Here is a 57671-nt window from a genome sequence, read left to right on the forward strand (position 1 = left end):
ACGTTGGTGAACAGGCTCGCGACGGTTGTCGCGCCGAAGGCGATCACTGTGCCGTCGACGTCGGTGTCGGCCTGCACCCCGGCGGTCTCGTCGTGGCGCACCGACGCCGTGCCGCTCGTCACGGCCGTGATTGTCGGCCCGTCATCGTCGAATTGGATCTGCGTGCCGGCAAACTCGCTCGCGGCCTGGCTGCTCAAGATCGTGAATCCGCCGATGTCGAGGGTGATGTTCGAACCCGGTCCCTTCAGGGGCTGGACGTTTTCGATCAGCACCCGAGTGTGGGCGCTGGTGGTGGTGTAGGTGACAACATCCCCATTCACGATACCCGAGACGACCGCCGTATCGCCGCTGAGGTTAGCAGGGACGATAACGCCATTAACCTTGACCTGGGTGATGTTGACCGGATCGTCATCCGCAAATCCCTCGACGAAATTTGTACCTGTTTCGGCCACGCCGTTGTGGTCATTGAAGGCGGAAATCTTGACTGTGACGGCGTTACCGGTCGGATTGACCTGAGCGACCGTGAACGAGGCCGAGGTGACACCTGTGGTATAGCCGGTGAACTGGATATTGCCTTCGTGGTCGGCCTCCGTTGCGTTGAGACCTTCGGGCAAGTGCGGATCGGGGTTTGGGGCTACCGTGAAATCTTCAGCCGGATTATTCACGAAGGTGAAATTCATGCCATTGCCCGGCGCGAGATGCTGGCCGTTCACGCCAACCGTCGCGTGGGGTCCGGCCTGGCTGCTGCTGACCGTGTCGCCTGAATGGTCATTGTCCTCGGTGTTCGGGTCGGGGGCGCGCCCGGTCACCACGATGCCGCTGGTGCTGACGCCCGCGGGGTTGTTGCCGAACATCATGAACTCGTTGGCGCCCGATGGCGCATTGTCGAAAGAGAAGGTCGTTGTCTGGGTCGCCGCGACCTTGAGGTGGTTGTCGAGATTGACAGTGAAATCGTGATTGTTGTTGTCCGTGTGCTTCAGCGGCTCGAAGAGCACGGTCCAGAACTTGCCGCCCGTGATCAATGAATTGGTCGTGGTCTCTTCGAGATAGACCGCAAACACTATGTCGCCGGTTGGATTTGCCACCCCCCCGACGGTGCCCTCCCTGCCGAGGACGACGTTGTCGTTATTGGGGTCGGTGTAGAGGAAGATCTGCCTGCCCTCGAGGGTGAAAAGCCCGCTGGCATCCCCGTCGAGCGCACCGTTGGTCGCGTCGACGAAGCCGAGGCCATTGACGGTGAAACCCGAGTCAGGCGTGACGCTGAGATCATCGCCCCCGCCGCCTGCGATTTGAATTGCGCTCCCGAGGTTGAGTCCCGCGTTGGTGAACGCGGTCGAGACATTCGACGGCACGTCGGCCAGCGCGACGTCATTATCCTGCAAGCCAGTCGTTTCGTCGATTTTCGTGCTTCCGAAAACATTGATGGTCAGTGCCATTGTCTTTTCCTCTCAAAGGTGCCGCGAATGGTGGAGTTTGGATTGCCGAACGTGATGAAGGGTGCTGCCGGAGGGCGCTCCGGCAAGCTGAAGGCTGTCGTCTCGCCCTGCTGATTGGAAGTACGCCATATCGGTGTCGACAAAGCTGCCGCCGTCGCCGGTTTGCGCCCTGGCGGCCTGGTCGTTGAGGACCTCGTCGTTGAGAATGAAGGTGATCGACACCTGTTCCCCCAATCGTATGAATGGCCGCTGAAACAGCCCCGCCGAAGTGCATCCCCAAGCCAAAGATCGATTCCTGAAGGCACCCATTCCAACGGAAGATCGTGCACTGAATTGCGGCCCTTGATCCCTATTGTCCCGTCGAAGAGGAGGCGCGTCCATTCGCGGTTGGATAGTTTTTCGGTGAATGCCCGCCTGATCGAACGATATATATCCGGGGTACGCCGGCTGCCGCAGACGCTGCGGTTCGGCCGCTTCGAGATCACGGGGCGAGGGGCATGAGAAACGCGCGCCAGCCGCAGCCGGGGTCAGGTCCAGGACCTGTCGAAACGGGTCAGATCAGATCTGTTCCTGAATGGTCAGCGCCTTTGCCATGCGCCATCCAGGCGAGTTCCGCCCTGCTGCCGAGGCGGAGCTTCTCGTAGACGTGATGCAGGTGCATCTTCACCGTGCCTTCGGATACATGCAGCCGCTGCGCGATGATCTTGTTGCGCAGGCCGCGTGAAACAAGGCCGGCGACTTCCGTCTCGCGTCCAGTAAGCTTTGGCGCGTGCTGAGGCAGCGATCTCGGCGTCAGCAGATGCTGGAGGATGTAGTTGTCGACCCACTTCCGGCCGGCTGCCACCGCATTGACGCATTCGACAAGGTAGCTGTGGCTGATGCCGTCCATCAGCAGGCCGTCGGCATCGAGCCCCGGGATTTCGTTGAAGTCGAATCCGCCGTTTGGCTGCAGGATGTAGATGATGCCCAAAGGGCTGCTGGTGGCCCTCAGCCTTGCGGAAAGACCGGCCGCCTGCCGGTCCGCAACATCCAACCCTATGATGACAAGATCAGGCCGGTGGCGCTCCACCAAGGGGAGAACCTCAATCGTGTGGTGGCATTCTGCGACAACGCTGTGTCCCGCTCTCTGCAAAACCCACTCAAGACCGGCGAGATAGACCCCCCGCGGGTCCGCTGCAACCAGGGTCGACATGCGAACACCGTCCGTAAATAACGCAACGAACTTTGTTTAATATGTCAGGAAACCAGAGCTTTGGCCGGTTGTCAAGAAGTTGCTAATATTCTAATATAGCCAAGGCTATATAGGAAACCCGTGCGTTCTCTGCGCGTTCGACGGACACCACCGGGACGCTCGTGATTGCGCAAGTGAGAGCAATCAGGCTCTGCGCAGCGCTTCGGTTTCGGCCAGATGGATGCCCATTTCGACAAAGGCGGTGAGCACCGAGAAACGATCCGCCACCGCAACCCGCGCCAGTCCGGCCAGAATGCCGGCATTGACGGCATGGGCAGCGGGCAGCGGCCGTAACCTCGACCCGTTGGCCTGATCCGCCGAGCCATTGACATGCCGTTGTACCGCCAGCGCGATCCAGCCGGCAGGGGTTTGCTGCCGCGCCATCGCCGCCTCGGCGACAGCCGCCCGGCGGCTTGCATTGGCGGGTTCGCCGACCCAGTCCTGGATCAGCGCCAGCGTTTCGAGATCCTGCTCCTCGAGCAGCTCGGTCAGATGATCAAGGCACTCATGGCCCCACCAGATCGCTGCCCGGTCGGGCAGGAGATAGGCGCAAAAGGTGATCGCTTCCTCGGGGATGCGGCCGGCCATCAGGCGGCGGCAGAACTCGAGCGAGGGCTGGTCGGTGGGAACAGCCGTCATATCCTGGGCGACAGCAGTGTTGGCGGCGAAGAGATCGCGTGCGGTCTGGAATTGAAGCCCGTTGACCATCGCCGCTGTTGTCCTCCCAGCTCTCACTCAACTCGCCTGCGAGCCGCGGGTCAAGCCTGTCGACCACCACATGTCCATGACGTTGTTCACAGACAAACGCGCCGCGCTTTGGTATATTCCACAAACAGACCCTCCGATCCGAAAAAAGGCGAAGCCGGCTTTCGGAGAAGATTTGGGTCGAACGGAACATGGAGCCTGACCGTCTTGGTCCGACGGATCGGGCTTTGGTGACATCGGAAGCTCAGAGCAATTCCAGGAAGAAGCGGCTTTCCGTCCGGAATTGCGACGAAACAATGAGTCAGAGCAGGAGTAACCGTCATGCAGCGGGGCAGTTCAGTCTTAGTGTTGGCGGCCGTGCTTTTCTCGACGCACGCTTATGCCGACCCACTTCAGAAATCGGAAGACATTGTGAAGTTTTTTGCCGGCGCGATCGATCATGGCGCGGCGCGCGGGATTTGCGTCGGCACCGAGGATGAGTGCAAGAGCAAGACCGGCCAGAAAGATAAGCCGTCGGAGAAGGCCAGCCTCGATATGCTGATCAATTTCAGCCTGGATTCGTCCGAGCTCGACGCCAAGGCGCGCAGCGAACTCGGCGAGTTCGCCAAGGCGCTGAGGGACGATCGGCTGAGCAAGCTGTCCTTCGTCGTCGAAGGCTATACCGACGCGTCCGGCTCGGCGACCTACAATGAGGGCCTGTCGCAGCGCAGGGCGCAATCGGTGACGGCTTTCCTGGAATCCAACGGCATCGCGTCCACCCGCATCACGGCGGTCGGGCTGGGCGAGGCCAATCCGCGCAATCCCGACCCCTACGCTCCCGTCAACCGCCGGGTCGAGATGCGGATCAAGGCGCAGTAGCTTCGCTGGCTGCGTCTTTCGGCCGTGACTAAACACAACGCCGCGCGTCCAGTGGACACGCGGCGTTTTTGTTGTTTGACGTGATCGATCAGTTCTTGAGCACGCCGCCGACCGCTACGCCGGTGCCGAAGATCAGCGCCTTGGTCAGGAAATCATTGTTGTCCCGCGGTGGCGGTTCATCCTCGCGCACGATCTCGCGGTTGCGCCTTTTCTGCACGAATTGCTGTTGTCTGCGCGGTTTCTGGGCGTACTGCTTCTTGCGCGGTTTCTCCGCCACCGGCCTCAGCGTGCGGGCCTTCTGCACCTGCTTCTTCGGCTTGTCCACGCCGGCCTGGTCGGCCTCATGCTTGGCGCGCACCGCCTCCATCATCGGGTCGGTCTGGATCTCCAGGAACGCCAGCTGCTCACGCGTCAGGAAAGTGGTCGGGGGCAGCCCGTTCTCCTCTTGCCAGTCGCCGATCGCTTGCCGGGTCTTGGCGCCGATGTTGCCGTCGACGCGGCCAAGCTCGTTGCCCAGCGCTTCGATGCGCAATTGCAGGTCGATGCGGCCCTGGCGGTCGAGACCGATGGCGTTCTCTGTCTCCGCGGTGCCGAGCACCTTCTTCATGTCGTCCGAAATGCCGACCGAGGTGCGCACGGCAGATCCGGGGTTCGCTTCGGCAGCATCAAGCGCGGCTACTTCGCGTTCCTGGGCTTGCGGATCCTTCAGCGCGTCGATGTTCAGCCGCGCCACCGTGGCGAAGCGGCCGTTCGGGAACTTTTCAAGATAGGCTTCGTAAAACGGCGCGGTGTTGCGCTTCGATGCCTCGTCCCACAGGCGCTGCTCGACTTCCCAGGACGGAGGTTCACCAACGACCAGGGCGGGTGCGGCTGCTGCCGCGGCGCCGGCTGCATCGGCGGCCGGCTTGGCCGCGGCTTCAGCTGCTGGTTTTCCAAGGAAGACCTCGCGGCCCAGCGATGCGTTGTGCCATGGCCGCTGGCGGCCTTGGGTGGTCTCGGCCACTTCGCCACGCACCCGGGTCAGCGCACTCTGGATCTCGACGCCCGGTTCGGTCAGATGTCTGGCGAGCGCGGTGGAGTAGGGGCTGTCGACGCCGTTGCCGTCAAAGGCGATGGCGCCCGGGTCGGTGGCATAGGCAATCAGGATGCCGCCGGTGCCGACGCCTTCCGATTTCGGATCGATCGGCGCGAGACCCGTACCCAGCGCGGTGGAGCGGGTCTTCGGCATCGCGGCCGCCAGCGTCCGAGCCAGCGGATTGTCGCGGCAGGCATCGAGGATGATGACACCGACCGCCGGGTCGGGCGGCAACGCGGCCATGAAGTCGTCGATCTGGATGGTGCGGGTCTTGAGATAGGCAGGCGATGTCAGCTCGGCGTCGACCGGGATCAAAAAGTTCTTGCCGTCGACCTGCATGCCGTGGCCGGCATAGAAAATGACGGCCAGGTCGGCATCGTAGGACTGCTCGGTGAATTTGCTGATCAGGCCGTGCATGCCGGCATTATCCTGGTCGACACCCTCGATCACCTCGAAGCCGGCATTGCGCAGCGTCGATGCGATGAGGCGCGCATCATTGGCCGGATTGGGCAACTCGACGGCATGGACGTATTTGCTGTTGCCGATGACCAGCGCGACGCGTTTGGCGCCTGGTGCGCCGGCATCCGGCGCTGCAGCCTGGACGGTGCCAAGCGCGGTCAGCATTAACAGAAAAAATCCGCTCAAAAGGACGGCAAACGCTTTCATGGATCAGCCCTCCGCCCCACAGGGGCGCACTATGGATGTCTGCGCATGCTAAATTTCACCAGCGACACAGTCGCTTCTGCCAAAATGGCTCTTGGGCGTATGTGATCCCAACCACAGTTTTGGTTCACGACGGACCCAAAAAAGCTTTCTAAATGCCCGCTAATATACCATCCGCCGGCCTCAAAACCAATCGGCCTGGCGGAAACCGGGGCGGCTGCGCACTGACCTGCGGCTAGCCCGGCTCAAGGCTGTTCTGAAGCGAACCCACCAACGCCGTGATGGCCTGCTTGTATTTTTCGAACTCCGGCGATGTCTGGCGGACTTCCGTCGTTGTCGTCTGGCCTGCATCGGTCGTCGCGGGCGTGGGCAATTTGCGGCCCATCTTCCGTTCCGCCCAGTCGACGACGTAGCTGGCGGTTTTGCCGGTGAGGAAAGGGTTGGCCTGGATGACCGCCGAGCCGAGCACCGCGCTCAGTTGCGCCGATCCCGGCGACGCCAGCACCTGATGGGCGCCTTCCATGCCGAGGAAATGGCAGAGATAGAGCCGGCCGGCGGTGATCTGGTGGCCGCGCGCCTTGAGATAGGCCTCGCCCTCTCGCGCCAGATTGCGCACCATCTCGCGCGAGATGGTGGCGTCGTAGCGCAGCGCCAAAAGGTCGGCGGTCGACAGCGAGCGCGCCAGTTCGGGACGGTAGGTGTTCATCATCCGGATCCAGGTCTTGGATATGAACTGGCCGGCGCCGGTTGCCGAAGACAGCGGGTTCTTCGCCCGCGCGCTGCCGCCCGATTCGACATGAACGATGCGGTCGGTCAGCGTTTCGACGGCGGGATCGCTGGATGTGGCGGCGATCGCGGCGGTCGCGGTGCCCAGCGGATCGATTGCCTCGCCGCCCTGATAGAGTTCGAAATGCAGATGCGGCCCGGTCGACAGGCCGGTGGTGCCGATATAACCGATGATGTCGCCGGCCTTCACCTTGGTGCCGACGCCGCTGGCGATGGCGAATTTCGACATATGCGCATAGCGCGTCTCGCGGCCGCCGGCATGCGCGATCTTGACCACATTGCCGTAACCGCCGCCGTCGCCCTGGAAGATGATCTCGCCATCGAAGGCGGCGGCGATCGGCGTGCCGACAGGTGCCGCCCAGTCGACGCCCTTGTGGATGCGGACCACGCCCAGGATCGGATGCTTGCGCGGCCCGAAGGTCGACGTCATGACGCCGCTGACCGGCGTCACCATGCCGTTGGCCACCGTCAGCGAGTGCACCTGGTCGTCGCCCGAGACGCAGGAAAACTGGCCATCACTCTGCTGGAAGACGAAACAGTCGAGGTTCTTTTGTGTGCCTTGCACGCCGACATAGAGCACCCGTCCGTCGGTCTCGTTCTTGCCGCGCGGCGTTTGCGAATAGATCAGCACCAGGCGCTGGTCCTCGCTGGCAAAGGCGTCCAGATCCTGTCCGCGCGACAGATACATGATGGCCTCGCCGATGATGCCGCTCGGCACATTGTTGCGCGCCGCCGTCGAATAGATCGCGTCGAGCAGGCGGTATTGCCGTTTCTGCGTGCCTTCGGTCTCGGCGCCCGAATAGTTGAACAGGTCCTCGCGCACCCAGGGGTCGACACCCGACACGAAAGCGCCGGCCGCGTTGCGTGTCAGCGTGCCGACAAAGACATTCTTGGCGTAGACCGAGACCTGCATCAGCGACATCGTCGTGGTCTCGCGCGTCGGCCTGAAGCCGCGCATCGCCACGACATAGCCGGGCTGCAGGCCGTCCATGTCGAACAGCGCCTTCAGCGCTTCGCCGGCAAGCTTTGCGTCTTCGGCGGAAAAATGTGCATCGAGCGCAACGCTGTCCAGGCTGCGGTCGTTGAGGATTTTCACGAAGGTGTCCTCGGTCGCCTCGAAGCGCTGGTATTCCGAGGTGACGGTGGCGACGCTGGTGTTGTTTTCGACCGCCGTCTTCTGAAAGGCAGGCAGTGCCGCTTCGCCCTCATCGATGGTCTCGCCCCAGCCGGCTTCGGGATCATCAGCTGCCGCCGAGGCACCCGGAGCGGCCTGCGGATCAGGATCTGGGCCGGGAGCCGCCGGAACCTCGTCCGCGCCGGGCGAGGGTTGAAGATCGTTCTGCAGATCATTCTGCGGATCGCTGGGTTCGGGCGGCGCAACCGCGGTCTTCCGCTGCGCCTGGAAGAAGGCGAAATCCTCCTGCGTCGACGGGATCGTCGTCATGAATTTTTCGCTGGCGCTGAGCATCACGTCGGACAGGACTTCGATCTCAGGAGAGATGCCGGCCTGGTCGAGCTCCGCCGGGCGCGGCATCGCGCGGCCCTTGGTTGCAGCGCCGGCCTCGGGCGCCAGCGTGATCCACATCGGGTCGCCGGCCAGATCGATGATGGCCGGCACATAGACCGAAGCGTCGGCCGGCACGTCGTCCGAGCCTTCGACGGCGTGCAACTCCTCATCCTCGTCGCCAAACGACCAGTAGTCGGCGGTGAGGTAGAAGCCTGTGGCGATCGCGGCAAGGACGACGACCCCTAGACCAACCGCCAGCCCGAGCCAGATCCTGCGTCTGCGCAGCGCAGCGCGCGCCTGCTTCTTTGCCTTGAAGCTGGTGTCGATGCTGTGCGTCACGGCGCGCTTCCGGTCAGGAAGAACGTCCAGCGCACCTGTTCGAGCGTGTCGACTTCGAGAAATTTCGCGGCGATATGGCCGCGTTGCCAGCATTCAGTGATGCCGCGGATCGAGAACCGCCGCCGCTCGATGCACATGTCGGTGGAGCCTGCCAGGATGGCGTGGCCGAAGACATCCGTGGCGTAGATGTAGATGTAGCGGTTGGTCAGCTCCTCGCGGATGACGTTGACGCATTGATTGGCGCCGATGGTCCACCAGCCATCGGTCTGGTCGGCGTCGTCGACCTTCTGGCCGACGGCAAGATTGACGACGTCGAGCGTCTGGTTGCAGACGGTGAATTCGGCGCGCGCCTGCCCGGCGGAAAGGAGCGCCAGCAAGAGCGTCGCAAACGCGATCGCGGCGAGGTTTGCGCGCGCATTCAGGGCAATGGGATCACGGCGACGGCGTTCCATCGGCGTCCGTGCTACCCGCCGAGGCGGAAATATTTGGCGGTCGCCGAAAATGCCGAGGTCCTGGCGCCGATCTCGTCGAGGATCCTGGGCAACAGCACCGAGGCCGGCGTCGGCGTCGAGAAGTCCGCCGCCTTGATCTCGTCGGGACCGGTGATCACCATGATGATCTGCGGCAGCGCCTTGCCTACCGCCTTGTCGGCGGCGCCGAGCCCGATCGGGATCGAGAAGGTCGCCTTGTCGGCTTGTGCGACAACACGGTCGTCGAGGTTGAAGGCGATGCCCCTGTGGTCGATCAGGATCACGCTGGACACCAGCCCGCCATGCGTCACCAACGTGCCGTCGATCGGCGAACCGTCCGGCACCGATGTCTGGTCGAGCACCAGCTGCGGTCTGTCGGCCGCGCTTGCCCCCATGAAACGCAGAAAGTCGGTGATCCCGCATTGCGTCGGCTGGATGAGGCGGACGCTGATGTCGGGCTCGACATGGAACTTGGCCTGGAATTCCCCAAGCAACTGTTCGAACGGCGGCACCGACGTGCCGAAGCCTTCAATCGCGACACCCTTGTCGGTGGCCGATGTCACAGTCGCGTAAAAACAGTCACCACCATTGAAGGCGCGCACCCAGGTGACCCGCTCCGCGGCCGCATCGGCCGGCCGCGGCACCTCCGGTTTGGGCACATTCATGGCAATGTCGGGCTCTGCCGGCTTGGATTGCGGCGCTTCCACGGTCGGCTCTTTCGCCTGCGTGTCGGGCTTGGGCGCCTGCGCGGTCGGTTCAGGCGCCTGCGCCTCGGGTTTGGGGGCTTGAGCGGTGGGTTCCGGCGTCGGTGCTACGGGTTTGGGTGCCTCGGCCGTTGGTTCAGGTGTTTGCGTGGTCGGCTCTGTTGCCTTGGTCTCTACCGGCGGGCTGACAGGCTCGGGATTCTTCGCGACATCGGGCTGCGTCGGGTTGGAAGGCGGTTGCAACGAGACCGTCTTGTCGCTTGGTTCGGCTGGCTGCGGGGCCGCAGTGCTCGACGCGACCGGCGGCGTCGGCTGCGGCGCGACCGGCGCTTTGGCTTGATCTTCAGCCGGAGTTTCTGCGGGTTGCGGCTTTGGCTCTTCCACCGGCGCAGTGTCCGGAGCGGGCTTGTCCGCGACGATCGGCTTGGTCAGCTCGGGTTGGAGCGGCGGTGTCTTGCCGGTATCGATGGCGCGAGGCCGGTCTCCGAAACCCAGGATGCCCGATGCATAGAGTCCTCCCAGCGATGCCACGACAACCGCCGCCAGCGCCGCGATCGTCCGGCTTCGGCCTGTAGTAGCAGGCTTCGTCGGTGAGCTTGCTCGCCTGGGAATTTCAGCTGCCGGCTTCGGTTGCGACAGAAGCGCTGGCCGCACGTGCGGCACGAAGGATGGCTCTGCCGTGCCGCTTGCGGGGACCGCACTGAGCCCTTGTGTCTGCGAGTCCTCGACCTTCGAGACCGGCCCGGTGGTCTGCCCGGTTCGCGTCAGACCCGGCCGGGGCGCAAGCGAGGCTGGCGGCAAGGTGGCGTCGCTGTCATCGCGCGTCAACCGGGCGATTTCGGCCATGCTGGCCGGTCGATCACTCGGGTCAGGCTGCAGCATCGCTTCGACGATGTCCCTGAAATCGGCATCGATGCCGGAGAGATCAGGCACGGTCCGCCGTTTTTCGACGATCTCATATTGCGAGCCGCCCATGTCGATCGGCTTGCCGAGCAGCGCCGCCGCCAGCACCAGCCCCAGGCTGTAGATGTCGGACTGTTCGCTGACCTCGCCGCCATAGAGCCCGAGCTGCTCTGGGGAGACATAGTTGTATTTTCCGGCGAACTTGCCGCCGATCAGCGTCTCGCCGCCGACCGTCGCCGATCGCGCAATGCCGAAATCGATGATCTTGGCGCGATCGACCCGGCCGCCCGGCAGGATGATGTTGTCGGGCGAAAGATCGCGGTGGATGGCGCCGGCCTGGTGCACTGCGCTCAAGCCCGATGCCAGCCGGTGGCACAGCTTGCGCACATCCTGCGTCGCCATCGCGCCGCCGCGCATGACGTCGTACAGCGACTGGCCGTCGACGAATTCCATCGCCAGATAAGGCCGCCCTATACCGGGATCGATGGTGAAGACGTGATAGCGCACGACAGCGTCATGCGACAAATGGTTGAGGATCGAGGCTTCCTTGCGAAACAGCGACAGGATCGTCTGGTCGCGGGCGAATTCCGGCAGCACGATCTTGATCGCGACATGATCGCCCGTCTGGATGTTGTGGCCGCGATAGACCTCGCCCATGCCACCGGAGGCGATGCGTTCGTCGAGCTCGTAGATGCCGCTGAGCTGAGTGCCGACGCTGGTATCCGCCATATTGGGCAACAGCCGCGTCTTGTCGTCGGAGCTCATCGGTCGTGGCCTCCTGCTTGGGACAGGCCATTGCCTTTGTCTCTGATCTTGACCAGCACGATGGTGACGTTGTCGGTGCCGCCGCGCTCAAGCACCATTGCCAGGAGCTTTTCGCAGGCAGCCTGTGGCGCTGCAGACAGTGCTGCTGTCGCTATCTCCGCATCGCTGACATGCGCCGTCAGCCCGTCAGTGCTCAGGATGAAAATGTCGCCCGCCAGCGTCTCGCCTTGCTGGAAGTCGATGGCGATCTCGTCGTTGACGCCGATGGCGCGCGTGATGACGTTGCGTCGGGGCCAGTTCTCCGCCTCGGCCGCACTGATCGCGCCGCTGTCCAGCAGCTCCTGAACCTCGGTGTGGTCGCGCGAAATCTGCGAGATCGCGCCATCGCGCACGAGATAGACGCGACTGTCGCCCGACCACAGGCAGGCGAACCTGCCGTCCATGGCCAGAAGTGCCGCAACGGTGGAGCCGATGGTCACGCCGCGCGAGCGAGAAATCCGCCGGATCTCAGCGTGGGCCCGGCTTAGCCGGTCCTCGAAGCGCGCGCGCAGATCCGGCGCCGAGCTGGCGATGCCGATCGTTGCCAGATGCTCGACAATGCTCGCCGAGGCGACCTCTCCGGCTTCATGCCCGCCCATGCCGTCGGCCACGACCCAGAGACCGATCTGCGGCTCGACGAGATAGCTGTCTTCATTGTGGTCGCGCACGCAGCCCTTGTGGCTCACGCCGTAGCTCTCAAAGGCGGCACCGCTCACTTGCCTACCCTCCGCAACGCCTTGGCTGACGTAGCTGACCAGTCTGCCACAGCCCCATCCATTAGAGTATCGAAATCTAAGCTGCTGATGACGGACGGTGTGGTGCCGCCGCTGTCTCTTCGCGCCGCGATCGCCGATTCTGCCATGCAATTCCCCATCAGAAGGCCTTGGGACAGCTGAACGCGGAGAGCGCCGGCAGCGTGAATGGGTTGCCGTCCTCCCCGGTCTTGATCGTGTAGGCGACATCGCGCCCGCCGATGACGAAATGCGCTTCGAGACTGTCGCCATTGGCGGTGACCTGTCCCTTGTCCAGCAATCGTTTCAACGCCCAGGGTCCGTCGAACTTGATTGCGGACTCGCGTCCCGGCAGCTCTGGCGTCAGGCTGAGACTGGCCGAGCCGGTCTTGCCCGGCCACGGAATCAGGCCCGGCGTGTTGCCGGCCTGGGTGGCCTGCAGCACCTGGCCATCGATGTTGAGCAGCGCCATGTCGGCATCGCCATGCAGCGACAGCGGCGTGAAGGTGATGTTGATCGACGGCACCGGCCCGCCAAGCGGAAAGAAAGCCGCGCGGATTTGTGCCGCAAGCTGGAAGTTCCTGAGCGTCGATTTTGCCAGATTGCGGCCGAACTTGGTGTCCTGTTTCCAGTCCCAGTCCTGGCCGCTCATGTCGACCAGCGACGCCAGGTTCTGCGCGAAGAACCGGTCGAGAACCCCGCCCGGAGAAAACAGTCTGGCAAAATCAGCCATTGCGACATCGTCGGTGCCGGCAGGGGCGAATGGAAAGCGCCCGGCAATCACCTCTTCGCACGGACGGCCGACGGTCTCTTCCAGCATTTCATTGAGATGCGTGGTCGATGTTTCGGCGACAGTGCCCTCGAAATCATCCGCCGCCGCGCTCACCATCCTGGCCAGCGCCTTCGGCAGCCGCGAGGCATTGGCGCGCAGCGTCGATATCTGAAGCTGCAGATTGGCGTTGGCCTGGTCCGTCTGCGCGGGGACATCAGCCGCCAGCCGCACGCTTTGATAGATTTCGCGAAAGTTCTGGGTCAGGGCGTCGAGCGGGCGCTGGCCGGGTGCGCCGGCCACCAAAGCCTGAACGGACCGGAACTGGGCTTCGATGTTGGCGCCCGGATCCTGGCTCTGCGTGCTCACAAAGGCGGTCCCGGCCCGGCTTTGCGATTTGCGCGCGGCAAGCTCGATACCGATGCGGGCGAGCCCCTTGGCGCGCGCGGCGGCTTCCTGATCGCTGTCTTGAGACGCAGCCGGATTGCGCTCCTGCGTCAAAGCCGTTTCGCGCGCGATCGCCTCGAACAGCAGCATCAGCGGCGAGCTCGGCGAGCCGGCCGCGGACAGCGCCAGATATTGCGGTTTGTCGGCGGCCATCGCCTTGAACTTCAACCTGTCGAGAACCTCGTTCCACGCCGCCGCAAAACCCTTGCCGTAGCGATCGAGAAGCTCGGGGCCGAGCTTGAGTAACTCCTGGTCGAAGCCGCCTTGCTCTCCGCCGCTGCCGATCACCCATTGATCGTCGACCAGCGCCTGCGCCACCTTGGCGAGCTGCGCCAGATAGAAGTCGAAGCCGGCATGTGTGTAGAGACCGGGGACGCGAAGGCCGGCGAGATCGTTTCCGTCATTGCGCTCGAACAGCACCGGCGCTTCTGGGCCGGCCTGCTGCGACACCGAAAAATCGTCCAGCGCCGCCGCATAGGTGGCCGACTGGATGAGCGCGGTGGCGCGGTCGGCAAGGCTCATGCGGCCGAGCGAGCGCTGGGCGGATTCGACCAGTGAACGGTTGAGCTCGAACGAGGGATCCTGGTCGTCGTCGAGTGCCAGCATGGCGCGCAAATGCTTCTCCAATTGCGCCCGCCCGTCGCGATTGTGGGCGCCGGGGTAGCGGTTCTGTTCCCAGTCCCGCTTAAGCCAGGTGACGACCAGTTCGTCGTCCACTTTCGGCGCCTTGCCGCCCAGCATCAGGTAGATCTTCAACGGCTCGTACAACGCCATCGGATCGGCCATCCTGGCCTCGATCGTGCGTTCGAGCTGGAACAGCAGGCGCGAGCGGAACATCCGCTCCAGCCCCTGCCGGTAGGCGGTCTCGGAGGCGGACAGGATACGCTCACGCTGGCTGAGGCCGAACGTCGCCTTGGCCGGCGTCGGCTGGTCTTTTGCGTCATAGCCGGCCGGCAGGCTGCGCAGCGCATCGAGCGCACCGATGACGGTTTCGAGGTCGGCGTCCGACACCGTTGTGCTTGCGAGCAGCGGGGCTGCCGTCTCGCGGTATTGACCGGCCGCCTGGCTGGTCGCGGCAATCAGCGATTTGTTGGTCGTAAAGCTCAGGCCGAGAACGCCAAGTCCGGCAGCCGCTATGGCCGCGATCGCCGCCAGGCCGGCATAGCGGGCGATGGTCGCCCGCCTGTCGGCTGCCCTGTCATAGGAGACCCAGCCGGACTCCGCGAAAATCACGCGGCTCAACAGATCGTGCAGGAAGAAGCTTTTGCCGGTGCCGGAAAGATGCGCCTGGGCGTTCTTGCCGAAACTGCGGCCGATGCTGCCGAGCAGTTGGTCGATCGGTGTGCCTTCCTGGGTGCCGGAGGAAAAATAGAGACCGCGCAAGGGCGCGTTCAGCTGCTTGCGCGTCGGCTCAAATACGCCGTCGAGGAAATGCAAAATCCGGCCTTTCAGCGCGCCGAGTTGCGCAGCGAAGCCGAAAATGGCGATACGGGCGACGGGATCGGTCTCCGCCTGCAGCCGGTCGCTCATCTCCTCGCTCAGGCGCTTCACCAGCGCGTCGAATTCGGCCGGCGTCTCGCCGACCATGTTCAGGCCGCGCTCCGCGGTCTGGAAGGTTGCGCCCCACACTTTGCGCCGGCGTGCTTCGTCGAAACCGCCGAAAGTCTCCATGAATCCGGAGACCAGGTCCGCCTTGGTGAACAGCACATAGACCGGGAAGCGGACCTTCAGGACCGCGTGGATTTCCTGCAATCGGCTGCGGATCTCGGCGACACGGGCCGCCTGCTCGCCGTCCGCCATCAGGTCGGCGAGACTGATCGCCAGGATGACGCCATTGATCGGCTGCCGCGCCCGATGCCGCTTGAGCAGCGACAGGAAGGCGAGCCAGCTTTTGCTGTCTGTCCCAGCATGTGAATCCTGCGTCGTATAGCGCCCGGCCGTGTCGATCAGCACCGCCTCGTCGGTGAACCACCAGTCGCAATTGCGCGTGCCGCCGACCCCTGCCACAGGCTGCGCCTGGCCCGACCCGGCAAGCGGAAAGTTCAGCCCGGAATTGACCAGTGCGGTGGTCTTGCCGGCGCCCGGCGGGCCGATGACGATGTACCAGGGCAGGTCGTAGAGGAAGTTGCGCTTGCCGCTCGACTGCCTGAGCGTCGCAACCGCCTCGCTCATGCGGGCTTCCAGCACCTTTGCATCGCTGCCGTCATCCTCGGCGGCGGCCATGGCGGCTTCCAGCGCCTTCTGTGCGTTGCGTCTTTGCCAGAGCCGGATCGCGTAGATGATCGCCACCGTACCGACGACGGCGCCAATGATCACCGCCCGCAGCCAGACCGGGTCCAGCGGCCGGGCGCCGGTAAAGCGGATCAACGGGCCCGCGAACCAGACCGTCGCGGCAAAGCCGGCCAGCGCGAGCGTGCTGAAGATGCGCAGCAGCCAACCGGTCACAGCGTCTCCTCCCGCGGGATCATCACATCGACACGGCGGTTTTTGGCGCGGCCCTCCGGCGTTGCATTGTCGGCGATGGGCTCGTCCTCGCCCTTGCCCTCGACCTTTGTCCGCGTTGGATCGCTGAAATGCGCGGCGATCATCTTTTCGACCGATTGCGCGCGGGCGACGGAGAGGTCAAAATTCGACTTGAAGGCGCTCGTCTTCTTCGGTTTGACGTTGTCGGTGTGGCCGACGATCCGGATCGGCCCGCGCTCGGCATTGAGAGCCGCCGCAATACTGATCGCCACCGGCTCGAATTCTGGTTTGACGTCGGCTCGTCCGGACTGGAACAGCAGTGCGCTGCTGATTTCCACGACGATGAAATCGCCCTTGGTGCCGACGCTGACGCCGCCGGCTTCGATCTCCTTGCCCAGCGCGGCGCGGATGCGGTCGACCTGCGCAATCGTCGTTGGTGCTGCGACGACTTTCACCTCCTCCGTCAGCGGCACGAAGCCAGCGCGCTCGATGGTGACGGGCGTCGCCGGATTGAGCGCCAGCAATTCGCCGGCAACGGCCTCGCCATCATTGGTGATGAGAACCCGCAGCGTGAAAAAGGCTGCTGTCAAAACCGCCGCCGTCGCGGCGGCGATGGCCCACAGCGGAATTCGCCTGGAGCCTTGCGCTGACGTCAGCGACAGGCCTTGCCAGCGCGGCGAGATGTCGTCGTCACCGGGGACGCGGAAATAGGCCAGCGTTTCGTAGACGTCGCGGCGGACACGCTCCAGGCCCTCGCGCGGCTGGCCGCGATACTGGCCTTCGAAACCAAGCGACAGGCAGACATGCATCAGTTCGATCAGATTGCGATGCGGTTCCGGCGTCGCCAGCACTGTGTTCAGCGCCTGGAAGAAACCGGCGCCGGTGGGTTTGACCTGGAAGAAGCGTGACAGCATGGCGTGCTGTGCCCACATCTCCCGGCCGGAGCTGGGCAGGTTGGCGATGATATCGTCGGCGGTTTCGCAAAGCACATAGCTGGCGATGCGCGCATCCTCTTCCGAGGTATCGGTCCTGGCGATCTTGCGGTCGAACTCCTCGATCAGGCCGGCGACATGCGCCGCCAGCGGCTCAGCCTGTCTTTCGACGGCCACCAGCCGCAGGTGCCCAAGCAGCATCAGCAAGGGCGCCGCGGCAGCAACGATCGGGTTGGCCGTTCCATAGTCGACGCCGTCGCTGGCGCCGAGCAACACATCCCACGGCGTTTTCCCCGCCGTCCCGGCCGAACCATGAAACGACGGATCGGCGGGCGCTGCGGCGAAAGGCACGCCTTGATAGATCACCGTCCCGGTTACGTCGGCGTGCGGTGGCGGCTGGCGGCCGGCGTTGGGATCGAAAACCGTCGATTCCGGGATGCTGGCAGGGGCGATCACGGTGCTGTCGGGCGCCGGCGCATCGCGGGCGAGAACCGTCTTTTGCTTGCGGCCGGGATTGGCGCGGCTGGGGCGGATGACGGTTTTGCCGGCCGGATCGAAAGGATCGTCCTTCGAGCTCATCGCCGATCCCCGCCTCTACGCCCGCACGGCCAGGCGACGCATAGCGCTGCGCCCGCGCGAACGCGGACCGCAGGACGCTATCTCGCCGTGACATGACATTCGCCGCAGACCCCCGAGGTCGACCAACCGTACCCGCGTGCTCAATTGTCGTATGTGATTGTAGTCTCAGAAGGTTCCGATTGAAACCTGGCGCAATTTTGGTCGCCGGCCGGTCCCTGGATCGGCTTTACGGCAGGGAGGTCAGCTCTTGCCTGTCGGTTTCTGTTTGGCGGCCTTGGCATAGGCTTCGCTGAAATAGGTGAGGAATATGTCCAGGAGGCCGTTTTCGTGGGCTTCCTCCTTGGCTCGCCAGGTCGCGACCAGCGCATCCCAGGCGCGCGTCTTCTTCGAGGCAAAGGAAGATGGCGGCAGTTTCTTGGCGATCGCCTCGGGCGACAAATCGTCGAGCAGCCGCGCCAGCGCTGCCTGCATGGCGGCGAAGGTGGCGAACTCATGCGTCTTGAGGTCGTGGAAGGCGTCTTCGATGCTGTGCCTGGCATCGAGATAGCCTGCCCTGCGGCGCGCGAACATGATGTCGAGGATTTCGTCGGTCCCGGGCACGAACTTCAGCGGGTTGTTGTCGGCGGCGTTGATCATCGTGCGATCGCTGGTCTTGGCCAGGACTTTCGCCGCAGCGCGCGCCTTCAACAGCAGCACCAGTTCGTCGACGACGATCCGCAATACGGCGCCGATCTCGCCTGCCACCTCATTCGGCTGGCGCTGCAGAAGCACTTCCGGCGGGATTCCGGCGCCGATGGCAATCGCGCGCAGGATCTCGTCGGCTTGCTGTGGCCGGCTGGAGACCGAAGCCGGTGGCGCGGGTGGTGACCGTGGCGCAGCGACATGGTCCGGAAAGGATCCGGCGACCGGCATCTGCCGTTGCGTCGAGCCATGGCCGCCGAAGGCCGCGTTGCCGTCATCGATCGAAACCGAGACGATATAGCGCCCGATCCGGAGCCGGTCGCCTTGCGCAAGCCGGTGCGGGCCGGCCAGGCGCTGGCTCGAGCCGTTGACGAAGGTGCCGTTGCGCGAGACGTCGTAGAGAAAAAAAGCGCCGCCTTCATAGCGGATTTCGCAGTGCCGGCCGGAGATGAATTTGTCCGGATCGGGCAAGGTCCAGGCGCAGTGCTCGCGCCCGATCTCGAAGCCGCGGTCGCGCGATGCGTAACCGAGCGGCAGCCCGGCAGGCAGGACATCGACATTGCTGATCTGCAGACTGATGAACATGCAATATGGCCTGTCGACCGCTGGGGTTCCCATTGATCCGATGCGACGCAGTCTAGCAGCTTGCGGGCACAGCGGGAGAGCGGCGTTTCACACGGGCGAAAGCGGCGCAAACAGGGCCTGCCAGCTGCTCGTCCCCTTTGGTCTGCCACGGAATATGTGGTAGGCTCAACACGGCCTGGGTTGGCAAATTGCGAAAAGTCCCTGAACGTGAGGTCGTTAACACAAGAAGGGCTTCGAACCTGCCACACTAGCGTCCAGGAGGGGCACGACCCATGCCGAGTGAACAACGCGCCGCACTTGTGCAGACGCCGGTCGGCGCCGAGCTGTTGACCTTCACGCATCTCGTCGGCCGCGACGAGATCAGCCGCTGCCTTGCCTACACCGTGGGATTTGTCAGCACCAATGCGGATATCGATCCGCTGAAGATGCTGGGCGGCGTCGTCTCGATCGAAGGCGAGTCCGACCCCAAGCGCTGGTTCAGCGGCCTCATCGCCGAGTTTCGCCTCACCCGCATCGAAGACCGGTTGGCCTATTACGAGGCGATTGTCAGGCCGTGGCTGTGGTTCCTCGGCAACACCACCGACTGCCGCATTTTCCAGGACAAGACCGCCGTCGAGATCGTTGAGGAGATTTTCTCCAAATATGGCGGCATCGCCAAGTTCGAAAAGCGCCTGCAGGGATCCTATCCGCCGCGCGAATATTGCGTGCAATACGACGAGAGCGACCTCGATTTCGTCCAGCGGCTGCTCGAGCACGAAGGCATAATGTACTTCTTCGAGCACGCCGAGGGCGAGCACAAACTGATTCTGGCCGACGCCATGAGCAAGCTGAAGCCGGCGCCGGGCTATGAGACCGTGCTCTATCAGTTCGAAGGACAGGGCTCGCGCCGCGACGTCGAATACATCACCGAGTGGATTCCAGGCAGCGCGGTGCGCCCGGGCGCCTATGCCCACACCGACTATGATTTCGAGAAGCCAGCCGCTGACCTGATGGCGAAGTCGGCGCAGCCCTTCGGCCACAAGCAGGCCGCAGGCGAGAACTATCGCCACCCCGGCGCGCATCTGGACGTCGGCCGCGGCGACAGCCTGGCGGCGATCAGGCGCGAGGAAATCCAGGCGCCGCATATGCGCATTGCCGCCGTCGGCACCGTGCGCGGCCTGTTCTCCGGCTGCACCTTCAAGCTCGACGGCTTTCCGCGCAAAGACCAGAACAAGGAGTATCTGGTGGTCAGCGCCGAATACCGGCTGTTCGATCCGGGCTACCGCGCCGGCGTCGACACCGATGGCGAGAATTTCAAGGTCGTGCTCGGCGTAGCGCCGACTTCAGTGCCTTATCGGCCGCCAAGGATCACGGCGCGGCCGATCATGCGCGGGCCGCAGACGGCGACGGTCGTCGGTCCGTCCGGCGAGGAGATCTTCACCGACAAATACGCCAGGGTGAAGGTGCAGTTCCACTGGGACCGCCTAGGCAAGAAGGACCAGAAGAGCTCTTGCTTCGTGCGCGTGTCGCAGACCTGGGCCGGCAGCGGCTGGGGCTTCATCCAGATTCCCCGCATCGGCCAGGAAGTGATCGTCGATTTCATCGAAGGCAATCCGGATCTGCCGATCATCACCGGCCGGGTCTACAACGCCTCGCAGATGCCGCCCTACGGACTGCCCGGCAACGCCACGCAGTCGGGCTGGAAATCCAACTCGTCGAAGGGCGGTGGCGGCTACAACGAGCTGATGTTCGAGGACAAGGCCGGCTCCGAACTGGTCAATTTCCAGGCGCAGAAGGACCATCACCTTCTGATCAAGAATGATCGCAAGAAGCTGGTCCAGCACGACCAGTCCGACCGAATCGACCACGACGCCAAGCACTCCGTCGGCCACAACCTCGACGAGGACGTCGGCAACAACAAGACGGTCAAAGTCGGCGTCGACCAGACTACCAATATCGGGTCGAACGACACCGAGACGGTGGGCAAGAACCGGTCGCTGACGGTCGGGGTCGATGAGACGATCAACATAGGGTCGAACTCGACGGAGACGATCGGCGCCAACCACACGCAGACCGTGGCGATCGTTCAGACCATCACAGTGGGTGCGGCGCGAGTCGATTCTGTCGGAGCATCCGAGACCCGAACCGTGGGTGAGGTGCAGAGCAACACGATCGGCGCCTCGCGCGCGGTGACGGTGGGTGCGGCGCAGTCTCACAGCATAGGTGCGGCCGACAGCTGGCAGATCGGCGCGGGTCAAACCGTCAGCATCGCCGCCGATCAGAGCGTCACAACCGGCAGCAGCCAGACCTTCAGCATCGGCGCGGCACGCAACGCCAGCATCGCTGCCGACGATTCCACGAGTGTCGGCGGTGCGCATTCGCTCGCCGTGGGCAAGGCAAGCTCGATCAGCATCACCGACAACTGCTCCATCAAGGTCGGCAAGAAGCTGGTGATCGACGCCGGCGACGAGATCCTGATCCAGACCGGATCGGCCAAGATCATGATGAAGAAGGATGGCTCGATCGCAATCGAGGGCAAGGACATCTCGGTGAAGGGATCGGGCAAGATCGTCATCAAGGCATCGGGTGACATCACCATGAAGGGCTCGAAGATTGCTGAGAATTAGGAGGACGCATGGCAAGGGTTCGTGATCGCATCAAAGGTGTCGTCATTGGCCAGTTTCTTGGCTTTGATGACGAAGGGCCGCTGGTCGTTTTCCCCGGCAATCCGAAGGAGACGGCGTTGCCGGCACGCAGTTTGGCCGCGTTGAGCTCTGACATGATCGGGCAGGAGGTCGCGCTGCTGTTCGAGGATGGCAACCCGCAAAAGCCGCTGATCGTCGGCCGCATAGTCGAGCCCACCAAGAAGTCGTCCGGGGCTCAGGTCTTTCGCGACGGCGAGCGTGTGCGCATCCACGCCGAGGAGCGGCTCGAACTCCGCTGCGGCAAGGCCACGATCCTGATGGAGGCGGATGGCCGCATCACCATCCGCGGCACGTATGTCGCCAGCCATGCAAGCGAGGCCAACCGTATGCGCGGCGGGTCGATCAGTCTGAATTGACAATGAGATGATGGCCGCTGCGAGATTGAACCAACCGGATATCAGGGTGCAGGAGCAGATTCTCCCCAATATTGTGCGCCAGCACGTGGAGCAGGCGGCGTTCTTCTGGGCGCAGCGCGACATGCTGGCGGCGCAGGAACCACCGGACAAGAAGGTCATCGCGGGCATTGATCGGCGACTGGAGGCTAATCTCGACGCCTTGCGCATCGCTGGTCCGGCTGTCTGGCCATTTCTCATCGCTGCCTATGAGGACTTTCCCGAGAAGGGCGAACTGTTCCTCTATGGCTGGGTGGCAATCGAGCAGAGGGATGGGGGACGCATTCTCGAAGCTGTCGAGTTGGGCAGGACGCGGGAGGACGAGGCACGCGGGTTGGTCGGCGCGCTCGCATGGCACGAGGCCAAAGCGATTGGACCGCTGGTGCGCAGGTGGATAGCGTCCAAGGATGAGTTCAAGCGCTATCTTGCGGTTTCCGCATGCCTGGACCATGGCGTCGATCCAAAGGATCTTCTGACCCGGCTCATACGCGATCCGGATATGCGCGTGCGCGCCGCCAGCCTGCGCCTTGTCGGCAAGCTAAAGCGCGCCGACCTAGCACGCGAGGTCGTCGCAGCATTGGAATCCCGAGACGAGCCGGTGCGGCTCTGGAGCGCCTGGGCGCTCGCCGAACTCGGCTACGCCGTTCAGGCACGGCCCGTACTGCAAAAGCAGGTCCTGGCAAACGGGCCTGACGCGCTGACCGCCTTGCGCGCCATGGTGAAGATCGGGCCCGACAAGGATGTCCGTGCCTTTATGGGCGGGCTGCTGAAATCACCCGACACCGCGCCGCTTGCGGTGCGTGGCGCTGGTATGCTGGGCGACCGCACTGTCTTGAACTGGCTCATTCACCAGATGCGCAGCCCGGCGCTTGCCGTGGCGGCGGGCGGCGCATTGCTGGAGCTTTTTCCAGAGGCCCGCGATGCGGATCTCTTGACACTCGACCCAGCGGAAATAGGTCAGGCGTTCGAGGACTATTTCGGCGATTTTGGCCCTAATGTGCCTGTGGCGGACAGGGTGATGACGTGGGCAAGCGCGGCTGCTCTTCTTGGCTGACTGAAGCTGCTCGGAGCGGTTCACTTTCACGGCTGTAGCGCCGTCGTGATTGCAAGGGTGCTATGCAGACGTCCAGGCATTCGGTGCAGCAAAACGATGGATCCAGGCCACCGTGCATCCCTTCTCTGCGAACGGTCCTTCGAATTCAGTGATTTCGGTCAACAAGACAGGATCGAGGAGAACCCCGGCTGCGAAATAGGAGGCCAATTCGGGCTCAAGGCGGTGCCGGTCACCCAGGATGGGTTTCTCCCCAAGTTGAAGGAGTGCACCGGACCCACAGGGCTTAAGCACTGTGCCTGGGATCTTCAAGGACTGTCGCTGAGCCTCGAGCTTCGGATCGGCCAGGAACTTGGCGCCGATGAACGTGAGCCAGGAGATCGCTTTCATGCCATTGTGCATAGACGGCAAGGCTGCGTTCAAATCCTCGACGTCGACGGCCCAGTAACGTTTCGCCCACGGGAAAATCTGGGCGAAAGCGGTCCCCTTGAAGTAGGGGTCGTACAGGTGACAAAATCCGGCATGGCCGGATAGATAGTTGATCTGTTTTCCCAATTCGTTGGCCAGGCTTGCCACCAGGGCCGGCGCCGTGTCCCAAGGAAAGAGAAACCGGTAGAAGACATGCTCCGGTTGATCTGCCTGGTGTGCCAGGCGGTAGATGCAAGCGCTCCAGCTTTGCGAGAGCTTCCCGTCCCAGACGCGAAATTCCGTCCGCCACCCCCGGACGGTTCGATGGCGGATACGGCGCAGGAACGGAAAGACCGCCTCGTCCGAAAGCGGAGCGTCAATGTAGTCGCCGGCCGGTAGCAATTTGAAGCCGATATCGGGCGAAGCCTTGACCTTCGTCCAGACGTCTGCCGGCGCGTATTTTCGGTAGATGTCGAGAACCGCCTCCCATTCCGGCACCGACAGGCGTTCCGCATAGATCGTCAGGTCGAGCCCGATCTCCAGCAAGGGAGAGTCGAGATCTCCGGGGGAGGGCTGTGTCAGGAGCGCGGGAGACGTCATCTGGAACCCCTGGTTACTCTTTGGGGTCCGGACCCGCGTCCGCCCCCTTCTCGTCCTTGATCCACTCGCGCACCTCGTCGTAATTGCTCTTGAGATATGCAGCCATATCCTTATGCCGGGCCAATTCTCCCTCTTCGTAGGTGTATTCCACGACATCCATTTCGCCGTCAGCCCGGCGAGTGTCGATGTCGAGGTAAACGACAAAGGTGGTATCCGCGCCGCCGACGACCAGCAGATTATCCGGATTGTAGGGGTCTTCGCCCTCGCGCATCATCTTCTTGAAGCTTTTGACGCGGTCACGAATTTCCTCCTCATGGCGCTGCGCCAGGGACAAGAGGTCGGCTTCGTCCTCCAGCGCTGCCCAGCCATCGTGCAGCAGCAGCATCTCGCGATAGCTTGGAGGCAGGGCGTAGCCGAGACTGCGTTCGAAGGCCTGTAGCTGCTGCTCGGAGGCTGGCGGCCCGAGGACCTGGTCGGCGGACTGACCAAACGCCACCTGGTAGAACTCTTCCCGGACCTGATACAGCTTCGAGACCAGAGCCTGTAGCCGTGCACGGATATCCTTGGCCATCGTTCCCATCCCATCTATTTGCAGCAATCGAGCGTGACGCCCGTGTGAGCCTTGACCTTTTTCCCGTTTGCGTAGGTAAAATCCGTGGTCTTGAAACCCTTCATCTTCGAACCAATCCATTCGTTCGGTTTGGACGGCATCATCCTCAGGTTCGCGAAGTCCTTGGTCGCACCGCCCACCTGGATTTCCTTCATGTGATCGGGGCTCATCCCCGGCAATTTGGGTTTGGCTCCCTGATCCTTCCATCTGTCATGCGCGCATTTGTGGACGAAGTTGTCTTTGATATCGTCGGGCTTAGCGGTGCCTTTGGGAGGAAGCTGGTCGGTCAGCGCCTTGCGGTAGGCGTTGGCCCCTGCGTTGCCGAGCTTGCGCAAACTCTTTCGCCCGCCCGACCGCGGCGCGTGCGAAGCCTGACGCCGAAAATCGCCCTGCTTGTTCATCTCCAGGCATTTGGCGCACATGCACTTTATATCGCATTCGCGCTTCTCCTTGTTCCGTTCTTCTTTGTAGTCGGAGCATTTGATAATCAGTGGATTGCTGCCGGCCTTGCACACGTCGGGGATAATGCCCGCCATGCAGATCGTGTTGCCGTGGTTCATCTTCAGCTTGTCGCTGAACCGACAGACGTTTGACCCGTCCATTTTCACGTCGAAGGAGTACGTAATCCATGTCGCCTCCTTCATGTTGGTGCTCGACACAACGCCGCCGGCGGTTCCCGCCTCATCGCCTGAGCAGCGACTAAGCTCAGACCCCTTGATGGCGCAGGAGTTTCCATCGACCTTTACCGTCGTCGTGCCGTTGGCCAGGTCGCTGGCGTTCGAGATGATGACTGGATAGGGAATAGGGACAGGTCCGCCAGGGCTGGGTGTCTTGCACACGTCGGGAGCCGTGCTCATCGCGAAGTCGGAACTGCCCTTGTGGACGATCCCTTGCATCGTGCCGTTGATCTTGACGGTTACCGACATCAGCGTGCCCCGGCCTCCGTACGGTCGCGGGCCAGGAATCCGCAACGCTCACCCGACTCCGAACTCGTGAATGCCGCCAGGACAGGGCCTTCAGCATACCGTTTCCTGGTCGCGGCCTCGGCCAGCATCAGCAGCAGCGGGCCGGAAGCAGCCCCGACGTCGCCCCAGCAGTCCGCGGGGGCTGTGAACGCGTCAGGCGTTTGGAACAGGTCGCTCGCACGGATACTCGCAAAACCAAACTCATCCGCGCGGTATGGCTCGCCGTTCATGTCGCAGTATAGATGATCCACTTTAATTGCGGGTGGATCGCCTGCCAGGGCCTGGAACATCGCCAGCATGCCCTCGCCGGTGCACACTGTGTCGGTCTTGATCAGGTTCGTTTCGCGGGCAAGGGCAACCGACATCAGCTCCAGCGTCGCCGATAGCTGATAGCGTCGTGCCGTGGCTGTGCTTGTCAGCAACACAAATCCCGCTGCTTCGCCGGGGATGAAACCGTAGGCATTGTTCTCCGGACCGGCTGAGTGGACTTGATCGTTTTCTTCGAGCCAATCCAGAGTTTCCGGTTCAAGGTAGGAATCGACACCGCCCGCCAGTGCGAATTCGGACGCGCCGGACTGCACCGCATGCCACGCTCTTTCGATCGCCATCGTTCCGGCAGCGTGCCCAGATTCGATCACGCCGATTTTTTCGATACGGCACACGGAGGCCAACTCTTCGCGCAACCGGTCGACGACTATGGCCGGCACGTCGTCGCCGCGACCCGGCCGCACAGGCGGTAAGCCGACAAAGAGGGGAATCGGCAGCTGACCGATCGAAGACGATGATCCGACAGCTTCAACCGCGGCGGGCGCCGCCAGTTCCGCCAATCGGGCCGCGCCTCTCACATCCATGCCGATGTATGGCGCTGCGGCCACGATCATACTGTTGCCGGCAGTATCGACCACGAACGGATGTTGGCCGAAGCCGGCGATACCGGCGCGCACGGCAGCGGCCGTCGCGGCCGCTGTCATGCCGACGGCCGTCCGTGCTCCGGATCCGATAATCGTTACCCTCACCGCCCTTCACCGCCTTCGTCGTCCGGGTCGCGCCAACCCTCGTCAATCCCGGACGGGACCATGCGTGGATGCGCGTTCGTCACCAACAACAGGCTGACCCGCGTCTGAGTCAGCCGCTGCACATCGGCATGCGCCCGCAGGGATGTTCGCCAGACCAGCACCACGCGCGGCACGTCCGGCTCGAGGATCACGCTGTGCAGAGCGCCACGGTGCGTGATGCGCGGCTTGCCCTTGATATCTGTTTCAAACCGGAAGGCGACGCGAGGTAGAAGAAATGCCAGCCGCCCGGTCGGCGTCAGGTTCAGCAATTCCACTGGCTCTCCGCCCCGGAAAGCATGCTTCGGGCGCTGGTCCTCGGGAGCGCAGAGAAAAAAGCGATCATCCAGGTCGGCTGGATACAAGGGGCTGCGATTTTTCTGCCAGGCCCCGTCATAGGTGCCCGCATATTGGGCGCGCTGGCGCCAGTGCGACGGGATCGGCCCGAAGCCCGCCGGCTTGGTTCCGCCGTTGGCCCCCACGGTTTCAACATTCGGTGCGATCTTGCCGGCCATGGGCACAAATCCGGTGCCGACCGGGTTGTATTGGTCAAAGTTTGGCCGCGTCGGGTCTTTGACGGGATCAGGCTCCGCCCCGCCATAGGCGCGCTCATAGACCAGCGGCATGCGTATGAACGGCTGCGGCGACCCAACACTCACACCGGACACCGAGTGCTTGTAGGGCCGATCTCCGGTGATCCGCAGGGATTTTTGCAGTTCACCTACTCTCATGCTGACGTCCACGGATGTGGTGGGCTTGCCCCCCAAAGCGTAGGCATGCCCATGAAGGAGCACGTCGGTTGTCGGCTTGGTCAGGTAGAAGTCGGAGTCGTATATCAGGCTGCCCGCGCCCGGCCCGCCACCGAATTTAGGCGCCACTACGGGAGGCTCCTGTTCATCGGCTACGGCCGTCGTCCCATCCGGATTGATGCGAAAGCTGCACCGTACGGCGACCATCCATACCTCGCCTCCGTCCCGATCACGAGTCCAGATGCCGCTTGCCATGAATGGCGTATCGTTTGCCACCTGCCACATCGTCAGCTGATCTCCCAACTGCCGGCGAGAATTGTCTCCAGCGTCGCTTGCGGCGATTGCGGGTCGATGTCGAAAATGTCGGAGTGCGCCGTCCACATCACCATGTCGGCAATCAGCTCTTCGCCTGGTTCGACCGACGGCACAGGCAGTCCACCGAGCGCTGCGTCCAGTTCGTCGGCCGTCAGCTCGCCCCGCTGGGCGGCGGTGGCCGCCTCTTCGACCCCGGCAAACCAGGCTTCGGCATGCGTGAGCGTAACGGGGGCTCCAGGCAGTTGCGCGACGACGCTCAGCGGGAATTTCCGGCCAACCTTGTCGGCGCTTTGCACGATGATGCCGGCCGACGCGCCGAAGGAATTCGGGCCGGCGAGGAACCGCAGCGCGGTGGCAGGCGGCCAGATGTCCTGGCCGAACAGCGGCACCAGATGCTGCGCCAGCCAGCGGTCCCACAGGCGCACGAACTCGCCCGTCAGCCGCCGGGTCACGAAATCGCCGGTGGCGGGCATTTTGCCGTAGAAGCCGGGCAGGATCATATCTGCGGCGGACATGAGAATTTCTTGAACATCTGGAGGTTGTAGGGATTTTCGACGCTTGCCGCCTTGAGCTTGAAATCGGCGTACATGCCTTTCGTTCCCAGCCGCAGGCTGTAGACATCGGACAACGAGGTGCCGGTAAAGCGGCCGCCGCGCAGCATCCTCAGCCACGCCCAGCTGCCGGTCTCGTTGAGCATGATCTCGGGCGAGCCGTCGATCGGCTGGAAAGCGAGCGAGATGACACCGGTGCCGTCCTTGCCGGGCCAGGTCATCGGCTGCGGCCGCGTCGCATTGTTGAAATAGACGAGGCTCTGGCCGTCGAGATTGAGGGTGACGCGGGTGACGTTGGGCGACAGGTCCGTCGGCTCAAGCGTGAACGCCATCACCGGGCCCTGGCCACCGGGAAAGAGATCGTCGCGGATGCGCCGCGCCTGCTCGAAGGCGGCAAGTGCCGAAGGGTCGAGGCCGAAATCGGCGCGCCATTTCCACGGCTGCGCCGAGGTGTCGACATAGCTGATCAGATGGTCGTTTATGAAGGCGTCGATCATACCCGCCGGCCCGAACAGGCGGGCGAAGTCGCGCACGTTGACGTCGACGGCGCTGTCGGGGCTGAACGGATAGCGGTCGTTGAGCGCAGCCTGGCAGAAGGGCAGGATGTCGGCACGCCATATTGCGTTGAGCTCGGAGGCCACGGCCTTCTGCGTCAGCCCGCTGGTGTCGCCGGCGATGCCGCTCAGCCAGGTGTTGACCGGATCGGGCAGGATCTGCGCCTGCCTGGCGACGGCGCCGGTCAGCTCGGCAAGCCCGCCCTGTTTCTTGATCGCGTCCTGCGGGTCGGGATTGGCGGTCACCGTCTGCAGCACATTGGACAGCGCCGTCAGCGCCACCACCGCGGCGTCAAGCGCCGGCGGCTGGCCATCGACCTCGGCAATCGTGCTCTTGAGCGGCTTGAAGTGCTCGGCCACCAGCGTGCCGGTCAGGTCGACCTCGCTGGCCGAGCCGGCGCGCGGCAACAGCTTGGCGCCTGTCTTGACGATCTTGCCCAGCTTGCCGAGTTTGCCCAAAAGTTTGGAGCCGCCCTTCGCCGCCGCCTTGTCGTCGGTCGCCGGCGCCTCGTCGGAGCGGGTAAGGTCGACCTCCTGGACGACGGCCGTCAACAGCCGCTTCAACGCGGAATCGGCGCTGGAAAGGTCCTTCAGATTCTCGCTGGCAATGTTGAGGTCGCTGAGCGGCGCCAGCCGCATGTCACGCAGGAAACTGTCCCACTGCGCGATGTAGTCGTCATAGTAGAGCTTCAGAATGTCTTCCGACAGCGCCGACACGGACGTTTCGGAATTCTCCGAGCAGCCGCCGGCAAACACCGCGCGGTCGAGTGCCGCCTGGGCGGCGACGTCCTCGACCCGGTCGAGGATCGCGTCGTGGAAACCGTCATAGGTGAAGGCGCCTGATATGCCGACACGCAGCGTCTTGTCGGAGCGTCGCGAAAACACCTTGGCGCCGTTCGGGCCTGCGAAATTGGCGGGGATCCATTCCTTCAATCCGGCTACCGCCGGGTCGGCCAGCAACTGTTTGTAGGCGCGCGCCGGCAGCGAGATCGTGCACACCGTCTTCAACGCTTCGGCGACCAGCGCCTGGTCGGGCGCAATGTAGCTGTCGTCGACCGCCATGCGGCGGATCGCGGCCAGCTGGTGTTCTTCCGCATCGGCGGTCGGGAAGGGGGCGGCCGGCGCGAATTCGGGCAGGTCGTTCACCCACCAATTCTGCACGAAATCCGAATCCATCTGCGACAGGCCGGTCATCATGCGGTAGGTCTTGAGCGCGCCCAGCATGAAATCCGGATCGCGGATCTGCCGCCACATCGTCGCTTCCAGCAGCGCCACCATGCGCGGCTCGAGCACGTTACGCAAAGCATGGTCATAGGTGTCGGTCTGCGCCCGCATCAGTTCGGCGGAAGCCGATGGCCCGAGCAGATCCTGCGCCTTGTCGGGCGGCGCAGTCCTGGCACTGGCGACCTCATCCATGGCGTTGAGGGCAACGTCCATCGCCGGCTGCTGCACCGAGGCGGGCGTCGCGGCGGCCGACGTCAGCGGCGCTTGCAGCGCCTCGAACTGGCCGGCCTGCGCGGCGATGGCATTGCGGTTGTCGTAGTAGGACCAGGCGAACAGCGAACCGGCCAGGATAGCGGCGGCCGCGCAGACAGCGGCGGCGCCGCGCCAGATCCAGCTGCGGCGGCGCTGCGCCAGCGGATCGAACGTACCGAGCCCGGCCTCCTTGAAGATCACTTCGGTCAAAAGGTTCTTGAGGAAGAAGCTGCGCTTTTCAAAACGCTGCGTCGGCATCGAGCGTCGCGCCGGCAGGCCGAAGGAAGAGGCGAGTGCGGCGGTGAGCCGGTCGATCGGCGCGCCTTCCTGCGTCGCCGAGGTCAAATAGAGGCCGCGCAGCCAGGCGGCTTCCTCGTAGCGGCTCTCGCCGAACATCGCCTCGACCAGCACCTGGATGGGCTCGGACAGGCTTTGCAGCTGGGCGGGAAAGCGGAAGATCTCGGCCCGCTCGGCGAGCTTGTCTTCGTCTTCCAGCCGCGGCACCAGCCGCTTTTCGAGCTCCCTCGAAAGCGTCGAGATTTCGCCCGCGATCGTCTTGGCGTCTACGCGCGCGTCGAGAGGGAAGGTCGTGCCCCAAACCTGTTCGCGCGCCTGCGTCGACAGGCCGCCGAAGAAAGCCTCGAAGCCTCTTATCAGATCGGCCTTGGTCAGCATGAGATAGACCGGCAGCCGGATTTCCAGCCGCTCTTCAAGCTCCGCCAGTCGCCTGCGGATCTTGCGGCCATGCGCCTTGACGGCTTCGTCGCCTTCCGAAAGCGCATCGATCCCAAGCGCGACGATAACGCCGTTCAGCGCGCGGCGGCCGCGGTGCTTCTTCAACAGGTCGAGGAAGCCCAGCCATTCGGCGGCGTCGACGTCGGGCTGGCTTTCTTGCTGCACATAGCGGCCGGCAGTGTCGATCATCACCGCGTTTTCGGAGAAGAACCAGTCGCAGTTGCGCGTGCCGCCGATCCCTTGCAGATCGTCGGTCAGGTCGATCGGAAAGTTGAGGCCGGACTGGCGCAAGGCCGTCGTCTTGCCGGTCGCCGGCGGGCCGACGATCACATACCACGGCATTTCGCGCAGGAATTTGCGGCCACCGAGCTTGCGCCGCTTCAGCTCGACCATGACGTCCTGGAATTTGGCGCCGACCGCGGCGACGTTCTCCTCACCGGGGCTGAGCCGCTTTTCCTCGACGGGTGCGGCAATCTCGGCGACGAACATGCGGTTGGCGCGGATCGCGCGGCGCTGCGCGACGATCAGCCAGATCAGCCAGAAGATCACCAGAAGCGCGATGATGACGATGCGCACCGTTTCCGTTGCCATCGGCACATAGTCGCCGACCCGCACGATCGGGCCGAACACCCAGATGATCAGCGACAGCAGCGCAAGCCCGATCAGCGTCCACAGGAAACGCGAGGTCAGGACCGCCCAGAGGAAGCGCAGGATGAACATGTCACAGCCTCTTCTCGACCAGCACTTCGACGCGGCGGTTCAAGGCCCGCCCCTCGCGTGTGCCGTCGTCGGCGACAGGATCGGTCGCGGCGCGGCCTTCGGAGCGCACGCGATCCTTCGGCACGCCGTTCTGGATCAGTATGTCGGCAATCTCGGCGGCACGCGCCTCCGACAGCCGCTGGTTGGTCGACAGCGGATTGGTCTTCTGTAGCGGAATACCGTCCGTGTGGCCGACCACGGTGATATCGCCGATCAGCTCCTGGTTTTCGAGGATCACCTTGGCGACCGAGGCTATGAGCGGATCGAAACCGTCGGTCAGCTGCGCGCGCGACGACTGGAAGAGTTCGGGGTTGGAGGCCTGGATGACCAGCCGCGCCAGCGAGACGCTCTCGGTGCCGCTCAGCGCTTTCTTGAGCTCGTCCGGTGCCGCTGCCTGGAACTCCGGCAGCAGCGCGAAATCCACCGCCACCGGCGGCGGCGCGTCGACCTTCGGCGAGGCGCGGGTGACATCGGCGCGTGTCGGCGGCGGCAGTGCGCGCACCAGCGCCGAAAGCTCGACCGCCTGGCTGCTCAGCCCCATCGACAGGCCGACATGGATGGCTGTCGCGATCACTGCTGCGGCCGCCGCCATCACCCAGATCGGCACGATGAAGCGCTGCGGTTCGTCGGACGCGATCACGCCCTTCCAGTTGGGCGACAACGGTGCGCCTTCGGCGTCGTTGTCGCGCAGGAAACGCGCCGCCGCTACGCGAACGGCATTGAGCGAACGGTCGCCGGAGCGGCCGGGCACGCGGTATTTGCCGCGAAAGCCCAGCGCCATGCAGTGATATTGCAGCTCCAGCATTTCGCGGTCGCGGTTGGGATGGCGCTCGAGGTCTTCGAGGCGGGCGAAGAATTGCGCGCCTGCGTCGACGTCACCGCGCAGCATCACCACCAGCGGCTGGCGCGGCCAGGCGCTGGCGCCGCCCCACGGCGTGTTCAACGCGAGGTCATCGAGCAGGGCAGCAACCAGCCACGCCGCCTGGTCGGCGCGCTCGAGCGACGAGCCTTGCGCCATGGTGGCATCGCGGCAGCGCACGAGTTCATCGAGCAGCCTTGTGCGCAGCGCTTCCGGGTTCTCCGGTGGCAGCGCGTTTTCCAGTTCGGGCGCAAATTCCAGCAAGGGTGAGAACGCGTTGACGAGAACGTTCGGATGCGCGCGCGAGGAACGCTTGGCTGTGACGCCCGATGCCGGCAGGGGCATGGCGCGCGGCGTCGGCGCTCCGCTCAGACGGATGCGCGTGCGCTCCCGATCCTCGGACAGTCCGAATGGATCGTCCCTGCTCATCATCTCACCTGTTGACCGAGTAGCAGTCGACCTGCGGTTCGCTGGGCAGCACGCCCGAAACGCCGATCACAAAGCCGGGCGCTTCGAGCAGCGAGGCCCAGTGCTCGCTTTTCTGGTCGAGTTCGAGGCACAGCCGGTCGCCGTCATAGGGAATTTCGCGCGGCTGCGAATGCAATGGCTTCAGCGGAATGCCGGGTAGGCGCGACTTCCACAGCCCTTCGAATTCGCTCGCCGAGCCGACCGTCGCCTGGTTGACGAAAATCTTGCGCAAGGCATCTTCCGACAGTTCGGAGCCGATCCGCACCACGATCCGGCTCGCCACCAGAAGCTTCGGGTTGTCGATGCGGATCTTCCACACATTGGTGGCATGCCGCATGACCGGGAGCGCGCGGGATTTCGGCTCGATGTAGCGCAGGCTGAGGATCAGCGAACGCAGTGCGTCGGCCAGCGCCGAATAGGCCGGGCCAGGCGCCATGTGGTCGTAAACAGGCAGTTCGCCGAGCCGCCGCGCGCTCGAGCCGTAGGTCGCCATCGAACCGGCGAGGCCGGCCAGCTCCATATAGACCTCGGCCGGATGGAACACGTCCTGCGCCAGCATGTGCGCCAGCCGCGGCCGCGCGGCGTTGACCAGATTGAGGATCAACAGATCCTCGACGCTGCGCCCCGGACCGCCCAGCACCATCTTGCCATGCGCCTCGGCGATCTGGTCGAGACCGGTGACCACCTCCTGCAGCAGGCGGCTGTACCATGAGGCCGCGCCGATGACCAAGGTCGGCGGCAGGAAGGTGTCGTCGAGCGCCACCCCGCCATCGGCGCGCACGCCCTTGAGTTCGCCCACCGGCAACGCGGTGTAGCCGCCGACCGCTGTACCCGGCGCCAGCAACAGCGCCTGCGGTCGTGCAATCTCGATTTCCTCCGGGTCGGAGCCGCCATGCACGGCGTCGCGCACCGAAACGATCCGGCCGCGATAGCGCGCGCCCGACGGCTCGGCGTGCGCCGGGTCGAAGCCGACGCCGCCGGGTGGTTCGAGCGGCAGCGCGATCAGCACCGGTCCTGCGCCCATCTCCGGCGTCACCGCCAGCGGCCGCGGCGCATCCATCGTCTCGGGGATCGAGAACGGCGTCCCGTCGGGAAAGATGCCGCGCGCCGAAAGCACCGAAATCTGGCCGGCATCGAGCAGTGCCTGATCGAGCGTCAGCGTTCGAAAGCCGAACGTATGCAGATGCCCGGCCTGCAAGGCGCCGCGCACCGTCGCCTCGAAGAAGCGGTCCTGTTGCTGGAAATGCTGGGTGCGCAGGAATAGCCCCTCCGACCACAGCACCCTGTTTGCATCGCTCATGCCGGCACTCTCTGCTTCCTGCTCATCACCTTGGTGCGGCTTTGCGGACTTTCGCCGCTAGGCGGAAATGCCGCCGCTGCCGAGCTTCACATTGACGGTGAACTTCGATCCCGGCGACACCGACTTGGTCGTGCGCCAGTTGCGTCCGCCGGGTTCCCTGATCAGCGCGACGAAGCCCAGGGCCGCCACCTCCGGCTCGACCGTGATCGTCTTCGACGCGGTCTTGCCGGGTCCAACCGAAATCGTGTCGGAGCCGACGAGATCGCCGCCAAGGGCGGAGCCCGCACCGCCTTGCAGGGCGAAATAATCGGCAGAATTGAAGGCGCCAGTACTCTTCAGACGCAAGATCATTACGGTAACCGGCCTGTCGCCACCGCCCGGTCCCGGGTTCATGCCGGCGCCGCCGGCAAGATTGACCGTTATGACGGACGGTTTCGGCGGGCCGCTCTGGCAAGCCGTCAGCAGTCCCGTCGCGCCCAAGGCAAGAATGAATTCGCGTCTGTCGATCATGTCCTAGTCCTCCTCATATGCGTCTCGAAAATCAGCGCCGATTTCGCCCAGAAAGCGCGTCTCGGCGCTGTGAGCGATTTCACTGTGGCGTTTCTGGTACAGTTCCCAGAGCTTGGCGCCGCGCCCGCCGGTCAGCAGATTGCCGATCGCAGAACTCGACTTCAGTTCCTGCTCGATCGCCGCCGGATCGAAGCGATCGATCATGCGCTTGAGCGCGCCCTGCACGCCGCGCCAGGCGCGAACGTGGTGCTGCGCCAGATCGCGCACCGCGTCCTGGATCGCCGCCTCGGCGCCTAGGAAACCGGGGCTGCGCTCGGCCAGGATGGTCACCAGCGCATCGTCGACCGAGGGCAGGAATTTGAGCGGGTTGACCTCGGATGCGCCAACCACGGTTTGGGCGACGCGGGCATTGCCCTTCTCTTCGGCGCGCTTGCGCAAAAGCTGCATCAGCCCTTCCATCATCAGCCGGTATTCGCGTCCGAACTTCTCCATATCGGCCACCGGGTCGCGGCCGGGAAAATCGGCCTCGTCCATGCCCATGCCGCGCAGGAAAGCCGCGCGCAATTCCGCGTTCGACTGTCCGGCCGGCGGCCGCGCCGCGGCTTGCCGGACAGGAGCGCGCGGCGGCGGTGGAGACGGGGCTGGTGGTGGCTGCCGTGGCGATGGCTCGGCCGCGCGGACGGGCAGGTCCCAAGGCGCAGGAGAGGGGGCAGGCGAGGGCGCATCGCTTCCGCCGCCATCCGTCGCGCCGGCGTCGAGGCTGGTGGACTCGGCAGGGCCAAAACCAAACCCGTCATCAAAGGCCGGCGGCTTCTCGGAACTGGATCTGATTGGCTCTCTCGACAGCGGCGCGGAGTCGAGGCCGAAGGGGTCGTCGAACAGCGGCTTGCCGCCGCCTTTGTCGGTGGCGGCCTCCGGCGCCGGCGTCGCCACCGGGTCGAGGCTGAATGGATCGTCGAACGCCTGCGAGCTGCGTTCGTCGGAGCGCGCGCGCGCGAAAGCGCCGGGCACCGGCTTCTCGAACGGATCGGGCAGGTCGGCGGGTCGCGGCCGTCCCGGCTCTTCTTCGGTGGTAGACGAAAAGAAATCGTCGCCGCCGAGGCTGACCGGCGCCCGTGATGCCGCCGGTCTGGCATCCGGCACCGAAGGCCTGGAGGCTGGCGGTTCGGTCGTCGCTGTCTGCAGGTCGACCCATACGACATAGTCGCCCAGCCGCAGCCGCATGCCGCTTTGCAGGCGCGCCGAATTTCCCGCGCCGAGCGGGCTGGCGGCATCGTCGATGAACAGCCCGCTGCTGGAGGTGTCGGTGACGAAATAGCCGCCCTGCTTGCTGGTGATCTTGCAGTGGGCGCGCGAGACGAACATGTCAGGATCGTTGATCTGCCAGTCGGCGTCGGCGCTGCGGCCGATCACCAGTTCACCCTCGTCCAGCCGGGCCTGCCGCGTGACTTGCGCGCGTGGTCCCTGTTCGAGCGTCAGCAGCAGGCTCATGCCGCCACCTCTTCCCGCCAGCCGACGATGGTTCGCAGCCGCATGTCGTCGGCATCTCCCCGCTCAGGATTGCGCGCCAGCCAGGTGGTGCGGGCGAGCTGGACGGTTCCGAGCTTCGCCGGCGGCACGGCCTTTGCCGCAAGCACGATCCTCAGATCGACATCGATGGTCTCGCCGATCAGGTCGCGCACCGCCTGCTTCAACAGCTTCAGCCGCTCGCCGCCCGGCAGGAAGGCCTTGTAGTCCTTGTAGCTCAGCGCGCCGATGCGCAGCTCGATCCGGCTTTGCCGGCTGAAGCTGCGCGGGCCGATGGTGGCGCTGCGGCCCAGCGTTGCGTAGCTGCCGGCAAGCCGCGTCTGCAACACCTTCGGGATGGCCAGCCATGCGGCGACAAACTCCTTCAGCACCACCGGCACCTTGAAGGCTTCGGCCAGGAACAACGTCAGCCGCTCGGGGCCGTCGACTTGGGCAGCGAGCGAGGCGGCCTGGCGAAGCTTCACCGCGTCGAGTTCGGCATTCTGCGTACCCGGCAGACCGATGCCGGCCATCGCTTCCAGCATGGAGCGGACGCGGCCCCCGACCCCGCGTTCGACCTGCACCGCCGGATGCGCATCCGCCCAGGCGCGATAGTAGAGCGCAATCATCCGGTGCTGCAGGATGTTGACGAAATCGACGAAGGTCGTGTCGCTCGTCTGCCGTGCCTCGGCACCCGCGTACCAGCGTTGCGACAGGCGATCGAGCACCCAGCGCGTCAGATGCAACGGCATTGGCCCTTCGGGTCCGAGCAGGCCGAGATTGTTGACCGTAACGCGTGCCGGCGACTTGTCCGTCGGCTCGCGGAAATCCACCACATCCTGCACCGCGAAGGACAGGCGCACATTCTGGCCGAGCCTTGCCGGCTCGCGATCCGGCCGGCCGGAATGGCCGAACAGGCCGCCTTGCCGCTCCAGCCGACGCAGCAGTTCGAAGAAGTCGAAACTCTCGGACAGGGTTGCGGCTCGCTCTAGATCAGGTAGCGATTGCCGGGCGTCATCGGCCATGGCACATCCTCCTGTTTCTGGAGCAAACGTGTGCGGGTGCGCACGAACCCATTAATGCCGGCATGACGGGCAAACAGCCGCGACAGCAGACCCGACAGCAGCAAGGTGCTTTGTCCCGCCAGCACCGACTGGTCGACATGCAGCGTCACTTCAGTGCCGCGGCCGAAACACATCGGTCCTTCGATCGCCAGCCTTTCGATCACCGCGCGCGAGTCGATGCGCACGATCGAGCGCACATTGCGGGCAAGCCCGGGATCGCCGCGCTCGGCATAGAGATCGAGCAGCGCGTGCAGCGGATCGACGCCGCGGCCTTCCTTGGCCAGGCTGAGGAAGTTGAGCGCCAGCTGCGACACCAGCCGCCAGGCCAGGTCATCGGCGCGCGACTCGCCGTCGGCGCCGGCAGGCAGCGCCGCGGGGATGGCCGGCTGCGGCGACCGCAGCGCGCCCAGCAGCCGGACCGTCTCCACCGGGTCGCCGGCCTCCAGCGTCAGCGTCGGCGTGTCGTCGAGGATGGCCAGGTCGCGGTTCGTGCAAAGCGCCACGATGTCGACGCGCTTCAGCGGCCGGTTGGCCTGGCTGTGGACCGGGCGCGAGATCGCCAGGAAGACGTCGTCGCCGGCATAGGAGGTGCGCGTCACGCCTTGGCTGCGCTCGTCCTCGGTTGGCCGGCGCGGCCGCCGCTCGGTCGAGTACACCCAGCCGCTGCCGCGGTTCTGCCCGAGGCTGAACAGCTCCGGTATTTCGGCATCTGGCCCTTCCGCATCGGCGTCCTCGACGCGGATGACCCGGTAGATTTCAAAGTCGCGTGCCCGCGTGCGGTCGGCGTGCAGCACCTGTCGCGTCTTGCGCTGGTCGAGCTCGATGACGTTGCACTCGCGCTCGAAGAGATTGATGATCGGCGTCGCGAAAAGTTCGAAATCCGCCGGGGTCAGATCGGCGAGTTCGGGCACCGGACGCCTGAACAAAAAGACGATCTCAAGCCCCGCCTGGCATTTGCGCACCACCGGCTGCAAGCCGGTTACGCGCGCATAGTGGAAGCGCTCGGGCATCATGAAATATTCGCGCAGCAGGCGGTAGCCTTCGAAGGTCGGCCGCGTGCGCGGCATCATCGCCTCGGCATCGGCGATGCCCACCATCTCCGGCGCCGGCAGAGGCGACAGCGGATTGGTCTTGCCTTCAGGTCTTGCACCGACGCTCGCGCAGACGCCGAAGATCGCGTCGAACGTCAGCGGCGCCTTGGTGCGGTTGGCGAAGTAGAGGTCAAGCCGGTCGAGCGCCAGTTCGCCCAGTTGGACCTTTCCAATCGGAGCAAGCGTGATGCGCAGCGCCGCTTCGCCGGCCCTGCCGCCGATCGGGCCAATACCGGCGGCGGCAAGCGCACTGCGGTCCTGGAAATAGCCGACCGAACTGATCGCGATCGGAAACAGCGTCATGTCCTGTGCCGTGGTGAAGGTGCAGCGTGTCGACAGGCCGGCCTGTAGGCTGGAGACCAGCCGCGTGCCGCGCTTGACGACATGCCCGGCAAGCATGGTCTGCACCTGCTGGCCGGGCTTCAGCACCACCATGGCGGTGGCCGGCGCCGGCGTGACGAGATCGGGATAGAGCACGTCGAGGATGGCGCGCGAAAACCGCGAGCGTTCGGCGTCCACCTTCAGCCGCGTGCGCGCGGCGAGGAAGGCGACGCCGTCGAGCAGCCGCTCGACATAGGGATCGGGACACGGCACCGTATCCAGCGACAGATTGCGCGCGACAGCCGGATGCATGTCGGCGAACTCCGCCGCCAGCCCGCGAATGTGGGACAGTTCTTCCTCGTAATATTCTACGAAGACCCGGTCCATCTCAGGCTTCCCTGAACTCGGTGCGCGCCAGGCCGTTGTCGAGATTGATCGTCGTGCGCAGGCGCATGCGCTCAGGCGTCGGCGTCATGATCAGCACGGCGTCGATCTCGATCTTCAGGCCGGTCTTGTCGCCAAGATTGACCGAGACCTTCGTTGCGCTCTCCTTGAGCCGAGGCTCGAAGGTGGCGAGCACGGCGCGGATCTCACGCGCCAGAACATCGCGATCGAAGTCGCGCGACGAACGGCCGGAGAAGGACGGCACGCCATAATTGACCACGCTGCGGCGTACCTCCGGAAAGTCGTCCAGCGCCGTCGGACTGTCGGTCATCTGCTCGGCCTCGAGATCGGAAAGCATGGGCGTCGACTCGAAGCGTTCGGTGTTGAACAACGCCTCGATGTCGCGCCGCACGGCCTCGCGCAGCACGTCGGGCGACACCACGATGCCGCGGCTTTCAAGCTCGCCGCGATGCCGGTTCTGAAACGCCAGCCGGTGCAGCCGGCGTTTCTGATCGGGGTTCAGCGCATCGTCGGCGTCGATGCGCCTCGGTCCGTCCGCCAGCAGCTCGTCAAGACGCTCCTCGCCGAGTTCGTCGAGCAGAGCCTGCCTGAGCCCGTCTATCTCGGAACTCAGGCCGGGCAAATCGTTGACGAGGCGGTCCCAGAGCGAAGGCTGTACTGCCTCGCGCTTGGCCCGTGAACCGCCCGCCTGTGCCTTGTCAGCGGCAGGGCGCTTTGCACGCCCCTCACTTGCCGACATAGACATCCATTTCGGCTTCGTCATTGTCGTCATAGACGAACTTGATCTTCTTGTAGGCGAAGGAGACCTCCTCCTGGATCAGGTCGGCTTCGTCATCGGCCTGCGACATGTCGTATTCCATGATCGAAGCATCGGTCAGGGTGACGACCAGATAGTCCTTGCTCTCGCCGTCGATGGTCCGCCGTGCGGAGAACTTGACCTCGTCCAGCGCCTTGTTTTCGAACAGGGCCTTCGCGAGATAGGGCGAAGATTTGTCATAGTGCTTGGTGAACTTGATCATGCCCATCGACACGCGGCCGCGGCGCGAGAGCGAATTCGGGTCATAGGGCGCCACCATCTTGTAGTCGACGCCATGGATCTCGATCTCGTCGTCGTGGCCGTCGCGGGTGCTGGGTCCCTTAATGTCCGGAACTTTCAAAAAACCATCGATTTTCATGGTCGGCATTTTCTTTCTCCACCGCTTTCAAACGAAAAAAGTTTTGGTTGCTGCAATCAAGTCTTCACAGAGGGCAGTTCCGACACCAGCCTGAGCGAGGCGTTGATGCCTTCCAGCTGGTAGTGCGGGCGCAGATAGAAGCGGGCGTTGTAGTAGCCCGGCCGGCCCTCCACGCTGTCGACCTGCACCTCGGCAGCGGCAAGCGGACGCTTGGCGCGCGCCTTGTCGTCGGCGAAGGCCGGATTGGCCAGCACGTACCGGTTGATCCATTCGGTCAACCAGATCTGCATGTCGGAGCGTTCCTTGAACGAGCCGATCTTGTCGCGCGCAATGGCCTTGAGGTAGTGCGCGAAACGGGAAACCGGGAACAGATACGGCAGGTTGGCGGAGAGCCGTTCATTGGACTGTGCGTCGGGATCGACAAGGCGTCCAGCGCGGGTCTCGTCGTCCTGCAGCGAATGGGCGCCGATGAAGGCGGCCAGATCGGTGTTCTTGCGGTGCAGGATCGGCATCAGGCCGAGCTTGGCCAGTTCCGCCTCGCGCCGGTCATCGATGGCGACTTCCGTTGGGCATTTCATCGCGATCGAGCCGTCATCCGTCGGGAAAGCGTGCACCGGCAGGTTGAGCACCGTGCCGCCGTTCTCGACGCCCCGGATCTGCGTGCCCCAGCCGAACAATTTGTGGCTGCGGTTGATGTTGACGCCCATCGGGAAGGCGGCGTTCATCCAGACATATTTGTTGTGGTCGCCATGCACCTCCTCCTCGAAGGAGAAGCCCTTGACCGGAACGGTCTCGGACCCGTAGGGCAGCCGCGCCAGCACACGCGGCATGGTGAGGCCAATATAGCGGGCGTCCTCGCTTTCGCGCAGCGACTGCCACGAGGCATAGGCCGGATTGTTCACGATCATCTGCAGGTCCTGCGGGTTGGGCAGTTCCTGCCAGCTGTCCATACGGAACAGCCGCGGTGAGGCGGCGGCGATGAACGGCGTGTGCGCCGAGGCGCAGATGCCGGATATGTTGCGCAGCAGGCCGACGTCGCGCGGATGGTTCGAAAACTCGTAGGCGCCAACGATGCAGCCGATCGGCTCGCCGCCGAGCATCGAATACTCGTCCGTATAGACTTTCTTGAAGATCGGGCTCTGGTCCCACATCTGGCCTTCATAGTCTTCAAGCGTGTCGGCCAGTTGCTCCTTGGAGATGTTCATCACCCGGATCTTGAGATGCTTCGCATCCGTCTCGGTGTTGTTAATGAGATACCAAAGGCCGCGCCATGTGCCTTCCATCTCCCGCACTTCCGGGGCGTGAAGGATTTCGTTGACCTGCGTCGTCAGCATCTTGTCGATGCCGGCGATCAGCGACTTGATCGACTTGATCGAGTTCGACGAAATCGTCGTCGTCTCGGAACGCGACTGCGCCGCCAGCGCCAGGTTGCGCACCAGTTGCTGCAGCTTCTCGCTGTCGTCCTTCTTGACCTTGAAATCCTTCTCCAGCAGCTGGCTGAATTCGCCGAGATCGACTGCCTCGGCTTCGGCGACGGATGCTGCGGTCTTTTGCTGTTCGGCCATGATTTATTCCTCGCCCTTGTCGTCGTCGGACATCGCCTGGCTGGCGATCTGTGCCAGCAGCGGCTGATTGTTCAGCAGCTGGGCGATGCGTTTTTCGGCATCGACGCGACCGTCCATGAAGCCGAGCAGTTCCTCGAGCTGGCGCCGCATCTTGAGGATCTCGGCCAGTTGCGGAACCTGTTCGGCGATTTTGTCGGGGGCGAAATCGCCCATCTTGGTGAAGGTCAGGTCGAGTGCGAGCTCTTCGTCGCGCTCCTGGCCTTCGGCTTGCGGCAGGGTGTTCTTCACCCGCGCCTTGACCCTGGGTCCCAGCGCTTCCATGAATTTGGGGAAGCGGTTGGCATCGGTCTCGACAAAGGAACGGTCGAGCACCGTCTTTGCCGCTTCCCTGGTCTGCGATGCGCCCGACAGGTCGGCCATCACGCCCATGACGAACGGCAGTTCGATCGTCGTCGGGCTGCCGTAGGTTTCGACATCGTAGGCGATCTGCACGCGCGGGGCGCGATTTCGCTCGATGACCTTCGCTTTGCTTTCGGCTGGCATGTGTTGCTACCTTTCATCCTTCTGGGCAGTCTTCTTGGCGTCGGGAACGCCGGCGAGCAGCCGGAATTCCTTCAGCCCCGACGGGGCGAGATCTTCCATCAGTTCAACGAAATCCATGTGCACCATGCGGCGCACCCGGCGGGCGAGATGCGGGATCGGGCTCGACGGCTCGGTGCGGTCGTAGAAGGCCACCACAAGGTCGAGGCATTTCACCACATCGTCGCGCGAGGAAATCCGGTCGGGGAGCCCCGCACTTGGCTCTGCGTAGCTTGCCATCGTCTCGGCTCCATGACCGTTTCTGGCCGGCATTGCCGGGCTTGCCGTGGCAGGCGTCGGGCTGGCTGGGCCATTCGTCGCCGCCGGGGCCGTCGTTTCCACCGCCGTGTTGCGTTCCAACGTCGTCAGCACGCGCTGCAAAAAGCGCTTCAGGTCCGGAACCGCCGCGCCATGGCCTTCAAGACGGGCATTCAGCGCCGTGTCCACCGCGTCGAGCGCTCCGATCGCGACGTGAGCATCGGCGATCAGTGCCGTCATCTGTTCGCCGGCCTGATCCAGCTGCGCGGCGCATCCGCTGCCCACCCGGTTCAGAAGCTGCCCATGCGCGCTGACCAGCGCTGCCTTTTCGGCGGCATTCAATCCCGAGGCCGCTTCCTGAAGCATGACGCGGTCGTCGAGCGCGCCCTGTTCCAGATCGCGTCCAGTGATCGGCCCCATGGGTCGTGGGGCGAAGAAAACCATTTGCCTGAGGTTCGCCAGCAGCCCGTCCTGGTTATTCTGCAGGTCGGCCAGCGCGTTGAGGCGGCGCAAGGCTGCGTCGCGCGGCTGGCCGCCGGGCCGCAGCGCCGGGTGCATCGTCTCCCAATGCGCCTCGAAAGTCCGCGCGATCAGCGTCAGGCCTTGTGCCAGCCCGGCGAGCCCTTCTTCATTGGCGAGCGCCCGGGCGACGATGACAAGCAGGCGCAGGTCGCGGCCATGCGAACGCAATTCCTCGGCCTTGCCAAGAACGGCAGGCCAATCGACGGGAATCGTCGATTGCGCGGCAGGCTTGTTGCGCCCGTCATGGACAACCTTGACCTGCGGCTCGGTAAGGCGCTCGAGCTCGTGAAAGGCCGGATCGTTGCGCAAGTCTCCGCCTGACGGATTTTCACCGTCCAACGGAGCAAGCCAGAGTGCGAGATCGATCACAGCTACCCCCAGCGACCGGCTCTAAAACCGTACGTGACCCAACGTTAGCACACGGTTGCACCCTACCACAATTCGGCAAACCGCTCAAAAGTTAACGGGCGCTAATGCGAGCCAGTGCAACTGCATCTCGAATGGCGCAATATATGGCGTGCTTGCCCAGCCCCGTATGTGAAGCGCATCGCATAGAATCGGAAAAAATCGTGGTTGTCTGCATTTGGTGGCGCGGGACTTTCCACAAAGGGAAGCGGCCGGCTGAATGACGCGCTTTGTCAAGCGGCTGCTTATGTGGCAGGCTGTCGACGGGCAGATTGCAGGAGCACGTTCGATGGAACAGCGCCGGTCATCGCAGGGTTTCAAACGCAAGGAACTGGTGGGCAAGCTCAATCCGGTCTGCCTGCGCGCCTTCAAGGCCGCCGCCGACAGCGCCAAGCTGCGCGGTAATCCTTACGTCGAACTTGTCCATTTCATCGAGCAGCTGGTGCTGTCCGAGCGCTCGGATGTGCAGATGATCCTTGCCGATGCCGGCATCGATGCCAGCCGGCTGACCAGCGACATGACGCGGGCTGTCGACAAACTGCCTTATGGCGCCACCTCGATCGAGGAATTTTCCGATCATATCTTTCATGCCATCCAGGAAGCCTGGAGCCTGGCCGGGCTGCAGTTCAAGGCCGATGAGGTCCGCAGCGCGCATATTATCCTTGCCTGCCTGAAGACGCCGGTGCTGGAGGGCCTGGTGTCGAAGATCAGCGCCGAGTTCGACAAGATCGACGCCGACGCGGTCATCGCCCGCTTCGCCGAGGTGGTCGAGGGTTCACTCGAAGCCGGCGCTGCGGCTGCGGCTACTCCCGCCGCCGAGGCGCCGCGGCGGGCTCCGGGTGGGGATTCCGCGCTGGCCAAGTACGCCACCGATCTCACCCAACGCGCCCATGACGGCAAGATCGATCCGGTCGTCGGCCGCGATCCGGAGATCCGGCAGATCATCGATATCCTGATGCGGCGCCGGCAGAACAACCCGATCCTGACCGGCGAGGCCGGCGTCGGCAAGACGGCGGTGGTAGAGGGCTTCGCCTTGCGCATCGCCCAGGGTGACGTACCGCCGCCGCTGCAAGGCATCAGCGTGCGCATGCTCGATGTCGGCCTCATGCAGGCCGGCGCCAGCGTCAAGGGCGAGTTCGAAAAGCGCCTGAAGGCGGTCATCGACGAGGTTCAATCCTCCGAAACGCCGGTGATCCTGTTCATCGACGAGGCGCACACGCTGATCGGAGCCGGCGGTGCGGCTGGAACCGGCGACGCCGCCAATCTGCTGAAACCGGCGCTGGCGCGCGGCGAACTGCGCACCATCGCGGCAACCACCTGGGCCGAATACAAGCAGCACATCGAAAAGGACCCGGCGCTGACCCGCCGTTTCCAGGTGGTCAAGATCGACGAGCCGTCGGAAGCGGTCGCCGTTCTCATGCTGCGCGGCGTCGCCGGCGTGCTCGAACAGCACCACGAGGTGCAGATCCTCGACGAGGCGATCGAGGCGGCGGTCAGCCTGTCGCATCGCTACATCCCGGCGCGGCAATTGCCTGACAAGGCGGTGAGCCTGCTCGACACCGCTTGCGCCAGGGTCGCGGTCTCGCAGCACGCGACGCCGGCTGAGGTCGAGGACATTTTGCGCCGCCGCCAGGCGCTGGAGGTCGAAAGCGGCATCATCGGCCGCGAAGCGGCGATCGGTATCGAAGTGGCCGACCGGCAGGCGCGGGTCGAGGCCGGACTTACTGAGACCGAGACGACGCTCGCCGCCGCCGAGGCGCGCTGGGAGCGCGAAAAGGCGCTGGTAGCCGAAATCCTCGAACTGCGCGCCAGGCTGCGTGGCGAGGGCGTGCCGCTGGATGAGGTTGCGGCGAACGAGGCCGATGCCGAAACAGCGACGCCGGACGAAGAAAAGACCAAGGTGCCGAAGGCCGAGCCGCCCAAGGCTGAAACGTCCAAGCCCGAGAAGCCTAAGGCCAAGGCGGCCAAAGCCAAGGCCGAGGCGCTTGCGGACGCCGAGGCGGCGCCCACGGATCCCGCAGCTGATCTTGCAAGGCTGCGCGAGCTGATGGCTGAACTTGCCACGGCGCAAGGCGAGACGCCGCTGATCCTGCCCTCCGTCGACCGCAACGCGGTGGCGGCCGTGGTCCAGGACTGGACAGGCATCCCGACGGGCAGAATGCTGTCCAGCCAGACCGAAAAGGCGCTCAAGCTGGCCACCACCTTGTCCGAGCGCGTCGTCGGCCAGGACCACGCGATGGAGATGATCGCTAAGCGCGTCCAAACCAGCCGCGCCGGGCTCGGCGCGCCGGAAAAGCCGGTCGGCGTGTTCCTGCTTTGCGGCCCGTCGGGCGTCGGCAAGACCGAGACGGCGCTGGCGCTTGCCGAAACACTTTACGGCGGCGAGCAGAACCTGATCTCGATCAACATGTCCGAATTCCAGGAAGCGCACACCGTCTCGACACTGAAAGGCGCACCGCCCGGCTATGTCGGCTACGGCAAGGGCGGCATCCTGACCGAGGCCGTGCGCAGAAAACCCTATTCGGTGATCCTGCTCGACGAGGTCGAGAAGGCCCATCCCGATGTGCACGAAATCTTCTTCCAGGTTTTCGACAAGGGCATGATGGATGACAGCGAAGGCCGGCGCATCGACTTCAAGAACACGCTGATCCTGCTGACCTCCAATGTCGGCTCCGAAGTCATCATGGAGCGGACCCAGAACGGCACGGTGAGGGCAGGGCTCGACGGCCTCGACGCAGCGTTGCGCGCCCCGTTGCTGAAGGTCTTCCCGGCGGCCTTTCTCGGCCGCGTCGTGACCATTCCCTACTACCCGCTGTCGGATTCGATGATCGAGGCCATCACCCGCCATCAGTTCGGCAAGATCGCGCGGCGGCTGCGCGCCAGCCACGACGCCGAACTGGTGATCGGCGACGGCGTCATGGCGCTGGTCAAGGCGCGCTGCACCGAAATCGAGTCCGGCGGCCGCATGATCGACGCCATCCTCACCAACACGCTGCTGCCGGAACTCAGCCGCGGCGTGCTGAACCGTTCGCTCGACGGCGAGAAGATGACCAAGGTGACGGTCAGCGCTTCCGCGGACGGGTTTGCCTATTCGTTCGAATAGGTCTCACAGCGAGCCTGTGCCGGCTCTATTGCTGCGGTGTCTCCGTCTCGGCGCGGATCAGTTTGATGTCTGCGCCCGCCGCCCAGGCGCCGATATCCTCGCGCCGCAATGCCGCCGCCATCATGTCGGGAAACAGGTCCGGCGTGCAGGCGAAGACCGGTATGCCGAGCGCTGCGACCGAGGCCGACATCGCCGGATCGTAGCCCGGCCGGCCCTGATCGGTCAGCGCCAGCAGAACCACGACATTGACGCCGGATCGCACCAGCGCCGCCAGCCGCCGCAGCAAGTCCTGTCCGCTGCCGCCTTCGTAAAGGTCGGTGATCAGCACGAAGTGGGATTTGGTCGGCCGCTCGATGCGGTCGGCGCAATAGGCAACCGCCTGGTTGATGTCGGTGCCCCCGCCAAGCTGCACGCCAAACAGCACTTCGACGGGATCGCTGAGCTCCTCGGTCAGATCGACGATGGCCGTGTCGAAACAGACCAGCTTGGTGCGCACCACCGGCAGCGAGGCCATGACAGCAGCGAAGATCGAGGCATAGATCACTGAGCTCGCCATCGAGCCGGACTGGTCGACGCACAGCACCACCTCGTCGAGATCGACCAGCCGGCGCTGCTTGCGCATGAAACCGACGAGTTTTTCCGGCACGATGGTTTTCTGCTCGGGCTGGTAGTGGCGAAGATTGGCCGAGATGGTGCGCGGCCAGTCGATGTCGCGTTGGCGCGGGCGGTTGGTGCGGCGCGAGCGGTCGAGCGCGCCGCGGATCGCCTCGGCGGTCTTCTGCTCCAGCCGCTGCATCAGCTTGGCGACGATGTCGGCGATGATGGTACGGGCAATGTCCTTGGTCTTGGCCGGCATCACCGAGCGCAGCGAAATCAGGTCGGCGACGAGATTGACGTCGGCCTCGATGGCCTTGAGGAATTCCGGCTCCATCAGCATCTGCTTCAGGTTCAGCCGCTCGAAGGCGTCCTTCTGCACGATCTGGACCACCTGCGCGGGAAAGAAGGAGCGGATATCGCCCATCCACTGCGCCACGCGCGGCGCCGAGCGGCCGAGCCCGCCGCGCCGCTTGCGCGGGTCGGCATCGGCATTGGCGCCGTCGCCGTAAAGCGCATCGAGCGCCGATGACAGTTTTTTGTCGTCGCTGGAAAGGGCAGACGAAGCCTCGTCATCGGCGCCGATCGCCAGCCGCCAGCGGCGCTCGCGCTCGCCATCGACAGATGCGGCGGCGCTATCCGCGTCTTTCTCGTCTTCCATCGTCACGCTCCGCTCGCAAGCAGGGGGCCAAGCCGCTCCAGGTGCCGGCGCCAGGCCTCGCCACCATCCGGCGCCGGGGTCAGGCCGGCCGGCAGCCTGGCGGTGCGGCCGAGCACGGCCTCGATCAGCCGCCGGCGCTCCATGCTGTCCAGGTTGGAGAAGACGCGGCGCAGGAGGGGCAGATGTGCGATGAAAGCATCCTCGTCGAGCGATTTCAGCCATGCATCGACGGCGCCGCGCAGACCTTCGTCATAGATCAGCCGCTGGCCGGCAGTGCTGAAGAAACCTTCGAAAAAACCCGCCGCCTGCGCGACCGGCGTCCCCGGCGACAGCCTGCGCCCGAGCAGTCCGGCGGCGTCCTCGGCCGACAGCTGCCCGGCCTCGTAGAGCAGATGCGCCGCGCAGCCGGCGAGCAACGCCGTCGAACGCTGCCCCTCCAGCACGCCGGTCAGTCCATTGCGCCAGGCGTCGAGCACGTCTTCGCCAGGCTCGACCAGGCGGATCGCCGCGTCCGCCTTGCGCACCGCGCCGACCAATGTCGTGGCGGCCTGTTCGTCCAGATCGCGCACCGCATAAGGCAAGGCGATCGCGGCCTCGACGATCAGCCGTTCCAACAAACCGGACAACCGGTTGGTTTCGGTCTTGCGCGCCTCGCCGTAACGGATGATGTCGGCAAGCGGCGGCAGCGAGGCCAGGATTTCCAGGCATTCGCTGCTGTGCGCCGCGCGCGCTTCCAACGCCGCAAGGCCGGCGTTCGAGGCCTCGGACAGGTCAGCCGTGATGGCGCTCTGGACCAGTGCGGCAAGCGTGTCGAGGCTGGCCGCGGCGCCGAGCATCTGGATCAGGCGGCCATTGGCCGCCTTTTCGATGGTCGGGCCGTAGATCAGGTTCTCGACCAGGCGCACGGCATATTCCGGCTCCCAGGCCAGGGTCCACTTTTCGCGGAAGGTGCCGCGGCTGCGGCCGGCGTCGGCCAGCCTGCCCCACTGTACGCCGAGCACGTTCAGCCGGTGCAGCAATGTCGAGCGAAACAGCCCGCTTTCGCTGCGCAAATCGACGGACAGTTCGCGCTCGAGCGCCTCCGGCTTCAGCCGTGCCGCTTTCTGGTTGCGCTGCAGATCCTCGATCAGCGGGGCCAGCGGCGTGTCGGGTGGGATCTCGCCGACATCCGCGCCCAAAAGCAGCTCGGCTTCAACGAGGGACCACAGCACCGCTTCGCCGTTGAACAGCGCCGCGATCGCCGCGTCGCGCAATTCCTCGAAGCCGGGTTTCGGCCGGTCGCGAATGGCGGCCAGCGTGCGCGCAAGCCGCTCGGCCTCAATCAGCGACGCCGTCGAGACCAGATGGCCCTTGGTCCGCAGCACCGCCGCGATCATCGCCAGCCAAAGCGTCGCGGCATCGCGCCGCTCGCGCGTGCGCCACAGATGTTTGCACCAGCCCGGCGCGACGACACCGGCGCCATAGCCATAGCCCAGCGCCAGGCGCGGTCCCGTCCATGGCGCCCATGTCATCGTGCTTTTGCGCCGGGCAATTCCCTTGATCAGCGCCTGGTCGTTCTTCTGCGTGTGCGCGGCCTGCAAGGCCGGCACGTGCCATGCGCCGCAGACGACGGCGATCGGTCCGTCGAACTCCTTGCGCGCGGCAGCGATTTCCAGCCGCATATGCGCTTCACGTTTGGCCTCGAACGGCGCGATCGTGCTTTCGCCATCGCGCAGCGTCGTCATCGCATCGGCGATGGCCGCGAAGATCGGACCCGGCTGCGGGTTCTGCTCGATAATGTCGGCCCACCAGCTCTCGCCGTCCTCATAGCCGGCGGCCGCAGCCAGTGTGCCGATCGGATCGCGATGCGAAGCCGCCTCGCCATCCTCGCGGGTTTCCTCCTTGGGCTCGGCCTTGTCGGCCTCATCGGTCTTGTCGGCGCTCTCCGTCGCCGACGCGAAGCGCGCCGATGACGGCAGGTCGATGAACCGCAACGCCGCCTTGTTCTCCACCGCCCACACCGCCGCCTGGTATTCGGGCGAAAACTCGGCGAATGGCCAGAAGCTTGTCGCGGCCGGATCGTCCTCGGGATAGCAAAGCAGCGCCAACGGCGGCTGCATTTCCGGACGCGCCAGCAGCGGCAGCAGGGCGGACGCATCGCTCGGCCCCTCGATCAGCACCGCGACCGGCTGCAACTCCCGGAGCGCCTGCATCAGGCTGGCGGCGGAGCCCGGCCCGTGATGGCGGATGCCGAAATAGGCGACGTCGCTCATGACCTCAGATCGCTGCGTTCAGCGCCGCGTAATAGCCGGCATAATCGGGCCGCTTCTTCAGCACCGTTTCCAGATATTCCTCCAGCACCACCTTGTCTTGCACCGGGTCCTTGATGATGGCGCCGACAAGGCTGGCGGCAAGGCCTTCGGCGCCGAGCTTGCCGCTGTCGAACCACGCCGCCTGGCTGAGGCCGCCGACCATGGTGGCGATCGCCTCGGCGGTCGAGAGCGAGCCCGAAGGCGTCTTCAGCGTCACCTTGCCGTCAGCGGTCGCGCCCGAGCGCAACTCGCGGAAGATGGTCAGCACGCGGGCGATCTCCTCGCCGACATTTTTGGGCACCGGCAGGTCGAGCCCGCCGGCCATCTCGTCGACCCGCTTGGAAACGATCGCCACCTCTTCGGCCATGTCTTCGGGCAGCGGCAGCACCACCACGTTGAAGCGACGCTTCAGCGCCGAGGACAGTTCGTTGACGCCCTTGTCGCGGTTGTTCGCTGTGGCGATGATGTTGAAGCCGCGCTGAGCGTAGATCGAGCTGTTGAGTTCCGGGATCGGCATCATCTTTTCCGACAGCACGGTGATCAGCGTGTCCTGCACGTCGGAGCCCATGCGGGTCAGCTCTTCCAGCCGGCAGAGCTTGCCGCTCTCCATGGCGCGATAGAGCGGCGTCGGCACCAGCGCCTCCTGGCTCGGCCCCTTGGCCAAGAGCTGGGCATAGTTCCAGCCATAGCGGATCTGGTTCTCGTCGGTGCCGGCCGTGCACTGCACGATCAGTGTCGAGTCGCCCATGATGGCGGCGGCGAGATGTTCCGACACCCAGGATTTGGCGGTACCGGGAACGCCGAGCAGCAGCAGCGCGCGGTCGGTGGCGAGTGTCGCGACAGCGGTTTCCATCAGTCGGCGGCGGCCAACATATTTCGGCGATATCACGGTGCCGTCGCTGGCCTTGCCGCCGAGCAGATAGGTCAGCACGGCCTTTGGCGACAGGCTCCATCCCGCCGGCTTCTGGCGGTCGTCATTGCGCGCCAGCGCCTGCAGTTCGGACGCATAGGCCTGCTCGACCGGGAGGCGGATAGCTGCGTTCATGGTGCTGTTCTCCGGATTGTCATGTGTTGGTTCCCGTCAGGGCTGCATTGAGGCGCAGAAAAGCGAGCGAAGCCGCCGCCGGCGGCATGCCGGCCGCAACAATGTCGCCGATCAGTCGTTCCGCTGTCGCCGCAGTGGCAAGAAAGCCTATCGTTTCCAGGGCGTGCTCCGCGCTTCGCTTCGCGGGCTCGTCGTTTCCCGCAACCTTGGAGCGCAGTGCCGACAGCGCCTTGCCATTTGTCAGATCGCCCCATTCAAGCCAGCTTGCTTCGGCGCCTTCGACCAGGTTGAGCGCTTCAAGATTCTGCGCGTCCTTCAGGATCTGCCTGATCAGAGTACGCTTCCTGCCGCTGTCCAGACGCAACATGAGCTGGAAGACGAAAAGCGCCGGCTTGCCACCTTCGGCGACAAGCGTGTCCGCCAACAGCGCCACCGTGGCATCGCTGCCGGATACCGCGACCATCCGAACGAGAGACAGATCCGCTCTGTCGTCGACACCGAATTGCCATGCCCCGATGAAATCGGACTCTGTTTTACCGAAGCGCGCGGCAAGGTCGACCAGGTAGCAGCTTGCAAACAGGTCGACGCGCCGACTTTCTTGGGCAGCCGACTTCAGCTTTGCCGGCGTGTAGGTGGTGCGGCGGCGGATGAAGCCGGATTTGCCTTCTGCGATGAAGGCGGCGAGTTCGGCAACGGGATCGTCGGCTCCACCGTCGCCGGCGCGGCCGTGCTCGCCCAGCCTTGCCAGCAGCCGCCCTGCCAGTTCCTGCACCTTGCCGGAGCGGTCGGCGGCCAGGCTTTTCAGGAACGGCGCGTCCGCGGGCGTCAGGCCAAAATGCATGAGTTCGATCAGTGTAAGCCGGACTTCCGCCGGTTCGCCCGGCGCCTTGGTCTCAATCAGCGAACGGGCCGCCGCCGGATCGCGGCGGCGCATCTCGCCCAGCGCGATGCGGCGCGCGGCAGGATAGAAGTCATCCCAGTTCTGCACCGTCAGCTGCTCCTGCGGGGCGATCTTCAGCCCCTCCACGCTGGCCTGCCAGTCGATCCACGGCGCATAGACGTCGGGGCTGTTCTGATCCGACGCGGAGGGCATCCAGTCCATCGGATGCAGCACGTAGCCGCGGCTGGCGACGAGTGTCGCCACGCGTGACTTGCGCCGCGCATCGGCGGCGTGCTTCAGGGTAGCGCGCAACAGTGGCCGCAACCGCTCCGGCAGCATCGGCAGGCCAAGCCTTGGCAGCGGCGGGCGCCGCTTCAATGTCTTCGGCGCGGCGGGCCGCAAGCCGACATCGAGCGCTTGCGCCGCGATCGCAAGCAGTTGCCGTTCGCGTTCGTCCGGGCTTGCGCCGGCGGCGATTTCCTTCCATGCGGCCGGCGCCAGATCGAATGTGGTCCCGCCGGTGATCCAGCAGTCGCGCATCGTCGCCAGGCCGGTCTGCTCAAGCTCGTTCATGACAGGTCGAGCCTCCCGAAGCCGCTTTGCGCGGCCAGCAGATCGAGCCGCGCACCATTCCAAAGTGCTGCCGTGGCCGCGAGATCGAGGCCAAGCACGGTCTGATCGACGGTTCCGGCGACAGGCAGGGCGATCCCTTGCGGGTCGTGCGCCGCTTGCCACCAGGCCGCGCCGCGCTCATCGAGGAGGATGGCGCCGGCCGGCAGCATCAGCGGACAGTCGGTCCACCATGGCGCTGCGTCCTGATACGATGCATGCGCGGCGAGCGGATCCTTGATTGTGTCGAGGCCGAAATCCGGCCAGGCCCCGGACACGACATCGCCCTTGCGCTCCGCCACCAGCGCCCGCAGCGGCTGGCGCGACGGGTAAAACACCAGCCTTGCATCGAACCGGTCGCCGGGCGTGAACGCAGCCGAGCGACGGCCGGCCGAGGCGGGAAAGAAATCGAGCAGCAGCGCAAATTGCGGCGTCGGACACTTGAGGTCGAGCAGCCATGTCGAATGACTGACAAGACCGTCGCGACGGGTCTCGATCTTCTCGCCGATGACTTCCCAATGGCTGTCGACCTGTTTTGCATCGGGATTGGCCAGCACCTGGTCGCGGGTCTCGGACGCCGACACCAGCCGTTTCAGTTCGGGATCGTCCGGTGTCGAGCGCCAGGCTTTGGCCAGCAACACCAGCTTGCCGAGTTCGCGGATCGCCGCATCCGGCCGTTCCTCGCTGCGCAGCGCCATCAGCCGCGCCGGAATCTCGTCGATGCGCCCGGCAAGCGCGGTCGCCTTCATGTCGACCAGCCTGGCGGCGATCCGGCGGCAGCGCTCGCTGCTGGCATCGGCAAAGGCGGAAAGGCCGAGCCGCAGCTGGTCGGCAATCCACTGGTCGAGTTCGTCCAGCGCTCCCGCCACCGCTGTCCGCGTGTCTTCCGCCCGCTTGCGCTGTGCCGCCTCGCGGCGCTCCGCTGCGGCAGCGTCCTCGATTGCGGTGACTTCATCCGGCTGCGAGGCCTCGCCAATGCTCTTGCCGGACGCGCCGGTTTCGGCGCCCGGCTTTGCAGCGGCCGGCTGGGGTGTCGTCTTCCGGCGCCGGCCAAGCCAGTCATTCACCCATTCCGGCGTTGACTCGGCAGCGGTGAAGCTGGCGGGCGCGGTGGCGGCGATCCACATCAGCGCCAGCGTGTGCTTGCACGGAAATTTTCGCGACGGGCAGGTGCATTTGTAGCCGTGGTCGCCAGTGTCGACCACGGTGCGATAGGGATTGGAGCCGGAGCCCTGGCATTCTCCCCAGATCAGCGCCTGCTGCTCGTTCTTCTCCAGCCTCGGCCAGTTCGAACGCTTGGTGAGTTTCGAGGCGGCGCTCAGCGACGCCTGATCGGGGGCCAGCGCCTCGATGGTTTTCAGGTCGAATTCCAAGCCGCGCCTCTCGTCACCCCAAATCAATGCCTGGCATCAGTATAGGGTGCCGTTTGTGAAGGATTGTTGTGGCTCCGGCAAGACGAAGATGACCCAGATTAGTACAGCGGCGTTGCCATGTGCCGGGGCGTCGGCCATTCCGTCGTGACGCCCGGCTGCACCGGCCGTTCGAGATAGGTCGACAGCACGACATAGCTTCGCGTCGAGGTGACGCCGGGCGTTTCGTAGAGACGCGCCAACAAGCCTTCGAGCGCCCTGGTGTCCTCGGTGCGGACCTTGAGCAACATGCAGGTGTCGCCGGCCACCGAATGGATCTCCTCGACCTCAGGATATTGGGAAACCGCCATCAGCTCCGGCGTCTTGCCCCAACCCTTGGTGTCAATATGCACGAAGGTAAGCAGCGGCTTCTTCACCGCCTTGGGGTCGATGATCACCGCTGTGCCACGGATGGCACCGCTGCGCCGTAGGCGCTTCACCCGCTCATGCGCCGCCGGCGGCGACAGGCAGACGCGTTCGCCAAGTTCGGCGTAGCTGACCGTGGCGTCGTCGACCAGCACGCCTAATATTTTTCGGTCGATCGCGTCCAGTTCGCGGGCGACAGGCTTGTTCTGCAGAACACCATCTGTTTCTTCATCCATATCGAAATTCCTTGTTGTCGCGGAATTTAATTCGGCCACTATGCCCCTATGACGAACGCGCATCAAGCAGCAACACTCCCAACAACAGCGCCGATCCCGGCGCTGGCCTATTTGCTGACCGGCTGCATCGCCGTCATCGGCTCCAACTCGCTGGTTCTGGGTCCGATCGCCCCGGCGGTGGCTGCATCCTTCGGCACCAGCGTGCCGGCGGTGATGGCCGCGTCGGCCGCATTCGGTCTCGGCACCTCGGCCAGCGCTTTGTTCCTCGCCCGCTACATCGACGGCGTCGGCGCCCGCCGCATGCTGCAGGGCGCGCTGCTGTTGCTGGCGGTTGCACTTCTAGCCAGTGCGCTGGCGCCGACCGTGATCGCGCTGGTCGCGGCTCAAGCCGTTGCCGGCATTGCCGCCGGCGTTGCCATGCCGGCCATCTATGCCAGTGCGGCGGCGATCGCGCCGCCCGGCCGCGAAAGCGGCACCATCGGCGTCGTGCTGACCGGCTGGACGGTCTCCATGGTCGCCGGCGTTTCGCTGTCGGCCGTGCTTGCCGATCTCGTCCATTGGCGCGCCGTCTTCGCGGTAGTCGCGGTGCTTTCGGCAATTGCGCTCGCCGCCTTGTCGATGACCTCGCTCAGCGACGTCAGGAAGAGCGGCCCGGCGCCGACGCCGTTCGGTGCGCTCGCCATCCCCGGCATCGTGCCGCTGCTCATCGCCTGCACCGCCTTCATGACCGCCTTTTACGGCGTCTACGGCTATCTCGGCGATCATCTGCACCAGGATCTCGGTGAGCCCGTCAGCGCCAACGCGCTGGCCGCACTCGCCTATGGCGCCGGCTTCGGCACGGCAGCCTTTCTCGACGGCGTCATCGACCGCATCGGCGCGCGACGCGTCATGCCTTTCGCCTATCTGCTGGTCGCCGCCGTCTATGTCGCGATTGCGCTCGCAAGCAACAATTTCGCGCTGATCCTGGCCATGATCGCCATATGGGGCCTTGCCAATCATTTCGGTCTGAACGTGCTGGTGATGCGCCTCACCGCGCTCGATCCGTCGCGCCGCGGCACCATCATGGGCCTGAACAGCTCGGTCACCTATCTCGCGGTCTTTATCGGCACCACGAGCTTCGGGCCGCTTTATTCGACATTCGGCTTTGCCGCCTGCGCGATCGTCGCGGCCTTGCTGATGCTGGTTGCAGCCGCGGCCGGGACATGGCGTTCGCCCGTCAGGGCGTAAGCGGCGGCGGCAAAGCTTGCATCCCTGTCCTGTCCTTCGCTAGAGGTTCGGCTCACCATGCGAGCCGTATCAGGATGAACACGACGCTTGAGACCACCGCCGATCCCTCGCCAGAGGAACTCACCTTTTTGGCCGAGCGGCTGACGGCGTTCAATGACGGCGATGTCGGCGCCTCCGGCCGTAAAGCGGTCGCCGTCTTCGTGCGCGACGAGGACCGCGCCGTCGTCGCGGGCATTTCAGGCTACACCGCCTGGGGCTGGCTCTATGTGCAATGGCTCTGGGTCGACGAACGCCTGCGCGGCCGACATATCGCTGGCGACATGCTGGATGCCGCCGAACGCGAAGCAGTCAAGCGCGGCTGCCGGAACGCCTGGATCGACACTTTCAATCCCGTCGCGGCCAAAGCCTATGAGCGGCAGGGCTACCGGCCTTTCGGCACGCTGCCGGACTTTCCGGCCGGCCGCAGCCGCATTTTCCTGCAGAAAAGGCTCGCTTAAGCTGCCAGTCGTCCGCCTTGCATCGGCCGCGGTACACCGGTGGTACTGGGGAAGCTGATCGGCAGGCCGCGCAAAACGCGCACCGCGAGAAAGGCAAAGCACTCGGCTTCGACCGCATCGCCCTTCCAGCCCAGCGTTTCGGCCTGCACCACCTCGACGCCGGCGCGGTTCGCCAGCATCGCCATCATCGTCGGGTTGTGGCGGCCGCCGCCGCTGACCGCCAGCCGCTTCGGCCGGCGCGGCAACAGGTCGAGCGCCTTGCCGACGGCCGAGACGGTGAAGGCCGTCAGCGTCGCCGCGCCGTCCTCGGCGCTGAGGCCGTCGGCCATCGCGGCGCCGAAGTCGAAGCGGTCGAGCGATTTCGGGTAGGGCTTGGTCAGATACGGATGCTGCAGCAATCTGGCTAAGCGTGCTTCATCGACGGTGCCGGCCGCACCCAGCCTGCCGTCGCGGTCCATCTCGCCGAGACCCTTCGCCTTGATGAAATCGTTGAGTGGCGCGTTGGCCGGACCGGTGTCGAAGGCGACGACATTGTCCTTGCCGTCCCACCAGGTGATGTTGCCGACGCCGCCAAGATTGAGCACCGCCGTGTCGCCGCTCGCGTCCGCTTCCCTGAGCAGGGCTGCGTGATAGGCCGCCGCCAGCGGCGCGCCCTGGCCGCCGGCGCGCACATCGGCCGAGCGGAAGTCGTATGCGACCTTGGCGCCGAGGATCGAATGCATCAGTTCGCCATCGCCCAGCTGGCGCGTGTCGCCGCGCCGTCCCGGCTGCGGGGCGCGATGCAGCACGGTCTGGCCGTGAAAGCCGACCACGCCGATATCGGTCATGGTCAGGCCATAGCTCTCGACAAGGTCTTTCACCGCCGCCGACTGCGCCCGCGTCAGCGCCTCTTCTGCCTCGCGAAAGATCGCCGGCTCCGGCCCGTCGAAATTCCACGCCCTGGCCTGGCGCAGCGTCTCCTCCAGCAGGGCGCGAATCTCTGCGGGGTAGGGGGCCAGCGTATAGGTGCCGAAATCGGCGATGCGCTCGCCGTCCGTCTTGATCAGCGCGACGTCGATATTGCCGTCAAGCACGGTGCCGGTCATCAGGCCGACGGCCCAGATTGGTTCCATGGTCGTTTTTCTCGAATCGCTGTTCTAGCAAGGTGTCGGATGGA

The 57671-nt window shown here is 64.6% G+C and carries 44 protein-coding genes; 7 read left to right on the forward strand and 37 right to left on the reverse strand.

The features are described 5' to 3' along the window. From JQK88_RS26290 to JQK88_RS26305, 4 genes are all read right to left on the reverse strand, one after another. Positions 1 to 1436 (reverse strand): hypothetical protein (locus JQK88_RS26290; RefSeq protein ID WP_203279923.1); only part of this gene is annotated, 1436 nt, incomplete at its 3' end. Positions 1437 to 1448: 12 nt separating this feature from the next. Beyond that, entirely contained in the window at positions 1449 to 1658 is a 210-nt protein-coding gene (locus JQK88_RS26295; RefSeq protein WP_203279924.1) for a hypothetical protein, read from the reverse strand. 331 nt (positions 1659 to 1989) lie between these two features. After that, the gene (locus JQK88_RS26300) at positions 1990 to 2628 is read right to left on the reverse strand and encodes a LuxR C-terminal-related transcriptional regulator (protein WP_203279925.1); all 639 of its coding nucleotides are present in this window, start codon (positions 2626 to 2628) and stop codon (positions 1990 to 1992) included. A gap of 183 nt (positions 2629 to 2811) precedes the next feature. Then, entirely contained in the window at positions 2812 to 3375 is a 564-nt protein-coding gene (locus tag JQK88_RS26305) for a DUF6931 family protein (RefSeq protein WP_203279926.1), read from the reverse strand. Positions 3376 to 3693: 318 nt separating this feature from the next. On the opposite strand from JQK88_RS26305, the gene JQK88_RS26310 reads away from it, so the two are divergent. After that, positions 3694 to 4230: an OmpA family protein gene (locus JQK88_RS26310; RefSeq protein WP_203279927.1), complete on the forward strand. Its 537-nt coding sequence runs from the start codon at positions 3694 to 3696 to the stop codon at positions 4228 to 4230. Between the two features lie 88 nt (positions 4231 to 4318). On the opposite strand, the gene JQK88_RS26315 is transcribed toward JQK88_RS26310, so the two are convergent. From JQK88_RS26315 to tagH (JQK88_RS26350), 8 genes are all read right to left on the reverse strand, one after another. Beyond that, positions 4319 to 5929 carry a caspase family protein gene (locus JQK88_RS26315; protein WP_246750050.1) on the reverse strand — a complete coding sequence of 537 codons (1611 nt, stop codon included), beginning with the start codon at positions 5927 to 5929 and terminating at the stop codon, positions 4319 to 4321. Between the two features lie 274 nt (positions 5930 to 6203). Then, on the reverse strand, positions 6204 to 8600 hold the full coding sequence (locus JQK88_RS26320) for a M23 family metallopeptidase (RefSeq protein WP_203279929.1): 2397 nt from the start codon (positions 8598 to 8600) through the stop codon (positions 6204 to 6206). After that, positions 8597 to 9052, reverse strand: a complete 456-nt coding sequence (locus tag JQK88_RS26325; RefSeq protein ID WP_246750051.1) for a DUF1036 domain-containing protein — start codon at positions 9050 to 9052, stop codon at positions 8597 to 8599. The genes JQK88_RS26320 and JQK88_RS26325 overlap by 4 nt, the downstream gene beginning before the upstream one ends. Before the next feature lie 11 nt (positions 9053 to 9063). Further along, positions 9064 to 11442: a serine/threonine-protein kinase gene (locus JQK88_RS26330; RefSeq protein ID WP_203279930.1), complete on the reverse strand. Its 2379-nt coding sequence runs from the start codon at positions 11440 to 11442 to the stop codon at positions 9064 to 9066. Next, a complete protein-coding gene (locus tag JQK88_RS26335) occupies positions 11439 to 12197 on the reverse strand; it encodes a PP2C family protein-serine/threonine phosphatase (protein WP_312037326.1) in 759 nt (252 codons plus the stop codon). The genes JQK88_RS26330 and JQK88_RS26335 overlap by 4 nt, the downstream gene beginning before the upstream one ends. A 157-nt stretch (positions 12198 to 12354) precedes the next feature. Further along, on the reverse strand, positions 12355 to 15873 hold the full coding sequence (tssM, locus tag JQK88_RS26340) for a type VI secretion system membrane subunit TssM (protein ID WP_203279931.1): 3519 nt from the start codon (positions 15871 to 15873) through the stop codon (positions 12355 to 12357). Next, positions 15870 to 17402, reverse strand: coding sequence for a type VI secretion system protein TssL, long form (gene tssL / locus JQK88_RS26345; RefSeq protein WP_203279932.1), 1533 nt, complete (start codon positions 17400 to 17402; stop codon positions 15870 to 15872). Before tssL ends, tssM (JQK88_RS26340) begins: the two co-directional genes overlap by 4 nt. A gap of 240 nt (positions 17403 to 17642) precedes the next feature. Beyond that, a complete protein-coding gene (gene tagH, locus JQK88_RS26350) occupies positions 17643 to 18668 on the reverse strand; it encodes a type VI secretion system-associated FHA domain protein TagH (RefSeq protein WP_203279933.1) in 1026 nt (341 codons plus the stop codon). Between the two features lie 272 nt (positions 18669 to 18940). On the opposite strand from tagH (JQK88_RS26350), the gene JQK88_RS26355 reads away from it, so the two are divergent. Genes JQK88_RS26355 through JQK88_RS37025 form a run of 3 tightly spaced genes read left to right on the forward strand, consistent with a single transcriptional unit; the run spans position 18941 to position 22798 of the window. Next, positions 18941 to 21274, forward strand: coding sequence for a type VI secretion system Vgr family protein (locus JQK88_RS26355; RefSeq protein WP_203279934.1), 2334 nt, complete (start codon positions 18941 to 18943; stop codon positions 21272 to 21274). An 8-nt stretch (positions 21275 to 21282) separates the two neighbouring features. Next, on the forward strand, positions 21283 to 21708 hold the full coding sequence (locus tag JQK88_RS26360) for a DUF6484 domain-containing protein (RefSeq protein WP_192255989.1): 426 nt from the start codon (positions 21283 to 21285) through the stop codon (positions 21706 to 21708). A gap of 46 nt (positions 21709 to 21754) precedes the next feature. Beyond that, positions 21755 to 22798 carry a HEAT repeat domain-containing protein gene (locus tag JQK88_RS37025; protein ID WP_312037327.1) on the forward strand — a complete coding sequence of 348 codons (1044 nt, stop codon included), beginning with the start codon at positions 21755 to 21757 and terminating at the stop codon, positions 22796 to 22798. A 60-nt stretch (positions 22799 to 22858) separates the two neighbouring features. On the opposite strand, the gene JQK88_RS26370 is transcribed toward JQK88_RS37025, so the two are convergent. Genes JQK88_RS26370 through tssA form a run of 18 tightly spaced genes read right to left on the reverse strand, consistent with a single transcriptional unit; the run spans position 22859 to position 43561 of the window. Further along, positions 22859 to 23803, reverse strand: a complete 945-nt coding sequence (locus JQK88_RS26370) for a type VI immunity family protein (RefSeq protein ID WP_203279935.1) — start codon at positions 23801 to 23803, stop codon at positions 22859 to 22861. A 13-nt stretch (positions 23804 to 23816) separates the two neighbouring features. Next, on the reverse strand, positions 23817 to 24374 hold the full coding sequence (locus JQK88_RS26375) for an SMI1/KNR4 family protein (protein WP_192255995.1): 558 nt from the start codon (positions 24372 to 24374) through the stop codon (positions 23817 to 23819). Positions 24375 to 24388: 14 nt separating this feature from the next. After that, positions 24389 to 25339, reverse strand: coding sequence for a DUF4150 domain-containing protein (locus JQK88_RS26380; protein ID WP_192255997.1), 951 nt, complete (start codon positions 25337 to 25339; stop codon positions 24389 to 24391). Continuing rightward, positions 25339 to 26349, reverse strand: coding sequence for a beta-ketoacyl synthase N-terminal-like domain-containing protein (locus JQK88_RS26385; protein WP_192255999.1), 1011 nt, complete (start codon positions 26347 to 26349; stop codon positions 25339 to 25341). The genes JQK88_RS26380 and JQK88_RS26385 overlap by 1 nt, the downstream gene beginning before the upstream one ends. A 41-nt stretch (positions 26350 to 26390) precedes the next feature. Next, positions 26391 to 27464, reverse strand: a complete 1074-nt coding sequence (locus JQK88_RS26390) for a DUF2169 family type VI secretion system accessory protein (RefSeq protein WP_203279936.1) — start codon at positions 27462 to 27464, stop codon at positions 26391 to 26393. A gap of 2 nt (positions 27465 to 27466) precedes the next feature. Then, positions 27467 to 28009 carry a type VI secretion system-associated protein TagF gene (tagF, locus tag JQK88_RS26395; RefSeq protein WP_246750052.1) on the reverse strand — a complete coding sequence of 181 codons (543 nt, stop codon included), beginning with the start codon at positions 28007 to 28009 and terminating at the stop codon, positions 27467 to 27469. Next, entirely contained in the window at positions 27991 to 31530 is a 3540-nt protein-coding gene (gene tssM, locus JQK88_RS26400; RefSeq protein ID WP_203279937.1) for a type VI secretion system membrane subunit TssM, read from the reverse strand. Before tssM (JQK88_RS26400) ends, tagF begins: the two co-directional genes overlap by 19 nt. Position 31531: 1 nt before the next feature. Beyond that, positions 31532 to 32857 carry a type IVB secretion system protein IcmH/DotU gene (gene icmH / locus JQK88_RS26405; protein ID WP_203279938.1) on the reverse strand — a complete coding sequence of 442 codons (1326 nt, stop codon included), beginning with the start codon at positions 32855 to 32857 and terminating at the stop codon, positions 31532 to 31534. Between the two features lie 4 nt (positions 32858 to 32861). Further along, entirely contained in the window at positions 32862 to 34196 is a 1335-nt protein-coding gene (gene tssK, locus JQK88_RS26410) for a type VI secretion system baseplate subunit TssK (protein WP_192256019.1), read from the reverse strand. Between the two features lie 57 nt (positions 34197 to 34253). Continuing rightward, entirely contained in the window at positions 34254 to 34706 is a 453-nt protein-coding gene (tssJ, locus tag JQK88_RS26415; protein ID WP_203279939.1) for a type VI secretion system lipoprotein TssJ, read from the reverse strand. A 3-nt stretch (positions 34707 to 34709) separates the two neighbouring features. Beyond that, the gene (gene tagH / locus JQK88_RS26420; RefSeq protein WP_203279940.1) at positions 34710 to 36197 is read right to left on the reverse strand and encodes a type VI secretion system-associated FHA domain protein TagH; all 1488 of its coding nucleotides are present in this window, start codon (positions 36195 to 36197) and stop codon (positions 34710 to 34712) included. Next, positions 36194 to 37237 (reverse strand): type VI secretion system baseplate subunit TssG, encoded by a 1044-nt coding sequence (gene tssG, locus JQK88_RS26425; protein WP_192256022.1) that lies wholly within the window; start codon positions 37235 to 37237, stop codon positions 36194 to 36196. The genes tagH (JQK88_RS26420) and tssG overlap by 4 nt, the downstream gene beginning before the upstream one ends. Next, positions 37201 to 39075, reverse strand: coding sequence for a type VI secretion system baseplate subunit TssF (gene tssF, locus JQK88_RS26430; RefSeq protein ID WP_192256030.1), 1875 nt, complete (start codon positions 39073 to 39075; stop codon positions 37201 to 37203). The genes tssG and tssF overlap by 37 nt, the downstream gene beginning before the upstream one ends. Position 39076: 1 nt before the next feature. Then, entirely contained in the window at positions 39077 to 39832 is a 756-nt protein-coding gene (gene tssE, locus JQK88_RS26435; RefSeq protein WP_192256825.1) for a type VI secretion system baseplate subunit TssE, read from the reverse strand. Beyond that, on the reverse strand, positions 39819 to 40268 hold the full coding sequence (locus tag JQK88_RS26440; RefSeq protein WP_192256823.1) for an Hcp family type VI secretion system effector: 450 nt from the start codon (positions 40266 to 40268) through the stop codon (positions 39819 to 39821). Before JQK88_RS26440 ends, tssE begins: the two co-directional genes overlap by 14 nt. Before the next feature lie 56 nt (positions 40269 to 40324). Further along, positions 40325 to 41833 (reverse strand): type VI secretion system contractile sheath large subunit, encoded by a 1509-nt coding sequence (gene tssC, locus JQK88_RS26445; protein ID WP_112565910.1) that lies wholly within the window; start codon positions 41831 to 41833, stop codon positions 40325 to 40327. 3 nt (positions 41834 to 41836) lie between these two features. Next, complete coding sequence (gene tssB, locus JQK88_RS26450) at positions 41837 to 42376, reverse strand: type VI secretion system contractile sheath small subunit (protein ID WP_112565907.1); 540 nt, start codon at positions 42374 to 42376, stop codon at positions 41837 to 41839. A gap of 6 nt (positions 42377 to 42382) precedes the next feature. Then, positions 42383 to 43561 (reverse strand): type VI secretion system protein TssA, encoded by a 1179-nt coding sequence (gene tssA, locus JQK88_RS26455; RefSeq protein WP_203279941.1) that lies wholly within the window; start codon positions 43559 to 43561, stop codon positions 42383 to 42385. 325 nt (positions 43562 to 43886) lie between these two features. On the opposite strand from tssA, the gene tssH reads away from it, so the two are divergent. Next, positions 43887 to 46700 carry a type VI secretion system ATPase TssH gene (gene tssH / locus JQK88_RS26460; protein ID WP_203279965.1) on the forward strand — a complete coding sequence of 938 codons (2814 nt, stop codon included), beginning with the start codon at positions 43887 to 43889 and terminating at the stop codon, positions 46698 to 46700. A gap of 25 nt (positions 46701 to 46725) precedes the next feature. Here tssH and JQK88_RS26465 read toward each other — a convergent pair whose 3' ends face one another. The 6 genes from JQK88_RS26465 to JQK88_RS26490 all read right to left on the reverse strand — a co-directional run bounded on the left by JQK88_RS26465 (position 46726) and on the right by JQK88_RS26490 (position 54791). Beyond that, positions 46726 to 47955: a VWA domain-containing protein gene (locus JQK88_RS26465; protein ID WP_203279942.1), complete on the reverse strand. Its 1230-nt coding sequence runs from the start codon at positions 47953 to 47955 to the stop codon at positions 46726 to 46728. Between the two features lie 2 nt (positions 47956 to 47957). Beyond that, the gene (locus JQK88_RS26470) at positions 47958 to 50207 is read right to left on the reverse strand and encodes a DUF5682 family protein (protein ID WP_203279943.1); all 2250 of its coding nucleotides are present in this window, start codon (positions 50205 to 50207) and stop codon (positions 47958 to 47960) included. 4 nt (positions 50208 to 50211) lie between these two features. Continuing rightward, on the reverse strand, positions 50212 to 51291 hold the full coding sequence (locus tag JQK88_RS26475; RefSeq protein ID WP_203279944.1) for an ATP-binding protein: 1080 nt from the start codon (positions 51289 to 51291) through the stop codon (positions 50212 to 50214). Positions 51292 to 51310: 19 nt separating this feature from the next. Further along, on the reverse strand, positions 51311 to 52744 hold the full coding sequence (locus JQK88_RS26480) for a DUF5691 domain-containing protein (protein WP_203279945.1): 1434 nt from the start codon (positions 52742 to 52744) through the stop codon (positions 51311 to 51313). Next, the gene (locus JQK88_RS26485) at positions 52741 to 54153 is read right to left on the reverse strand and encodes an SWIM zinc finger family protein (protein ID WP_203279946.1); all 1413 of its coding nucleotides are present in this window, start codon (positions 54151 to 54153) and stop codon (positions 52741 to 52743) included. Before JQK88_RS26485 ends, JQK88_RS26480 begins: the two co-directional genes overlap by 4 nt. Positions 54154 to 54251: 98 nt before the next feature. Continuing rightward, on the reverse strand, positions 54252 to 54791 hold the full coding sequence (locus JQK88_RS26490) for an Lrp/AsnC family transcriptional regulator (protein WP_112565886.1): 540 nt from the start codon (positions 54789 to 54791) through the stop codon (positions 54252 to 54254). 48 nt (positions 54792 to 54839) lie between these two features. On the opposite strand from JQK88_RS26490, the gene JQK88_RS26495 reads away from it, so the two are divergent. Then, positions 54840 to 56018 carry an MFS transporter gene (locus JQK88_RS26495; protein ID WP_203279947.1) on the forward strand — a complete coding sequence of 393 codons (1179 nt, stop codon included), beginning with the start codon at positions 54840 to 54842 and terminating at the stop codon, positions 56016 to 56018. Positions 56019 to 56092: 74 nt separating this feature from the next. Beyond that, positions 56093 to 56515 carry a GNAT family N-acetyltransferase gene (locus JQK88_RS26500; protein WP_192256044.1) on the forward strand — a complete coding sequence of 141 codons (423 nt, stop codon included), beginning with the start codon at positions 56093 to 56095 and terminating at the stop codon, positions 56513 to 56515. Here JQK88_RS26500 and JQK88_RS26505 read toward each other — a convergent pair. Beyond that, positions 56512 to 57627: an anhydro-N-acetylmuramic acid kinase gene (locus JQK88_RS26505; RefSeq protein WP_203279948.1), complete on the reverse strand. Its 1116-nt coding sequence runs from the start codon at positions 57625 to 57627 to the stop codon at positions 56512 to 56514. The two genes, JQK88_RS26500 and JQK88_RS26505, sit on opposite strands and share 4 nt — an antisense overlap. Positions 57628 to 57671 lie beyond the last annotated feature (44 nt).

It is taken from the genome of Mesorhizobium caraganae (genome assembly GCF_016836705.1).
Taxonomy (GTDB): domain Bacteria; phylum Pseudomonadota; class Alphaproteobacteria; order Rhizobiales; family Rhizobiaceae; genus Mesorhizobium; species Mesorhizobium caraganae.

Coding starts and splice junctions, on each gene's coding strand:
- JQK88_RS26300 (WP_203279925.1), bottom strand. CDS start 2,628: ATGTCGACCCTGGTTGCAGCGGACCCGCGGGGGGTCTATCTCGCCGGT.
- JQK88_RS26305 (WP_203279926.1), bottom strand. CDS start 3,375: ATGGTCAACGGGCTTCAATTCCAGACCGCACGCGATCTCTTCGCCGCC.
- JQK88_RS26310 (WP_203279927.1), top strand. CDS start 3,694: ATGCAGCGGGGCAGTTCAGTCTTAGTGTTGGCGGCCGTGCTTTTCTCG.
- JQK88_RS26315 (WP_246750050.1), bottom strand. CDS start 5,929: ATGCTGACCGCGCTTGGCACCGTCCAGGCTGCAGCGCCGGATGCCGGC.
- JQK88_RS26325 (WP_246750051.1), bottom strand. CDS start 9,052: ATGGAACGCCGTCGCCGTGATCCCATTGCCCTGAATGCGCGCGCAAAC.
- JQK88_RS26330 (WP_203279930.1), bottom strand. CDS start 11,442: ATGAGCTCCGACGACAAGACGCGGCTGTTGCCCAATATGGCGGATACC.
- tssL (WP_203279932.1), bottom strand. CDS start 17,402: ATGAGCTCGAAGGACGATCCTTTCGATCCGGCCGGCAAAACCGTCATC.
- tagH (WP_203279933.1), bottom strand. CDS start 18,668: ATGTTCATCAGTCTGCAGATCAGCAATGTCGATGTCCTGCCTGCCGGG.
- JQK88_RS26355 (WP_203279934.1), top strand. CDS start 18,941: ATGCCGAGTGAACAACGCGCCGCACTTGTGCAGACGCCGGTCGGCGCC.
- JQK88_RS26360 (WP_192255989.1), top strand. CDS start 21,283: ATGGCAAGGGTTCGTGATCGCATCAAAGGTGTCGTCATTGGCCAGTTT.
- JQK88_RS26370 (WP_203279935.1), bottom strand. CDS start 23,803: ATGACGTCTCCCGCGCTCCTGACACAGCCCTCCCCCGGAGATCTCGAC.
- JQK88_RS26375 (WP_192255995.1), bottom strand. CDS start 24,374: ATGGCCAAGGATATCCGTGCACGGCTACAGGCTCTGGTCTCGAAGCTG.
- JQK88_RS26380 (WP_192255997.1), bottom strand. CDS start 25,339: ATGTCGGTAACCGTCAAGATCAACGGCACGATGCAAGGGATCGTCCAC.
- JQK88_RS26385 (WP_192255999.1), bottom strand. CDS start 26,349: ATGACAGCGGCCGCGACGGCCGCTGCCGTGCGCGCCGGTATCGCCGGC.
- JQK88_RS26390 (WP_203279936.1), bottom strand. CDS start 27,464: ATGTGGCAGGTGGCAAACGATACGCCATTCATGGCAAGCGGCATCTGG.
- tagF (WP_246750052.1), bottom strand. CDS start 28,009: ATGTCCGCCGCAGATATGATCCTGCCCGGCTTCTACGGCAAAATGCCC.
- tssM (WP_203279937.1), bottom strand. CDS start 31,530: ATGTTCATCCTGCGCTTCCTCTGGGCGGTCCTGACCTCGCGTTTCCTG.
- icmH (WP_203279938.1), bottom strand. CDS start 32,857: ATGAGCAGGGACGATCCATTCGGACTGTCCGAGGATCGGGAGCGCACG.
- tssK (WP_192256019.1), bottom strand. CDS start 34,196: ATGAGCGATGCAAACAGGGTGCTGTGGTCGGAGGGGCTATTCCTGCGC.
- tssJ (WP_203279939.1), bottom strand. CDS start 34,706: ATGATCGACAGACGCGAATTCATTCTTGCCTTGGGCGCGACGGGACTG.
- tagH (WP_203279940.1), bottom strand. CDS start 36,197: ATGAGCCTGCTGCTGACGCTCGAACAGGGACCACGCGCGCAAGTCACG.
- tssG (WP_192256022.1), bottom strand. CDS start 37,237: ATGGCCGATGACGCCCGGCAATCGCTACCTGATCTAGAGCGAGCCGCA.
- tssF (WP_192256030.1), bottom strand. CDS start 39,075: ATGGACCGGGTCTTCGTAGAATATTACGAGGAAGAACTGTCCCACATT.
- tssE (WP_192256825.1), bottom strand. CDS start 39,832: ATGTCGGCAAGTGAGGGGCGTGCAAAGCGCCCTGCCGCTGACAAGGCA.
- JQK88_RS26440 (WP_192256823.1), bottom strand. CDS start 40,268: ATGAAAATCGATGGTTTTTTGAAAGTTCCGGACATTAAGGGACCCAGC.
- tssC (WP_112565910.1), bottom strand. CDS start 41,833: ATGGCCGAACAGCAAAAGACCGCAGCATCCGTCGCCGAAGCCGAGGCA.
- tssB (WP_112565907.1), bottom strand. CDS start 42,376: ATGCCAGCCGAAAGCAAAGCGAAGGTCATCGAGCGAAATCGCGCCCCG.
- tssH (WP_203279965.1), top strand. CDS start 43,887: ATGGAACAGCGCCGGTCATCGCAGGGTTTCAAACGCAAGGAACTGGTG.
- JQK88_RS26465 (WP_203279942.1), bottom strand. CDS start 47,955: ATGGAAGACGAGAAAGACGCGGATAGCGCCGCCGCATCTGTCGATGGC.
- JQK88_RS26470 (WP_203279943.1), bottom strand. CDS start 50,207: ATGAGCGACGTCGCCTATTTCGGCATCCGCCATCACGGGCCGGGCTCC.
- JQK88_RS26475 (WP_203279944.1), bottom strand. CDS start 51,291: ATGAACGCAGCTATCCGCCTCCCGGTCGAGCAGGCCTATGCGTCCGAA.
- JQK88_RS26480 (WP_203279945.1), bottom strand. CDS start 52,744: ATGAACGAGCTTGAGCAGACCGGCCTGGCGACGATGCGCGACTGCTGG.
- JQK88_RS26490 (WP_112565886.1), bottom strand. CDS start 54,791: ATGGATGAAGAAACAGATGGTGTTCTGCAGAACAAGCCTGTCGCCCGC.
- JQK88_RS26495 (WP_203279947.1), top strand. CDS start 54,840: ATGACGAACGCGCATCAAGCAGCAACACTCCCAACAACAGCGCCGATC.
- JQK88_RS26500 (WP_192256044.1), top strand. CDS start 56,093: ATGAACACGACGCTTGAGACCACCGCCGATCCCTCGCCAGAGGAACTC.
- JQK88_RS26505 (WP_203279948.1), bottom strand. CDS start 57,627: ATGGAACCAATCTGGGCCGTCGGCCTGATGACCGGCACCGTGCTTGAC.